The organism is Bradyrhizobium sp. UFLA03-84 (assembly GCF_002289535.1).
Lineage (GTDB): Bacteria > Pseudomonadota > Alphaproteobacteria > Rhizobiales > Xanthobacteraceae > Bradyrhizobium > Bradyrhizobium viridifuturi.
Genome location: NZ_NSJY01000015.1, coordinates 56,840 through 114,102 on the forward strand (window position 1 = coordinate 56,840; position 57,263 = coordinate 114,102).

Here is a 57,263-nt window from a genome sequence, read left to right on the forward strand (position 1 = left end):
TCTGCGGCAGTCGGCGGATTTCGGCGAATGAAAGCGAAGCAGTATAAGCCGGAAAATGGCCGGTTTGGCAGGGCTTAAGCTGGTTTCTGTGAATAACCGCGAATGTTTGCGGATAGGAGACTGGCTCCCCGGGCTGGATTCGAACCAGCGACCATTCGATTAACAGTCGAATGCTCTACCGCTGAGCTACCGAGGAATAGGCGAACAAGTGTTCGCGAGCGGGCAGCGTATAACAAAGCCTTTCGGGCTTGCAAAGAACCAAATCGGCCTTCGGCGAAACTTTAGCGCAGCACGGTAAACCGCTGCAATGCAAGGGCTTGCCGGCGTCCCAGGGCAATGCAGGCCTGTCCCGGCCGTCCCGCTTCCGGCCCTGGACCTCCGGGACGGACCATTGGCGCGGCGTGACGGCCGCGCCGTGATTCCCGGCCGGGCTCCCCACCCGCTCGACGTCATTCCGCAATGACATCCCGGTCAACGCGCAGCGATGGCGGCGATGAACAGCGCCGTCGCCGCAAACGAGGTGACGGTCCGCACATGGTTCCAGAAGGTCCAGTCGGTCAGGTAGCGCGCCCAGACCGGAGCAGCCGCGGCGCTCGCGGGGTCAGTGGCCGCAAGCTGGTCATTCAGCGGCACGTTGAAGACCATCGTGACGACGAACATCCCGAGGACATAGAGCGTGCCGCCGCAAATCATCGCAATGGCGCCCGGCTCCTGCCATCGCAGCCCCCGAGCACGACCAGCACGGCGCAGGACAGCGTGGTGCCGAGAAAGACCGGCATGAACAGCGAGCGCAGGATATCGACGCTGATCGCGTTCATCGCCGAGATACCGGCGGCCTGATCGATACGGCCGAGCGCAGTCATCACGAACGCCGAGAACGCGAAATAGAGCCCGGCGAGCAGGCCGCAGCCGAGCGCGGAAAACCAAAGCAGGCCCGAGGTCAGGATATTGCGCATCGCTTCATCTCCAAATGCGAGAGATACTCGTGTTTGTAAAATGCGATAAACTCTCGTATTGGAAACGTCAACCCTGATGTCGAGGAGAGCGATGGTGGCGAGACGGAAGGCTGCGCCAGCGGTGGACGCCCCCCTGCCCGGGCTGGCGCGGCTGGCCCCGACGCAACAGCGCAGCCGCGAGCGCTTCGAGCGCATTCTCGCCTGCGCGACCGAAATCATGGCGGAAAAGGGCAGCGAGGCGTTCCGCATGAGCGACATCGTCGAACGCAGCGGCGTCGCGTTCGGCTCGCTCTATCAATATTTCCCGGACAAGGCCGCAATCATCGGCACGCTAGCGGAACGGCACAACGCCGTCGGGCGCGATTGCGTCAGGCGCGACCTCGCCGCTGTCGCGACGACACGCGACCTGCATCCGGCGCTCTGCCGGATTGTCGACAGCTACTACGAGATGTTCATGCGCGAACCTGTCACGCGCGACATTTGGCAGGCGACGCAGGCCGACCGCGCCCTGCAAAAGCTCGATGCGGACGACATGGCGGTGCTCGCCGGCCTGTTGTCCGACGCGATCCGGCGGGTTGCGCCGGACGTGCCGGCCGCCACCCTCGCCACCTTCTCAGCACTGACGATGACGCTGATCGCGGCCGCCGTGCGTCACGCGACCACACTGCCGCCAAAGAAAGCGCGGCAGGCGCTGACGCAATTCAAAGCCATGCTGCCGCACGACCTTGACGGGCTGACCTGACCACGACGGTCGCATGGATGTCGGGAATTTCCTGGCGCTAAGACGATCAACATCGGGGCATGGTGCGGCGCGTTTGGGCTCCGCATTGTCACGTCTCCCTAAAATTCCTGCGATATTTGACCGCTATGAATACTGCCGGGAATTCCGGGAAGAGTTTTTCGCAACATGTGAATTGTCTCACACGAAAGGCAGGCCATGCCGACCTAGGTTCCCGAAGGGGTCATCAGCGATTCGTTAACCAAAGCGGGCACCATCGTCCTTTTCATAAAATTCGAACAAATCGCTCAATCCGGACCGAAGACAGTTTTGCGACCATCGCGCTCACGAACCTCGGAGAGCGCGATGAGCGAAGTCGAATTTGATCTGCTGCTGGACGCCGTGCGAACGGCGATCGCGCCTATTGCTCAGGAGGATTTTGTGGCTCAACCCTCGCCCCGCATTCAGCCGCCGCCGCGCGCTGCCAACGACAATCAGGCGCCGTGGCCGCTGATTCCGTTTCCTGAAGGTTGGTACGCCGCCAGCTAATGCGGCTTCTCATTTGTTGGCTGCAAGCCATTGATGAGGTGAGTGGAGGCCACGACCAGAATTGAACTGGTGTACACGGTTTTGCAGACCGTTGCGTAACCACTCCGCCACGTGGCCCCTTGCGGCGCACTTCATATACGCCCTCTCCGCGATAGGCAACCAACCCCAGCAGCTAACGCCGGCGCCTACGGTAGTCCCGTTTCTTCGGTTTTGGCGCCAATTCCGGCATTTTGGCCTGGACTTCGCGGAATCTCGCCAGCATCCGCTCGAAACTGTCAGTTAACGTTGCGGCAATATCCGGCCGCTTCTGCAGGCCCGCCAGCAGGATCGCGGCCGCCTCGATGGTGGACAGGCCGTCGCGGCGCGGTTCCCGGCGCAGCTTGCCGTAGAGCGAAGGGCGTTTCGGGCCGAGAATCACCCGCTGGCACTTCAGCATCCAGGCGTTGCGCCACCACAGTGCCTTGGCCTGGCTCCAGGTGCCGTCGAGCAGGACGATGCCCTCGATGTCGGACAGGATCGCACGCTGATGCGGCTCGAGCTCGCCCTTGCGGTTGATGGCGACGATCTCGGCATCGGTATCGAGATCCTCGACCTTGGCCGAGCCGAGATAGAGCACCGCCCAGCGCGACGGATCGGGCACCGGCCGGCCGAGCGCCTTGGCAAGGCTCGGCCACGACAGCCCGATCCGCACCACGGCGTTCTCGAAATGCCGCGCCAACAGCCGCGCGGTGCCGAGCGCCCTGTCCTGCTCCTGCGGATGGATCAGGATCAGCAACTGGATGCGGCTTTCGATCGGCGTAACGCTGTCGCAGATGCACAGCGGCAGCGGCTTGCCGCAATGCTGGCAATCCTCGATCTCGGCGATGACTTCAGGTTTGACTTCGGTCGGTTCGGACATCGCTTCGCTATACGCTCACGACGGCGCAATTCAAACTATTCCGCCGGCGCATGGACGCCCGACGGCTCGCGGCGCTGACGCAGCCGGTCGATCAACAGGTAGATCACCGGCGTGGTGTACAGTGTCAGGATCTGCGACACGAACAGGCCGCCGATGATGGTGATGCCGAGCGGCCGCCGCAGCTCGGTGCCCGGGCCGGTCGCAATGACCAGCGGAATGCCGGCGAACAGCGCCGCCATCGTCGTCATCAGGATCGGACGGAAGCGCGCCCGGCAGGCCTCGAAGATCGCATCCCGCGACGACAGGCCCTGATGCCGTTCGGCCTCGAGCGCGAAGTCGACCATCATGATGCCGTTCTTCTTGACGATGCCGATCAGGAGGATGATCCCGACGAAGGCGATCACCGTCAGCGGCGTGTTGGTCACCTGCAGCGCCAGCAACGCGCCGAGGCCGGCCGACGGCAGGGTCGAGATGATCGTGATCGGATGCGCGAGGCTCTCATAGAGCACGCCGAGCACGATATACATCGCAACCAGCGCGCCGAGGATCAACAGCGGCTGCCGCCCGCTGGTCTTGTTGAAGTCGCCGGCATTGCCGTCGAAGCTGCCGCGAATGCCCTCGGGCATGTGCAGCTCGTTGACCGCCTGCTGGATGTTGGTGGTCGCGACCTCCAGCGGCACGTCCGGCAGCAGGTTGAACGACACCGTGGTCGAGGGGAAGCCGCCGGAGTGATAGACCGCAAGCGCCGACAATCCGCGCTGGTAGTGCACGAGCGCCGACAGCGGCACCTGCACGTCATTGGCGCCGGCGACATAGATGCGCTCGAGGTTCGACGGGTCACTCTGGAATTTCGGATCGATCTCGAGCACTACGACGTACTGGTTGCGCTGAGTGTAGATGTACGAGATCTGCCGCTGCGAGAAGGCGTTGTTGAGCGCGTTGTCGATGTCCTGCACCCGGACGCCGAGGCTGGAGGCGATCTTGCGGTCGATCACGAGGTTGAGCTGCAGGCCGCCGGGATCGCGGTCGGACGAGACGTCGGTGATGCCCTCCACCGTCTCCATGCGCTTGGCGACGAGCGGCGCCCATTTCTGCAGCAGGTCGAGATCGGTCGAGGCAAGCGTGTATTGATAGTCGGAATCGCTCTGCCGGCCGCCGGTGCGGATGTCCTGCGCGGCGAACATGAACAGGCGGATGCCCGGCACCATGAACAGATTGCGGCGCAGCCGGTCGATCACCTGGGCGGTCGACAGGCCTGCCCGCTCCTCCGGCGGCTTCAGGCTGATGTACATGATGCCGCGGTTCGAGGTAGCGCCTCCCGGGCCGCCGCCGGAACCGACCGACGAGCCGATGCCGGCGACCGCGGGGTCGGCCATCACGATGTCGGCGAGCCGCTGCTGCAACTGGAGCATCGCCTGGAACGAGATGTCCGCCGACGCCCGCGTCGAGCCGATGACAAAGCCGCTGTCGTCGGTCGGGAAATAGCCCTTCGGCGTCTTGATGTAGAGCGTCACCGTCAGCGCGACGGTGGCGAAGAACACCACCAGCGTCAGGAAGGGATAGCCGAGCACGATGCGCAGCGTCGACGTATAGAACGCCACGACCCGGGACAGCGTGCCCTCGATGGCGCGGTCGTACCAGGTGGCGTGCTCCGAGGTCGCCTCCTTGATGTAGTGCGCGCAGATCATCGGCGTGATCGTCACCGACACCAGCGTCGACACGATGATGGCAAACGTCAGCGTCAGCGAGAATTCCCGCAGCAGCCGGCCGACGATCCCGTCCATGAAGATCAGCGGCGTGAAGGCCGCGATCAGCGACAGCGAGATCGACAGCACCGTGAAGCCGATCTGCTTGGCGCCTTCGACCGCCGCCGGATATGGCGCCATGCCCTGCTCGAGATTGCGGTACATGTTCTCGATCATCACGATGGCGTCGTCGACCACGAAGCCGACCGAGATCGCGAGCGCCATCAGCGACAGATTGTCGATCGAGAAGCCGGCGAGCCACATCCCGGCGCAGGTGCCGGCCAGCGCCAGCGGCACCGAGACGCCGGCCGCGATCGTCGGCACCACCCGGCGCAGGAACACGAACACCACGACCATGACAAGGATGGCGGTCGCCAGCAGCGTGAACTGCATGTCCTGGACGCTGGCGCGGATGGTTCCGGTGCGATCGACCAGGGTCGAGATCTCGACGCCGGCAGGGATCCACTTCCTCAGTTCCGGCAGCAGCCTGCGAACGTTGTCGACGGTGTCGATGACGTTGGCGTCGCTCTGTCTGGTGATCTGGATCAGCACCGCCGGCTGCTTGTTGAACCAGGCGATCGAGCGCGAGTTGCGGACGGAATCCTCGACCTCGGCGACGTCGGAGAGGCGGACGAAATTGCCGTTCGAGCTCCTGATGATGATATCGCGGAACTCGGCCGCGGTGCGCATCTGCTTGTTGATCGAGAGCGTCTCGCTCAGCCGGTCGCCGTTGAAGATGCCGACGGGCCCGAGCGGATTGGCATTGATGATCGCGAGCCGGACGTCGTCGGTCGCGATCCCGGCGTTCGCCAGCGACACCGGATTGAGCGCGATGCGCACCGCCGGCTGATCGGCGCCGCTGACGGTCACCTCCCCGACGCCAGGCACCTGCGAGATGCGCTGCGCCAGCACGGTGTCGGCGACGTCGTACATCGCGCTGGTCGAGATCGTCTTCGAGGTCAGCGCCAGCACGAACACCGGTGCCGCGGCCGGATTGGCCTTGCGGAACTTGGGCAGCGACGGCAGATCGCTCGGCAGATCGGCGAGCGATGCATTGATCGCGGCCTGCACGTCGCGCGCGGCACGGTCGATGTCGCGGCCGATCGAGAATTGCACCTGGATGCTGGTGGTGCCGAGCGAGCTCGTCGAGGTGATCTGGTCGACACCCGAAATGGTGCCGAGCTTGCGCTCCAGCGGCGCCGCGACGGTCGCGGCCATGACGGAGGGATCGGCGCCCGGCCTCGATGCCGACACCCGGATGGTCGGGAAGTCGACATTCGGCACCGACGACACCGGCAGGAACTCGTAGGCGACGATCCCGACCAGGAACAGCCCGATCGCCAGCAGCGTGGTGCCCACGGGCCGGCGGATGAAGGGCTCCGAGATCGAGATCACTGCATGCCCTCGGTGGCGCCCGCGATCGGCGGGCCGCTCGGACCAGGCTCCGGCACGGCCCGCTCGATCCGCCGGTTGAGCCGGTCGAGCGCGAGATAGATCACCGGCGTGGTGTAGAGCGTCAGCAGCTGGCTCAGCAGCAGGCCGCCGATGATCGAGATGCCGAGCGGAAAGCGCAGCTCGGCGCCGGTGCCGCTTTCGATCGCGAGCGGCAGCGCGCCGAACAGCGCCGCCAGCGTCGTCATCATGATCGGCCGGAAGCGCAGCAGGCAGGCCTGCACGATCGCGTCATAGGACGACATGCCCTGATGGCGCTCGGCCTCGAGCGCGAAGTCGATCATCATGATGGCGTTCTTCTTGACGATGCCCATCAACAGGATGATGCCGATCAGGCCGATCACCGAGAGGTCCTGCCCGCACAGCATCAGCGCCAGAATGGCGCCGACGCCGGCCGACGGCAGCGTCGACAGGATGGTGATCGGGTGGATGTAGCTCTCGTAGAGTACGCCGAGCACGATGTAGATCGTGATGATCGCGGCCAGGATCAGCCAGGGCTGTCCGGCAAGCGATCGCGCGAACTCGGCGGCGTCGCCGGAATAGATGCCGACGATGCTGCCGGGCATCCCGATCCTGCCCTCGATCGCTTTGACCGCGACGACCGCATCGCCGAGCGCCTCCCCGGGCGCGAGGTTGAAGCTGAGCGAAACCGACGGGAACTGGGCCTGGTGCGAGATCGCGAGCGGCGCCGTGGTGCGGACCAGCGTCGCCACCGCCGACAGCGGCACCTGCGCGCCGCTGGCGCCGGGCAGATAGAGCTTGTCGAGGATCGACGGGTCGCGCTGATACATCGGCAGCGCCTCGAGCACCACGCGGTACTGGTTGGCCTGGCCGTAGATCGTCGAAATCTGGCGCTGCGCGAAGGCGTCGTTCAGCGTGTCGGTGACGCCCTGCAGGTTGACGCCGAGCTGGCCGGCGCGCTGGCGGTTGATGTCGAGCGCCGCGCGCAGGCCGCCCTCCTGAGCCTCCGAGGAGACGTCGCGGAAGATCGGGTCGCGCCGCATCTCCGCGACCAGCTTCTGGGCCCATTGCGAGACTTCGGCGGCATCGGTCGCGGTCAGCGTGTACTGGTATTGCGAGCGGCTCGACTGGGTCGAGATCTGCACGTCCTGCACCGGCTGGAAGTAGACCGTCATGCCGGGGACCGTCGATATCTTCTGTTTCAGCCGCTCGATCACGTTGACGACGCCGTCGCGCCGCTGGTCGAGCGGCTTCAGCGTCATCACCAGGCGGCCGACATTGGTGGTCGGATTGACCGAACCCGAGCCGATCACGGAGACCACGCCGACCACGTCGGGATCAGCCTTGATGATGTCGGAGACGGCGCTCTGGCGCCGCCGCATCTCGTCGAACGAAACATCGGGACCAGCTTCGGTCACTGCCGTGATCGAGGACGTATCCTGCAGCGGCAGAAAGCCCTTCGGCGCCAGCACATACATGATCAGCGTCAGCGCGATGGTCGCGAACGTCACCAGCAGCGTCGCGCGCTGGCGCTGCAAGACCCAGAGCAGCGTCCGATGATAGAACTCCACCATGCGGTCGATGAAGCGGCTGACCGCGGCGAGGCCCGGGACCGCCATCTCCTCGTGGATGTTCTTGAGCAGCCGCGAGCACATCATCGGCGTCAGCGTCAGCGAGACGATCGCCGAAGTCACGACCGCAATCGTCAGGGTCAGCGCGAATTCGCGGAACATGCGGCCGACCAGGCCGGACATGAACAGCAATGGGATGAACACCGCGATCAGCGACACCGTCAGCGAGATCACGGTGAAGCCGATTTCGCTGGCACCCTTGAGCGAGGCCTCCATGACCGTCTCGCCGTCTTCCATGTGGCGGACGATGTTCTCGATCATGACGATGGCGTCGTCGACCACGAAGCCGGTGCCGATGGTCAAAGCCATCAGCGACAGATTGTCGAGGCTGAAGCCGGCGAAATACATGATGCCGAAGCTCGTGATCAGCGACAGCGGCAGCGCGACGCCGGCGATCAGGGTCGCGCGCAGCGACCGCAGGAACAACAGCACCACCAGCGTCACCAGCACCACGCTCAGGATCAGCGTGAACTGCACGTCGCGGACCGAGGCGCGGATCGTCACCGTGCGGTCCGAGACGACTGTCAGCTTGACGCCGGCCGGGACCGCGCGCTGCAGCCGCGGGATTTCGCCGCGGATCTGCTTGACGACGTCGATGACATTGGCGCCGGGCTGGCGCTGGATGTCGATGATGACCGCCGGCGTGCCCTGGTACCAGCCGCCGGTGCGATCGTTCTCGAGCCCGTCGACGATCTGCGCGACGTCGCCGATCGTGACCGGCGAGCCGTTGCGGTAAGCGATGATGATCGGTCGGTAGGCGTCGGCCGCGGCGATCTGGTCGTTGGCGGCAATGGTGTAGGATTGCTGGGCACCGTCCAGCGAGCCCTTCGGCCCCGACACGTTGGCGCCGGCGATCGCGCTGCGCAGGTCCTCCATCGCGATGCCGTAGGCCGCAAGCCGCGCGAGGTCGGCCTGCACGCGAACCGCCGGCTTCAAACCGCCGAGGATCGAGACCCGCCCGACGCCGGAAATCTGGCTCAGCCGTTGGCCGAGGATGGTGTCGGCGAGATCGCTCATCGCCCGCAGCGAGATCGTGTCCGAGGTCAGCGCCAGGGTCATGACCGGCGCGTCCGCCGGGTTCACCTTGGCGTAGACCGGCGGGTACGGCAGCGTCTTCGGCAGGATGCCGGCGGCGGCATTGATCGCGGCCTGCACGTCCTGCGTGGCGCCGTCGATGTCGCGGTTGAGGTCGAACTGCAGCGATATCTGGCTGACGCCGAACGAGCTCGTCGAGTTCATCGACGACAGCGACGGGATCTGGCCAAGCTGCCGCTCCAGCGGCGCCGTGATCAGCGAGGCCACCACATCGGGGCTCGCGCCGGGCAGCTGCGTCGACACCTGCACGGTCGGAAAATCGACCTGCGGCAGTGCTGAGACCGGCAGCGCCCAGTAGCCGAGCGCACCGCCGATCATCAGCGCAATGCCGAGCAGCGAGGTGGCGATCGGCCGGCGGATGAACGGTTCGGAGACGCTCATGGTTGCGTTCTCGCTTTAACGTCGGACATTACGAGGTCGGGACGCCGGTCATGGCTGTGCCTTCGGCGCGCCGCCCGACTGTTCACCCCCTGCCGCCGGCGCGGGTGCCGGTCCGGCCTGTCCGTTCTGGTCGCCTTCACTGTGCTCGCGCCGACCACGGTGCTCGCCGGTCTTGCCCTGCCCGTCCTGCTTGCCGTCCTTGCTCTGGCTTCCGGTCTTTCCGTCGGGACTGCGGCTGCGCTTGCGCGGCGCGAGGTCGGCCGCCGGCGGCCCGTCGTCCTTGCCGACGATGACCTTGGAGCCGTCGGCGAGATTGGCGAAGCCGGTCGTCACGACGCGATCGGACGTGGTCAGGCCACTGGCGATGACGGCTTCATGCTCGTTCTGCTGCGTGACCGTGACCGGCTTCGCGGTCACGACGTTGTCGGCGCCGATTACATAGCTGAACGTCCCGGCCGGACCGCGCTGCACGGCCGAGGTCGGCACCACGATGGCCTGCGGCAAGGTCTCGACCTTGAGCCGCACATTGACGAACTGTCCGGGCCAGAGCTGATAGCTGGCATTCGGGAGCTCGGCCTTGAGCTTCAGCGTGCCGGTGGTCGGATCGACCTGGTTGTCGATGCCGGTCAGCTTGCCGGTGTCGATGACGGTGACGCCGTCATTGCCGAACACATCGACCGCCAGCTGGCCCTTGGCCGCGGCAGCGTTGACCCGCATGATCTGCTGCTGCGGCAGGCTGAACCACACCGCGATCGGCTGCAGCTGGGTCAGGATCACGAGGCCCGTGGTGTCGGAGGCGTGGATAATATTGCCCTGGTCGACCTGGCGCAGGCCGGCGCGGCCGGAGATCGGCGCGACGATCTTGGTGTAGCCAAGCGTGGTGCGCGCATTGTCGATCTGAGCTTGATCGGCCTTGATGACGGCCTCCTGCTGCGCGACCAGCGCGCGCTGCGTGTCGGCCTGCTGCTTGGAGCCGGCATTGCTGGCGGCGAGTTGCTCATAGCGGACGAGATCGATCTTCTGGTTGGCAAGCAGCGCCTCGTCCTTGGCCTTCGTAGCCACCGCCTGATCGTACTGCGCCTGATAGATTGCGGGATCGATCTCGCCCAGCACGTCGTCCTTCTTGACGTCCTGGCCCTCGACGAAATTCACCTTGATCAGCTTGCCGTCGACCTGCGAGCGCACGGTCACCGTATTCAGCGCCTTCACCGAGCCGACGCCGTCAAGATAGACCGGCACGTCCTGCACGCGCGGGGTGGCCGCGAGCACCGGCACCGGCAGATCAGGCCGCGCGCCCGCGCCGCGCCCGCCGCCCCCATTTGGCTTGGGCTGGAAGGCAAGCCAGCCGAGATAGCCGAGCCCGGCCAGGATCACGAGCGTGATGAGCAGCGAGACCATGCGCCCAAGCAGGCGCGAGATCAGGCTCCGCTTGCGCGGCGCGGTGCTTTTCTAGTCATCCGTCGAGTCGGGCTTAAAGAGCATCGACCGGTCTTTCCATCTTCGGTTCCCAGCCGCCCCCTAAGGCCTGATACAGGCTCACGATCGCCAATAGCCGGGCCAGTTGGGCCTGCGAATAAGCGTCTTCCGCCTGGAACAGCGTCAGCTGCGTGTTTAGCACAGTTACGATGTCGGCGGTGCCGGCCCTGAGCTGCTTCTCGGCCAGGTCGAAGGCGCGCCGTGACGACGACAGCACGTCGCGCTGCAGCTGCAGCCGCCGCGTCGTCTCGCGGATCGCAACCAGCGCGTTGTCGACGTCGGTGAAGGATTGGATGACCGTCTTGCGATAGGTCTGCAGCAGCTCGTCCTGCTTCGCCTTCGCGTTCTCGAAATTGCCGAGGATCCGGCCGCCGTCGAAGATCGGCTGGGTCATGCCGCCGACCAGGTTGAAGAAGGCCGCATGCGGCTGAAACAGCGAGACCAGCGCCTGACTCTGATAGCCGCCTGTCCCGGTCAGCTGAATGCTCGGAAAGAACTGCGCCCGCGCGCTGCCGACATTGGCGGTGGCGGATGCAAGCTGCGCCTCCTGGCGTCGGATGTCGGGACGCTGGGTCAGCAATTCGGACGGCAGGCCCGGCGTGACCCGCGGGATCGCAACCGAGTTGAGCGAGCCGCCGGCGACGCGCACAGCCTCCGGCGGCCGCGACACCAGCACCGCGAGCGCGTTGATGTTCTGGTCGAGCGTCTGCCGCAGCGGCGGCACCAGCGCGCGCTGGTTGGCGAGCACGCTCTCCTGCTGCGCCACGTCGAGGTCGGAGCCGGTGCCGGCCTTGAAGCGCTCGTTGATCGCATTGAGGATGCGCTCGGCGCTGGCGATGTTGCGCTGCGCGGTGCGCAGCCGGTCCTGGGTGGCGAGAACAGTGAAATAGGCGTTGGCAACGCTCGCGAGCGTGGTCAACGCCACCACCTCGCGATCGAACCGGTTGGCGACGGCGGTCTCCTCCGCAGCCTGCGCGGCATCGCGGTTCTGGCCCCAGAAGTCGAGCTGATAACTGGCGCTGAGCGAGGCGTTGTAGTTCACCACCTCGCGCCCGCCATTGATGAGACCGCTGGCGCTGGAGCCGGAGGTGCGGGAATAGGTCTCCGATCCATTGAGATTGACGGTCGGCAGCAGCGCCGCACCGGCCTGCCGCGCCAGCGCATCGGCCTGACGAAAACGCGCCACCGCCGCGGCGATGTCGAGGTTGACGGTCTGCGCCTCCTCCATCAGCTGCGTCAGCTCCGTGGAGCGAAAGCCACGCCACCAGTCGAGCGTCGGAAGCGCGTCGCCCGGCCGGCCAAGCCGTGCGGCCTTATAGCCCTGCGGCACATCGAGCGCCGGATCAGGGATGTCCTGGGTCAGAATGCAGCCGGCTGAGCTCGCGACCAATCCGAGCGCGACGAACGCGCGTCCCGCCAGCCGTCGCACGCGGACGGCGAGGCCGAACCGGCCTCCAGTCACCGTCACGGATGCTTGCTGGGTCACACCCGTTCTCCGCCGGAGCCAGCCTTCGCCCGTGGCGCACGGGCGACGCGTTCAGCGGTGGTCTGGGTGACGTACACGGGGTAATGCTTTCAATGGAACCTGCCTGTCCCATCCTACCCTTGGGACGATAGGGCGGACAGCCCTGTCACGAATGCGCGACGTTGCATCGCAAGCGATTCGACGCCACCCTGATTGTTGGCTTTTCCCTATTTTTACAGCATTTCCGCGCGTTTCGGAGCCGTGCCGGAAGTCACGATTCTAACAAAGATTTCATGGGGATTTCTCGGCCCTGTTGCGCCGAATCCGCAGCGTCCGGCGCCCTGCCCGGCACCCCGATGATCCAGACCCCGCGATCCGTCGTTACCTCTAGAGATTCGCTGCTTGCGGCCGATAGCGGCGTTCAACCTTCGGACCCGACATGACCTACCTTTACGCCTATCTGTCGACACTGACAGTTTTTCTGCTCTGCGACATGGCATGGCTTGGAACGATGGCGAGCCGACTGTATCGCCCGACCCTCGGCGACATCCTGTCGGTCGAGGTCAACCTGCCTCCGGCGATCGTGTTCTATTTAGTCTACCCGGTCGGGCTGGTGGTGTTCGCCGTACTTCCGGCCCTGAAGTCGGGAAGCCTTGGCTCGGCCGCGCTGAGCGGCGCGCTGCTCGGTTTCTTCAGCTACATGACCTACGATTTGACCAACCAGGCGACATTGCGAAACTGGACCGTCCAGCTCACTTTGCTCGACGTCACTTGGGGGACTTTGCTGGGTGCGATTTCCGCGACGGCGGCATATCTGGTGACGGCGAGGCTAGCGGCCTGACGTCAGCTTCGGAAACGGAAGGAATGCCCGGGTCCGCGCCTGCACGTCGCGGAACTGCAGGCCGCGCGAACGCAGCATGTGCTGTTCGAGCGGCGGCACGCCAGACACGTGGACCAGAACCCAGTACATGCAGGCCGGTGCCAGGAGCGTGATCCAGCCCGCCGGATATGAGGCGTCGATCGCGATCAGCGGATAGGCCAGCCAGCACAGCCATTCGAAGAAATAGTTCGGATGGCGCGACCACTTCCAGAGCCCGGTCTCACAGACCCGCAGTCGATTGGCGGGATCGGAGCGGAATTTGCGCAGTTGCGCGTCGGATAACGCCTCCCCGATCAGGCCGGCCAGAAGCAGCAGCGCACCGATCAAATCCGCAAACCCAAGTTCGGGTCGCGGATTATGTGCGGCGAGCGCGACCGAGACCGCCAGGAGCAAACCAACTGCCGCCTGCGCCTGCAGCTGCAGGAACATCCGCCGGCCGGCCGTGGCGCCCCATTGATCAATCAGGTCGCGATAGCGCGGATCATCACCGGCCTTACAGGTTCGCAGCAGCAGATGACCGCCGAGCCGGAGCGACCAGATGGCGACCAGGATCGCGACCACAATCTGCCGCGCGCTGGCCGTGCCCTCCGGCGGAACCGGGATAAGGCTGGCAAGGCAAGCGACCAAGCCGGTCCCGAACGTCCAGCAGACATCGATCCATCCCGTGGCCCCGGTCCGGCGCTGAATGAACCAGGCAATCGCCATAACCGCAGACAACGCGAGTGCCATGACGACGAATTGGAGGATCAGCGGGAGCAGGCTCATGGCGCAATCTTCCGCGAGCAGCGTCACATCCGGATCAACGGCTGCAACAGGCGGCCGAGCACTCCATTGAGCTTCAAATCGCCCTGCATTGCGACCAGGCAAATGCAGTCGTCCACGGAGTCGATCCTGATATCGTGATCGACCGACCCGTCCCCCAAGTCGAAATCTCCGGGGCCGAACTGGCCGCCGGCGTGAACGAAGCTTCCCGACAGCACGCAGGTCATCTCAAAGCCGGTGTGCGTGTGCTCGATCATTCTCGTTCCCGGGCTGGACTTCAGCAGAAAGACGCGCGTCGCGCTCGGCTCGGGTAACCGGATCGGCCGCAAATGCACCTTTGGCGCAATCCATCGCCACGAGCTGTCGGGATAGCTGCCCAGAAAGTCCGGCAAGCCCGGCACATCGCTGAATGCCCGCCCCCGGCGCTGCACAGGAGCGGAAGTCTCCGATGCCTCGTCCAATCTGCGCTGCAAGGCTTCAAACGATCCGTCAGACATCGCGGACGGAGGCAGTGCAGCCAGCACCGCGCCGCCAACATGCTCCATCGCCCGCACCGCTCCGCGGCACTTGGCACAGCCGACCAAATGGGTAGCAATCGCAACGTGCTGGCCAAGATCGATCGTACCGGCTGCGAATGCGCCCAACAGCTCGTCCGGGGGGTGATGATGGACGGTCATGAGAAGTCATCCAGCAAGTTGCGGAGCCGTGCCATCGCGAGCCGCAGGCGCGATTTGACGGTGCCGAGCGGAATATCCAGCGCCCTTGCGATCTCCGCATGGGCCGTTTCGTGAAAGAAAGATAGCTCGACCACCCTCACCTGCTCGTCCGGCAACAACGACAGTGCGTCCCGGACCCGCGCCTCGATCTGAGACGTCGCAATTCCCGCATCAGGCAAGGGCCCTTCATCACGCTGAAACTCAAGCTCCGTCTCGGACGTATCGCTGGCTGGAGTTCGCTTCTGACGACGGAGCGCGTCGATGCGCAGGTTGCGTGCGATCGTGAATATCCAGGCTGCGGCACCAGCGCTTTTGGGATCGAACAGACTGGCCTTCGACCACACCAGGAACAGGGCCTCCTGCGCCAGTTCGTCGGCAAGCTGCTCGCTCGCACCCGAGCGCTGCATGAGCGTCTTTATACGCGGCGCAAAATGCCGAAACAGCGCAGCGAAAGCCTCGCGATCCCTTCGAATCGCAACGGCTTCGATCAGCCGGGCCCAACGGGCCGCATCCGACGTCTCATTGTCGGGAGTTTCATTCAGCATGCCGCGCGGGCACTCCCTGTCGTTACGGGCTATGCGACCGCAGTACCGGATCGCACCCGGCCTGACCAGACCGGCAACCCCGGAGATATGTCGTACGGCGGTTTGCATGCAACAGGAACGCCGTCCGTCTGCAGTTGGATCACTGCCGGTGATCCAACCCTCAAGACCAGTCGTTCCTATCCATGACACCGGCCTGCGCAATGGGCCGGCGCGCTCGTGGATCGAAAAGGGATAATCGTTGAGGACCGACGGCAAATTGAACGTCGCCATAGTCGGAACCGGCATTTCCGGCCTTTCGGCCGCCTGGCTGCTGAGCCAGCGGCACGATGTGACCGTCTACGAGAAATCCGATCGGATCGGCGGGCATTCCAACACCGTGACGGCGTCCCTTGGCAGCCAGCGAGTCGCCGTGGATACCGGCTTCATCGTGTTCAACCGGAAAACCTACCCTAACCTTACCGCGCTGTTCCGGCATCTCGGCGTTCCCACGCGAGCTTCGGAAATGTCGCTCTCGGTTTCTCTTGACCAGGGCGATCTGGAATATTCCGGGAGCGGCCTATCGGGCCTGCTGGCCCAACCTGCCAATCTGTTGCGCCCGCGCTTTTGGTCGATGCTGCGCGACCTTGTCCGGTTCTACGATCGGGCGACACGTGATGCGGCGCTGTTGCATGACGAGACGATCAGCCTCGGCGACTATCTCGCGCAAAGTGGTTATGGTGCGGCGTTCCGCGACGACCATCTGCTGCCGATGGCGAGCGCCATCTGGTCGGCGCCCCCGGCGGACATTCTCGCCTTTCCCGCGGCGACCTTCATTCGTTTTCACCATAATCACGGACTGCTTCAGCTGACCCGGCGGCCGCCATGGGAAACCGTGACCGGCGGCAGCCAAGTCTATGTACAACGGCTGGTCCAGCCATTCGCAGACCGGATCAAGCTCGACTGCGGCGTGGTCAGGATACGACGATCGACGCGCGGCGTAACGGTGACCGACGTTCACGGCGAAACGCGATCATACGATCACGTCATCCTGGCAACACACGCGAATGAAGCGCTGTCGGTGATTGAAGCGCCGACGCCGGATCAATCCAGATTGCTCGGTGCGTTCCGCTACAGCCGCAACCTTGCCGTCCTCCATTCCGATCCAACGTTCATGCCGCGGCGGCGTCTCGCATGGTCGAGCTGGAACTATGTCGGATCCCGCGGCGAGTGCAGCGCGCCGGTCGGTGTCACCTATTGGATGAACCGGCTACAGGGCATCCCCGAGCATTTGCCGCTGTTCGTCACGCTCAATCCTGCTCGTCCACCGCGCGCGGACACGCTGCATCAGACGGAGGTCTACGAGCACCCGATCTTCGATTCAGCCGCGATTGCTGCGCAGCGCCGGCTGTGGTCGCTGCAAGGCGACGGAGGCATCTGGTTTTGCGGCGCGCATTTCGGCGCCGGCTTCCACGAAGACGGGCTGCAATCCGGGCTTGCGGTCGCTGAGCAACTCGGCAGCGTGCGCCGGCCGTGGATTGTACCGAACGAATCCGGACGCATCACGCTCGCGACCGATGCCAGATCCTTGCCCGAACCGGAGCTGCAGCCATGACGCTGCGCTCTTGCCTGTATCGCGGTAGCGTGATGCATCGGCGGCTGCGTCCGACATCTCATCGCTTTCGCTACCGCGCGTTCTGGCTGCTGCTCGATCTCGACGAGATACCGGCGCTTCCCGCGCGCCTGCGGCTATTGTCGCACAACCGGTTCAACCTTTTCGCGCTGTACGACAGCGATCACGGTGACGGCAGTGCAACGCCACTTCGCGCTCAAATCGAGCGGCAGCTCGGGCAAGCGGGTATCGACCTGGCCGGCGGACCGATTCGATTGTTCTGCATGCCACGGACACTCGGCTACGACTTCAATCCCCTCAGCCTGTATTTTTGTTACCGAGACTCGAATCAACTGGCGGCGATCGTCTATCAGGTTCACAACACGTTCGGCGAACGCCACGCCTATGTGGCTGCGGTCGACGCTCACGACGCGAGCATTCGGCACGACTGCAACAAGACCTTTCATGTGTCGCCGTTCATGGCCATGAACCAGAGCTATCATTTCCGCTTGAACCGGCCCGATGAGCATTTTGCGCTCGGCATCAGCGCGAGCGAAGGCGGCGAAACGATGCTCAGCGCGTGCCTAGCCGCGTCACGCCAGTCACTGAGCGACCGGACCTTGCTGGGGAGTTTCCTTGCGATTCCGCTGGTGACGGCCAAGGTCATCCTCGCGATCCATTGGGAGGCGGCAAGGCTTTGGCTGAAGGGCATGCGCATTCGCGAGCGCCCGAAGCGATCCGCGAACGGCATGACGCTCGCGACCAGATCATCGAAGCAACGGACAGATTTGCATGCGCACTGACCATCAGCAGACCGCACCCGCCTGGATGCCGGTCGAATGGCCGCCGGTGCTGCGCGCGACGATTGGCGTGCTGCTGCGGCGGATGCTCGGCCGGATCGATTGCGGCGAAATACTCGTGCAATTGCCAGGCGGACGCGGCGTTACGATCTCCGGCTCGCGCGGCGGAGAGCAGGCGCATATCAGAATTCACAGTTGGAAGTGCTTGCTGCGGCTGCTTGCCGGCGGCGATCTGGGCTTTGCCGAAGGCTACCTTGCCGACGAGTGGTCGACGCCCAACATTCACGCATTCCTGAGTGCCGCCGCACCGCGTTCGACCCACGAGGCCTCGTTCGAGCGGTTGAGACCTCCTCAGCCTCTCACCTGGCTTCGCCATGCCCTGCTCAATCGCAATACCAGGCGCGGCAGCCGGCGCAACATTCGTGCCCATTACGATCTCGGCAACGATTTCTACCGCCTCTGGCTCGACCCGAGCATGACCTATTCATCGGGGATCTACACCTCGCCCTACCAGACCCTCGCGCAAGCTCAGCAGGTCAAGCTCGATCGAGTCGCCGAGCTGCTCGAACTCAACGGCGGCGAGAATATCCTCGAGATCGGTTGCGGTTGGGGCGCGTTGGCACGGCATTTGATCGAACGACACCACTGTCACGTCACCGGACTGACGTTGTCGACCGAGCAGCTTGGCTACGCGCGTGAGAAGCTGGCAGCCCAAGGCCTTGCCGACAAATCAGACCTGCGGCTCGAGGACTATCGGGACACCGACGGCCGCTACGACCGAGTCGTCTCGATCGAGATGCTGGAGGCGGTCGGGGAAGCCTATTGGCCGCTGTTTTTCGACAAGCTGCGGCAACGCCTCGGTGCCGGCGGCGTCGGGGTGCTGCAAGTGATCACGATCGATGAGCGTCGCTTCGAAGGCTATCGCAGGCGGCCGGAATTCATCCAGCGCTATATCTTTCCGGGCGGAATGCTGCCCACCATCGACATCGTCAAGCGGTTGGTGAGCAGTTCCGGATTGCGGCTGGTTTCAACCGAGTTCTTCGCCGACAGCTACGCGCGCACGCTGGCCGACTGGCACGACCGTTTCCTCGACGCCTGGGCCTCGATCGAACCCCTCGGCTTCGATATCAGGTTCAAGCGGATGTGGGAGTACTATCTGGCCTATTGCAGACTAGGCTTCGAAATTGGCGCCCTCAATGTGGGGCTGTACAAGATCGAGCGATCATCCTGAATTGGGCTCGTACAGCAAATCTGACGTCGCTCGCCCGAACTGCAGCAAGATTTGGCCGGATCACGGGGCATTCGCCAAACGAGCGTTCCGGCGGGTCTTGATCGGTCCCGGCAACCGGTTAACACAGATCGCCACACGAAATTCGCCGCACTGCAAAAGCCTTCCCCTTTTGCCGTCGGCACACTAGTTTCCGGCCAGAGCAAAACACTGACCGGCAAAAGATTACCCCCGACATGGCATTCAACAAAGACGTCATCGAAGCGATCGGCAACACCCCGCTCATCAAGCTGAAACGCGCATCCGAACTGACCGGCTGCACCATTCTCGGCAAGGCCGAATTCATGAATCCCGGCCAGTCGGTCAAGGATCGCGCCGGCAAGGGGATGATCCTGGAGGCCGAAAAGCGCGGCGATCTGAAGCCGGGCGGCCTCGTGGTCGAATCGACCGCAGGCAATACCGGCATCGGGCTCGCCGTCGTGGCGAGCGCGCGCGGCTACCGCACCCTGATCGTGATTCCGGAGACGCAGAGCCAGGAAAAGAAGGACATGCTGCGGCTGTGCGGCGCCGAACTGGTCGAGGCGCCGGCGCTGCCCTATTCCAATCCGAACAACTACCAGCATCTCGGCAGGCGTCTCGCCGATCAGCTGCGCAAGACCGAGCCGAACGGCGTGCTGTTCGCCGACCAGTGGAACAACCTCGACAATCCCAAGGCGCATTATGACTCGACCGGGCCGGAGATCTGGCAGCAGACCAACGGCAAGCTCGACGGCTTCATCTGCTCGGTCGGCACCGGCGGCACGCTCGCCGGCATCAGCCGCTATCTGAAGGAAAAGAACAAGGACATCGTCACTGCCTGCGCCGATCCGCACGGCTTTGCGATGTACGAACTGTTCAAGAACGGTCAGGTCAAATCGACGCCCGGCGACTCGATCACCGAAGGCATCGGCCTCGGACGCAAGACGCCTGTTATCGAGACCGCGAATGTCGACGATGCGTTCCTGGTCTCCGACGAGGACGCCGTGACCATCATCTATGAGCTGCTGGAGCACGAAGGCTTGTGCCTCGGCGGCTCGACCGGCGTCAACATCGCGGGCGCGATCCAGCTTGCCAGACAGCTCGGCCCCGGCAAGACCATCGTCACCATCCTCTGCGACTCCGGCAACCGCTATCAGTCCAAGCTGTTCAACCCAGCCTTCATGCGTTCGAAGAATCTGCCGGTGCCGGAATGGCTGGAAAAGCGCAGCAAGATCGAGCTGCCGTTCGTCTGAGTGGTGAATGGCGAACAGAGCGAATCCCTGTTCGCCACTCCCAATTCGCTCATCTCAAGATCTGACTCAGGAACAGCTTCGACCGTGCGTGCTGCGGGTTGGCGAAGAATTCCTGCGGCGTGTTCGACTCGATGATCTGGCCGGCGTCCATGAACACGACGCGGTTGGCGACCTCGCGGGCGAAGCCCATCTCGTGGGTCACGACCAGCATCGTCATGCCCTCCCTGGCGAGATCGACCATGGTGTCGAGCACCTCCTTGACCATTTCCGGATCGAGCGCCGAAGTCGGCTCGTCGAACAGCATCACCTTCGGGTTCATGGTCAGCGCGCGGGCGATCGCGACGCGCTGCTGCTGACCGCCCGACATCTGGCCGGGAAACTTGTTGGCCTGATGCGGAATCTTGACCCGCTCGAGGAACTTCATCGCCATCGCCTCGGCATCCTTCTTCGGGATGTTGCGCACCCAGATCGGCGCCAGCGTGCAATTGTCGAGCACGGTGAGATGCGGGAACAGGTTGAAGCTCTGGAACACCATGCCGACCTCGCGCCGCACCTCGTCAACCCGGCGCAGGTTCGGGCCGAGTTCGATGCCGTCGACAACGATCTCGCCCTCCTGGAATTCCTCCAGCGCGTTGATGCAGCGGATCAGGGTCGACTTGCCCGAACCGGACGGACCGCAGATCACGATCCGCTCGCCCTTGCCGACCTCGAGGTTGATGTCCCGCAACACATGGAAGTCGCCGTACCATTTGTTGAGCGTGGAAATGTTGACGATCGGGGTTGTGGACATGGTGACCTTGTTCAGTGGCGGCGGTGAGCGTTGAGCCGGTTTTCGACGAACAGCGAGTAGCGCGACATTCCAAAGCAGAACACGAAATAGATCATCCCGGCAAACGCGAAGCCGGTAAAGGCCGTGGTCGGCGTCGACCAGTTCGGGTCCGAGAACGACGCCCGCAGCGAACCCAACAGGTCGAACAGCGCCACGATCGACACCAGCGAGGTGTCCTTGAACAGCGAGATGAAGCTGTTGACGATGCCGGGAATGACGTAGCGCAGCGCCTGCGGCAGCACGATCAGCGACGTCGTCTTCCACCAGGACAGGCCGAGCGCCGATGCGGCTTCCGCCTGCCCGCGCGCCACCGCAGCGAGCCCGCCCCTGATCACCTCGGCCATGTAGGCGCCGGTAAAGATCGCGACACCGATCAAGGCGCGCAACAGGCCGTCGACGGCGAAATTGCCCGGCACGAACAGCGGCAGCATGTAGGTCGCGAAGAACAGCACCGTGATCAACGGCACGCCGCGCCAGAACTCGATGAAGGCGATCGAGAAGATCCGGATCAGCGGGATGGTCGAGCGTCGGCCCAGCGCGAGCGCGATCCCGATCGGCATCGAGGCGACGATGCCGGTGATCGCGATCACCAGCGTCACCAGCAGACCGCCCCACAGCCGGGTGTCGACGATGGGAAAGCCGCCGCGATCGAGCCCCATCAGCTTGATGCCGGCAGCGATCCCGGCGAACGTCAGCAGGCTGCCGATCAGTGCCCTGTGGCCGGTGCGCATGCCGCCTCCGAGCACGAACAACACGGCGGAGACGATCACGGCGGTGAGGAGGAAATCACCCCAGACCGGCGCCGAGGAAGCCTGTAACTGATCGCGCAGCCAGGTCAGCGGAAAGATCAGCCAATGGATCAGCAAACCGACCAAGACGAGCAGCTTGCCCAGGACCCACAGCAGCGGGGCGATCGCCGAACTCTTGCTGAGATTGACCAGCAGATCGCCGGCGCCGCCGATGCTCTGCTCGAACAGCTCGAACAGGCCGGCAGTCCAGCTCATGCCGAAGCCGGCGATGCCACCGCCGTGCAGCAGGAAGAACGCCACCACAGGAAACGCGAAGAAGAACAGGCCGGAGTTCAGGGCCTTCGCCGGCAGGCGTGGCATCAGCAGCGGCAACAGCAGCGCGGCGCCGAGCCCGTAAGTCAGATTAACGCGCCAGCGCTGGGCTTCCGGATAGAAGCCATAGATCAGCTGCGTCAGCTTGGCTTGAATATAGGGCCAGCAGGCGCCGACTTCGTGCCCCGCCTTTTCGGCGAGGCAGGCGGTGCGATCCTTGCCAGTCCAGATCGCGTCGACCAGCAGGAACTTGATTGCCGGGATCACGATGTACCAGGCCAGCAAGAGCCCGAGGATCGTGAGCAGGATGTTGCCCGGCGAATTGAGCAGCCGCGTGCGCAGGAAACCGATGAAGCCGGTGGTCTTTGCCGGCGCCGCGCGCTCGGCGACCAGGTCCTGGCGGACAAAGGACGAGGCGGAGATATCCGTCATGCCGCCATGCTCCGGTTGATGCGCCAGCCATAGACGCTCATCAGCGCGCTCGTCGTCAGCGAGAGCAGCAGGTAGACGCCCATCGTCATCGCGATGATCTCGATCGCCTGGCCGGTCTGGCTCACCGCGGTGCCGGCGAAGACCGAGACCAGATCCGGGTAGCCGATCGCCACCGCCAGCGACGAATTCTTGGTGAGATTGAGGTACTGGCTGGTCAGCGGCGGCACGATGACGCGCATCGCCTGCGGCACCACGATCAGCCGCAGCGTCGCGGCACGGCTGAGGCCGAGCGACGAGCCCGCCTCCATCTGGCCCCTGTGGACCGACATGACGCCGGCGCGGACGATCTCGGCGATGAAAGCCCCCGTGTAGGTCGACAACGCGACCGTCAGCGCAACGAATTCGGGAATGATCCGCGCGCCGCCGGCGAAGTTGAAGCCTTTCAGCTGAGGCAGCTCGAACTTCAACGGCTCGCCGAAGACCAGCATAGAGACCAGCGGCAGACCGACGAGACAACCCAGCACGTAGGGCCAGATCCGGATCATCTGTCCGCGCTGGAACAGGGCACGCCGCGCGTAATGTCGCAATCCCAGCGCCAAGATGATCCCGACCGCGAGCGCGGCGACGAACGGATAGAGCCCCGGCTCGGTGACCGGCTGCGGCACGACCAGGCCGCGATTGTTGAGGAAGAACGTATTGAAGATCGAGATGCTCTGCCGCGGCGCCGGCAGCGCCCCGAGCACCGCGAGATACCAGAACAAAATCTGGAACAAGACCGGCAAATTCCTGACGATCTCGACATAGATGCCGCCGATCCGCGACAGCAGCAAATTGGGCGACAAGCGGCACAACGCCACGATGAAGCCGATCACGGTGGCAAGCACGATTCCGATCACCGAGACCAGAATCGTGTTCAACAGGCCGACGAAGAACACCCGCCAGTAGGTGTCGGAATTGTTGTAGGCGATCAGGCTCTGATTGACATCAAAGCCCGCATTGTAATTGAGGAAGCCGAAGCCCGACGCGATGTGCTGGGTCTCCAGGTTCGTGCGTGCATTCGCCACGATCTCGTAGGCGATCCAGGCCAGGATCGCGGCGAAGGCAATCTGGGCGGCCAACCCGTTCCAGCCGGCCTTGCCGCCAAGCGCACGCTTCAGCCTGAGGGCAAATTGCAGCGGTGGTTTGCGGGGCGCGATGCTCATCGCGGCAGTCGTCGGCCGGGATCGATCAGCGGATCGGCGGCGCGTACTGGATACCGCCCTTGTTCCAGAGATTATTGACGCCGCGAGCGATACCGAGCGGAGAGCCGGTGCCGACATTGCGCTCGAAGGTCTCGCCGTAATTGCCGACCGCCTTCACGATCCGCACCACCCAGTCCTTGGTGAGGCCCAGCTGTTCGCCCAGATTGCCGTCGGTGCCGAGCACCCGCTTCATCTCCGGCTTGTCGGATTTGAGCATCGTATCGACGTTCTTCTGGGTGATGCCGAGTTCCTCGGCATTGATCATCGCAAACAGCGTCCACTTCACGATGTCGAACCACTGGTCGTCACCGTGGCGCACCATCGGCCCCAGCGGCTCCTTGGAGATGATTTCCGGAAGCACGATGTGATCGGCGGGGTTCGCGAGCTTCAGACGGCTGGCATAAAGTCCGGAGGCATCGTCGGTGAAGACGTCGCAGCGACCGGATTCATAGGCCTTGACCGCTTCGTCGATGCTGCCGAACGCGATCACCTCATACTTCATGTTGTTGCCTTTGAAGAAGTCGGCGAGGTTCTGCTCCGTGGTGGTTCCGGTCTGCACGCAGACCGAAGCGCTGTTCAGTTCGAGCGCCGAATTGACCTTGAGCGACTTCTTCACCATGAAGCCCTGCCCGTCATAATAGGTCACGCCGGTGAAATTGGCGCCGAGCGAGGTGTCCCGCGACACCGTCCAGGTGGTATTGCGCGACAACACGTCGATCTCGCCGGACTGCAGCGCGGTGAAGCGATCCTTGGCCGACAGCGGCACGAACTTGACCTTGGTCGGGTCGTCGAGCACCACGGCGGCGATGGCCCGGCACACGTCGACGTCGATTCCGGTCCAGTTCCCCTTGTCGTCGGGTGCCGAAAATCCGGGCAGGCCCTGGCTGACGCCGCAGGACAGCTGGCCCCGATCCTTGACCGTCTTGAGGGTTTGCGCCGAGGCCGCCTGGACCGACAGGACGGCGGCAGCGGCAAGTGTGACAGCCAGGGATACGCGTTTCATGGGCGGGGCCTTTCAGGGTCGTCCGTTGGACGTTTGCTTTGTGATCGCCTCGCGTTCACGGGCCATCCCAATGATCCCCTGCAGCAAATAGTGCTGATCAAACCGGCAGTTTGGCGTGCAACCGGTCAGGCAACGGATCCTAGGTCGCGGCAGGCCCCTCAACGTGCGGCGACGGGTAGTTGCGCCGCATCATATAGCGACTGGCGAGCCGGGTCAAGGGGTTGACGCATGTCTTCTACCTCTTGTTAGTAGCAACTCCCGGCGCGGCCCCGTCTTCCCGACGCGGTACGGCTGCGGCAAAAAGTCTAAAGTCCAACGGCAGCGAACCATGACCTCCTCCGACGGCTCCACGCCCTCCCGCCCACAAGACGCCGCGACCCGCCTGGTCACGGCCGGCCGCGACACCAAGGCCCAGAAGGGCTTCGTCAACCCGCCGGTCTTCCACGGCTCGACCGTGCTCTATCCGACCGCCGAGGCGCTGCACGCCCACCGCGCCGAATTCACCTATGGCCGCCACGGCAGCCCGACCACGCGGGCGCTGCAGGACGTGCTGATGGCGCTGGAAGGCCCGCAATGCGCGGGCGTCGGCCTCGCCCCTTCGGGACTGGCGGCGATCAGCACGACGCTGCTCGCCGTCCTGAAGGCTGGCGACCACCTGCTGGTGTGCGACAACGCCTATCGGCCGACCCGCAATTTCTGCGACAATATGCTGAAGCGCTACGGCATCGAGACCAGCTATTTCGATCCGCTGGTCGGCGCCGGCATCGAGACGCTGTTCAAGCCGAACACCCGCGCGGTGCTGGTCGAGGCGCCCGGTTCGCAATCCTTCGAGATGCCCGATGTCCGTGCGATAGCGGCGGTGGCGCATGCCCGCGGCGCACTGGTGATCGACGACAACACCTGGGCGACGGCGCTCTATCACCGCTCGCTCGAACAGGGCGTCGACATCAGCATGCAGGCCGGCACAAAATATATCGGCGGCCACTCCGACATCATGTTCGGCACCATCGCGGCCAATGCCGAGGCCTGGCCGCTGGTTCAGGAGGCCATCCGCCTGCTCGGCGTTTGCGCCGGTCCCGACGACGTCTATCTCGCGCTGCGCGGGGTCCGCACGCTGTCGGTGCGGCTTGCACAGCACCACCGCTCCGGGCTCGAGATCGCGCGCTGGCTTGGCGCGCGGCCCGAGGTCGCGCGCGTGCTGCACCCTGCCCTGGAAACCGATCCGGGCCATGCGATCTGGAAGCGCGACTTCACCGGCGCCTCCGGCCTGTTCAGCATCGTACTGAAGCCGGCACCGCAGGCCGCCGTGGATGCGATGCTCGATGCGCTCCAGTTGTTCGGCATGGGCTTTTCCTGGGGCGGCTTCGAGAGCCTCGCCATCCCGTTCGACTGCAGCGACTATCGCACCGCGACCAAATGGTCGCCGGGCGGGCCGACGCTGCGGCTGCATATCGGGCTCGAAAATCTCGACGACCTCAAGGCCGATCTCGATCGTGGCTTTGCCGCGCTGAAGGCAGCGCTCTGAGCCTGTCGCGCAGGCTCGTGCGTTAGACGACATTAACCACGGCCGACCGGCCGTGATGTCCGCGTTGCGGCCGACGTCCGCGCGCGTTGCAGACACACGATCTCCGGGATTCTGCGGAGATGCGACGAACGCCGATAACCCGCCGTTCACCATCCCCACCAATCCCTTAATTGTCCGGACCTTCCATCAAGTTCCCTTATACTTTTGCGGCCGTAGTGATGCTCTCGGGAAGGGCTGTCAGTGCCGCAAGGACGTGACTGCCCGGCGTTAAGGGCATTCAGACAATCGCATGAAGACGGCACGCATCGTGGTCCTCGGCATCGCCGGCGTCGCAGGCCTCGCGGCCATGTATCTGGCGAGCACAGGCGATCGCAAACCGGCGCCGGTCGCGGCGCCAGTGGTACAACTGCCGACCGTCGAGGTGCTGGTGGCGAAGACCGACATCGGACTTGGTCAGTCGGTCAAGGCTGAAGACGTGCAATGGCAGCGCTGGCCGGCGGAGACCGCCAGCAGCGCATTCATCCGCCAGGACGCCAATGCCAACGCGATGAATGACGTCATCGGCTCGATCGCACGCGCCCCCTTCATCGTCGGCGAGCCGATCCGCGAGCAGAAACTGGTCAAGGCCAACGGAAGCGGCTTCATGGCTGCGATCCTGCCCTCCGGCATGCGCGCGATCTCCACGGAAATCTCGCCGGAGACTGCCGCCGGCGGCTTCATCCTGCCGAACGACCGCGTCGATGTGATCCTGTCGCGGCGCGACAAGAATCCCGATCAGGTGCAGGGCGGCGGTCGCGACATCATCACCACCGAAATCCTGCTGTCCAACGTCCGCGTGCTGGCGATCGACCAGGCGCCGAAGGAAAAGGACGGCAACAACTCCCTCGTCGGCAAGACCGTGACCCTCGAGCTCAAGCCTGAACAGGCTGAGACGCTCGCGCGCGCGCGGCAGAGCGGCACGCTGGCGCTGGCGTTGCGCAGCATCGCCGACGTCAACGAGAAGACCGACGAGACCAGCGATCATGCCCCGAAGCGGGGCGAGAGCATCAGGGTGGTGCGTTTCGGCATCCCGAGCTCTCAGACGACACAGAAGTGATGGGGGCTTCGATATGACCACGGATGCAAAACAACTGGCGATGCGGACCACGCTGGTCCGTTCGCTGTCGATCTCGGCGGTCACCGCCCTGATGCTGATCCCTGCCCTCGCCAGCGCGAGCGATCCGGACAAGAACGCGGATGTCGCGGTGACGAGCAGCATTGCCGCCAAGACGCGGTTCGTTTCGCTCGGCGTCGGCAAGTCGGTGGTGGTCGACCTGCCGCGCGAGGCCAAGGACGTTCTGGTCGCCGATCCCAAGATCGCCAACGCCGTGATCCGCTCGGCCCAGCGGGCTTACATCATCGGCTCGGCGGTCGGCCAGACCAACGTGGTGTTCTTCGACGCCGACGGCAACCAGGTCGCCTCCTACGACATCGCGATCAAACGCGACCTCAATGGCATGCGCGCCGCGCTGAAACAGATGCTGCCGGGCGTGCAGATCGAGGGCGTCGGCGAGAGCGTGGTGCTGACCGGCACGGTAGCAAGCCCGGTCGAGGCCCAGCAGGCCGGCGATATCGCCGCCAAGCTCGTCGGCGGCCCCGACAAGGTCGTCAACTCCATCGTGGTGCGCGGCCGCGACCAGGTGATGCTGAAGGTCACCGTCGCCGAGGTGCGCCGGGACGTCGTCAAGCAGCTCGGCGTCGACCTCACCGCCAACATGAACTACGGCACCGCCGCGGTGGTCTTCAACAACGCCAACCCCTTCACCGCCAACAACGGGCCGCTCACCAGCAACGTGCTGACCGGCGCGGCGCTGAACAAGCTCGGTGTGCCGACCGTCACCGCGACGCTGCGGGCAATGGAGAGCGCGGGCGTCGTCAAGACGCTGGCCGAGCCGAACCTCACGGCGATCTCCGGCGAGTCCGCGACCTTCGTCTCGGGCGGCGAGTTTCCAATTCCGACCGGCGTGACCTGCCAGACCTCGAGCACGGGTACGATCGGCAATTGCGTCCAGACCGTCAGCTTCAAGAAGTTCGGCATCTCGCTCAACTTCACCCCGGTGGTGTTGTCCGAAGGACGCATCAGCCTGAAGGTGATGACCGAGGTGTCCGAAGTCTCGATGGACAACGCGCTCACCGGCGGCCAGGGCGGCACGACCATTCCCTCGATCAAGACCCGCCGCGCCGACACCACGCTGGAAGTGCCCTCCGGCGGCTCGGTCGCGATGGCCGGCCTGATCCAGGAGCAGACCAAGCAGGCCATCAACGGCATGCCCGGCGTCGATCAGATCCCGGTCCTCGGACAGCTGTTCAGGAGCCAGGACTTTGTCAACAACGAGACCGAGCTCATGGTCATCGTGACGCCCTATGTGGTGCGCGCCGTTGCGCAGAAGGAATTGTCACGACCCGATGACGGCTTCGCCCCGGCCTCCGACGCGCAGTCGGCGCTGCTGGCGCGCGTCAATCGCATCTACGGCGTTGCCGCCCGTGCCGAGCCGATCGGCGCCACGCCGGTCAATTTCGGCTTCATCATCGACTGAGGCGCGGACCTGAAGGGGTTGGGGGATCCTATGACGACACGCAACACACAAGCAGGTCACGCGAGAACGTTGTCGCTGTTCGGCGCGCTCGTCACCACGGCGATCGCGCTCGGCGGCTGCAATCTGACGGGCGATGTCGTTACCGGCACCGTGCCCGACGACTACCGGCAGCGGCATCCGATCGCGATTACCGAAGGCGAACAATCGATCGTCGTGTTCGTGGGCCGCGCCCGCGGCAATCTCACCGAGACCCAGCGCGATGACGTCATGGGGCTCGCCCGCAGCTGGCGCCGCGAAGGCACCGGCGCGATCGCGGTCGACGTGCCGGCCGACACCGCGAACGCGCGCTCCGCTCAGGCGGTGTACCAGGAAATCCACGGCGTCCTGGCGTCGATGGGCGTGCCCGCCCATGCCATCACCAGGCGCTCCTATCGCCTCGACGATCCGCGCGCGCTGCCGACCATCCGCCTCAGCTATCCCAAGATGGCCGCGGTCGCCGGGCCCTGCGGCACGTGGCCGGCCGACCTTGGTCCCTCGATCTACAATCCGGCTTACAACGAGAACAAGCAGTGGGACAATTTCGGCTGTGCCACCCAGCGCAACCTCGCCGCGATGGTTGCCAATCCGTCCGACCTCGAACAGCCGCGGACCGAGACCGCATCCTACACCCCGCGCCGGTCGATCGCGTTCCAGAAATACAGCAAAGGTGAGACGACCGCGACCACCTATCCAGAAGCCGATAGAGCCAAGCTGAGCGACGCCGCGAAATGACCGAACAACAGGACGAGCCACAGCACTCCAACGACCACATCGCGCCGGCACCGCGGATTTCCGTGCAGGCGTTCTGCGCCAGCGTCGCGACCGCCGCCACGGCGCGCGCTGCCGCTGACGACCGCCGGCTTGCCAAGGCTCACCTCTCCGTCCACATGGGCGGCATCGCCGCTGCCATCGATGCCTATCACAAGGCGCCGACGCCCAATGTCATCATGCTGGAGACCGAGCCTGACACCGATTTGCTCGCCGCGCTCGACGAGCTCGCGACGGTCTGCGATCCCGGCACCCGCGTCGTCGTGCTCGGCGCGCCCGGCGAGACCGCGCCGTATCGCGAATTGGTCCGGCGCGGCGTCAACGACTACGTGATCGGGCCGGTCAAGGTGCTCGACATCGTGCGCTCGATCTGCGGCCTGTTCTCGTCCTCCGAAGCGGTATCGGTCGGCCGCCTGATCGCGGTCGCGGGCGCCAAGGGCGGCGTCGGCGCCTCGACCATTGCCCATAATGTCGCCTGGACCATCGCGCGCGATCTCGGTCTGGATTCGGTCGTCGTCGATCTCGACCTCGCCTTCGGCACCGCCGGGCTCGACTACAACCAGGATCCGACACAGGGCATCGCCAACGCGGTGTTCGCGCCGGAACGTCCGGACAGCGCCTTCATGGAACGCCTGCTTGCAAAATGCGGTGACCATCTCAGCCTGCTGGCGGCCCCGGCCACCCTCGATCAGGTCTACGATTTCGGCGCGGAAGCCTTCGACGCGATCTTCGATACGATGCGCATGACCACATCCTGCATCGTGCTCGACGTCCCGCATCAATGGACCGCATGGACCAAGCGCGTGCTGGTCGGCGCCGACGACATCCTGATCGTTGCCGAGCCCGACCTCGCCAACATGCGCAATACCAAGAACATGATGAACCTGCTCAAGGCCGCGCGTCCGAACGACCGGCCGCCGCTCTACTGCCTGAACCAGGTCGGCATGTCGAAGCGGCCCGAGATCGAGGTCAAGGACTTCGCCAAGACGATCGAGAGCCAGCCGATCGCGACCATCCCCTTCGATTGCAGGCTGTTCGGTGAAGCCGCCAACAACGGCCAGATGATCGCGGAAGTCTCCGCGCGTCACCGCACCACCAGGACCTTCCTGCAGATCGCGCAGCGCCTGACCGGCCGCCCCGATCTCGCCGAGACCCGCGAATCGTTCCTGTCGCCGATCCTCAGGAAGCTGCAGTCGCGCCGCGGCGACGGACGCCGCGCTGCAGGCTAGCTTCAATCCAGGGCGCTGAACGGCCTAGTCGCGACGGCTGGCCGCGACCGGGATCTTGTCCGGCTCGCTGCGGCTCGCGTCCCTGCGCGCCAGGAGCCGCTTCAACACCGCGACATTGGCTGAGCCCTGCTCCGGCGGCAGATCGGCCTTCATGATGGTTTCCGCCTCGGACTGGCGACCTTCCAGACCGACCACGACAGCGAGATTGGTGCGTACTCGCATGTCGTCGGGGGCGCGCTCCCGGGCTCGACGCAGCGTCTCCTCGGCCTTCGGCAGGTCTTTCGACAGCAGGTAGGACAGGCCGAGATTGGAGAGCACCGAGGCATCCTCAGGCACGATCTTGAGGGCGCTCGCATAATATTGGCGGGCCTCCTCGTGGCGCTCGAGCTGGTCGAGCACGGCGCCCTGTGCCGACAGGATGCGCCAGTCCGGGTCTTCCGGCGTGTGGGCGCGCCCGAGCACGTCGAATGCCTGTTGGAAGTTGCCGTTGTCGGCGAGCGCCCGTCCGTAGCCGGCGAGCAGCGCCTTGTTGCTGGGCTGCGCCAGCACCGCCTGCTCCATGACGGCGACGGCCTGCGCGCGCTGGCCGGTGGCGCGGAGCGCACGGGAATATTTCAGCGCGGCGTCGGTGTCCTTGGGATTGGCGCGGACCCGCTCGTGATAGGTCGCGATGTCGCGCCGGGGGTCGGCGGGAGCCGGCGTGGCCTCAGCGGTATCGCCCAGTGATCCGGTGATGTCGGACGGACCCGAGGTCTGACAGGCGGACAGGCCGATCAGCAAGATCACAGCGGATACCGAGCCGGCAAGACGATGCATGCGGCCGGAAGGTCGGGTTGGTTTCTCAGACATCAACGAGACTCGGAACAGCGAAGGTTCCGGGATGCTCACAGCTTAACCCTAAGTTCCGGTTAAGGATGCCATCATCTCGCCGTCATCCGGCCCAGAAGCGCGACTGCCCGCCTTGGCGGGCATCAGCCCTGGTGGCGGAGTCAGTCCACGAACTGGGCGCCGAATTCGTGCCCGATCCGCCAGGCCAGACGGCACTGGCGCGGGCTGCCGCTCGAAAGGATGATGGTGAATTCCGGCGGTATCTCCAGATATTCGGCGATCACCTTGACGCCGCCGGCCGAGATGTCGGTGATCATGCAGTCGCGCGGCAACGACCCTGTGCCCAATTGAATTTTCGCGACGCTCCGGCACTCACGGCGTTCGCTCTTGCGGCGATTGACAAACATCCTGATCCCCAAGCCTTGCTGGACAGCTTCTCGTTTCTACCGTCATAACGGGGAAAGATTGGGAACTGCCTAGCGGATCCCATCGCAATTGAACGGTCATCTCTAGGATTCGTTTACCGGGCTCGACCGGTCGCCGTCCGATCTGGGCCAGGGGACCCGTCCGCGGGTTGGGCCAGTCCCGGCCCCGGAAGCAAGCCGCCACAATTGGCAGGCTTCTTCGTTGCAACCTCTTGCTTCTCTCTTCGGTTCCAGCGGGAACAAAGGGGTTGATCGCGGGTCAATTGGCCCTATAGCGTGACCCCTTCGACTCGAATTTGCCGGGATATCCAGGACGTATGGGAAGTCTTGTTCTGCTTGATCTGATGGGGGGCGTCGCGCTCCTGCTGTGGGGCCTGCACATGGTCCATAGCGGGATCCTGCGAGCCTTCGGGCCCGATTTGCGGCTGTTGCTGGCGAGAGCGCTGCGCAACCGGTTCACCGCCCTCGGCGCCGGCCTCGGCCTGACCGCCCTGCTCCAGAGCTCGACCGCGACCGCCCTGATCACCAGTTCCTTCGCCGCCGAGGAGATCGTCAGCCTGGTGCCGGCGCTAGCGATCATGCTCGGCGCCAATATCGGCACCACGCTGATCGTGCAGGTGCTGTCGTTCAACGTCGCAGCGGTGGCGCCGGTGCTGTTCATCGTCGGCCTCGTCGCATTCCGCAGCGGGCCGCGCTCCCGGATCAAGGATCTCGGCCGGGTCTCGATCGGCCTCGGCCTGATGCTGCTCGCGCTGCATATCCTGCTCGATACGATGGCGCCGGCCGAGAATGCCCCGGGCGTGCGCGTGTTCCTGAACGCGATCACCGGCGATCCCGTGCTTTGCATCGTGATCGGCGCTGGTGTGACCTGGCTGGTCCATTCCAGCGTCGCCAGCGTGCTGCTGGTGATGTCGCTGGCCTATTCCCAATTCATCTCTCCCTATGCCGCGTTCGCGCTCGTGCTCGGCGCCAACCTCGGCAGCGCCATCAACCCGTTGATGGAAGGCGCACGGCGCGACAATCCGGCGAGCTACCGGCTGCCGGTCGGCAACCTCGTCAATCGTGTCGTCGGCATCCTGCTGGTGGCGCCGTTCCTGCGCCCGATCACCGAGACCATCAGCGCCTGGCAGCCCGATCTCGCCAAGGCGACCGCGCTGTTCCACATTGCCTTCAACGTTGCGACCGCGCTTCTGTTCATCGGCGTGCTCGACCACATGGCGAGGCTGCTCGAGCGGCTGCTGCCGAAGCGGGCACAGGAGACCGATCCGACTCGGCCGCGCTATCTCGACGAGAGCGCACTGGAGACGCCCTCGCTCGCGCTGGCCGATGCCGCGCGCGAGGTGCTGCACATGGGTGACCACACCGAGGCGATGTTGCGCAAGGTGATGGCGGCGATGCTGACCAACGATCGCGCCCTGGTCGACCAGGTGTCGAAGATGGACAACACGGTCGACCGGCTCAACGAGGCGATCAAACTCTACGTCACGAAGCTCACCCGCGGCAGCCTGGATGAGCGCGAAGGTCACCGCGCCATGGAGATCGTCGCGTTCGCGATCAACCTCGAGCACATCGGCGACATCGTCGACAAGAACCTGAGCGAGCTCGCGACCAAGAAGATCAAGCATCGCCTGCAGTTCTCGGCCGAGGGCGCCGAGGAATTGTCGGCATTCCACAAGCGCACGATCGATTCGCTGCGGATCGCGTTCGGCGTGTTCATGTCGGGCGATGCGAACGAGGCGCGCAAGCTGCTCACCGAGAAGGCGGCGCTGCGCGCTGCGGAACTCGCCGCCGTCGAACGCCATTTGGAGCGGCTGCGCGAGGGTCGGCCCGAGACCATCGAGACCACGTCGCTGCATCTCGACGTGCTGCGCGACCTACGCCGCGTCCATTCGCATATCTGCTCGGTCGCCTATCCAGTGCTCGATGCCGCCGGCGAGACCGCGGTCGATCGCGAGAATGCGGCGGAAGCAGCCGAACTCCCGGCGCCCGGGCGGCTCTGATCCGACATGCCTTCCCGGCTAGGTCGGCGGCCGATGTTCGGGGCCAGGCTGGCGCTGTGGAAACGCCGAGGCGGCGGCGAGCTCGTCGATGCTGTCGCGCTGGCGATCGAAGACGCCAAGGAGATCCCCTTGCAGCACCCGGCCGCCTGACAATTTCATCCGCAGCGGATCGACATTGCGGCCATTGATCCGGACCTCGTAATAGAGATGCGGTCCAGTCGAAAGCCCGGTCGATCCGACATACGCAATCGTCTCGCCCTGACGAACGCGGTCTCCGATCTTCAGCCCGGCCGGGACGCCCGCGATGTGGGCATAAGTGGTCTCGTAGCCGCGATCGTGACGCACGCGGACATATTTCCCGTAGCCTCGTTCATAGCCTTCGGTCTCGACGACGCCGGCGCCCGCGGCCGCGATCGGCGACCCATAGGGAGCCGCAAAATCGACGCCCTCATGGAAGCGGCGGTCGCCAAGGATCGGATGAATGCGCCAGCCGAAGCCGTCACCGAGGCGCCCGCTGACGACCGGCTTGCGCAACAGAAACTTGGTGATGGATTGGCCATCCGCATCATAGAAATCGGAGCTGCCGTCATCCGGCGCCGTGAAGCGATAGTAGCGGCGCGTCTGGCCACCCGCCGTCAAGTCGATGAAGACCAGCTCCGGTTGGCCGATATCGTTGGGCGCGTAGATGATCTCGGCCGAATCGCTGTCACCGAGCGGCTCGTCGAGGTCGAAATCGCGGCCACACAGCCGCATCAGTTCGGCAACGATCCCCTCGTCGACGTGATTGGAGCGCGCAAGCGCGTTGAGGCCGTCACGCAGCGTTTCGCCAGGCACGGCGTGCGTGCCGACCGACTGGCGCAGCACCCCCTCATTCCCCACGGCGACGTCGGGCAGTTCCGGCACGATCGCCTGGTATTGCCCGCTATCAGCGCGACCGACGGCGGCAACGCGGGCGTTCGCCCGCTCGATCGACACTTTGGCGATGTGGCTGCGTGGCGAACCGGCGTCTCCATTCTGTTCGACGATCGTGATCTTCTCGCCACCCGACAGCGTCTCGCCCTGCGACGGGAAAGCGGCAAGGATCGCCGGCGCATCCTGCGCCGCCGCGGTCAACGCCCGCAGGATGGCGGACAGCGTGTCGCCGGCTCTCGCAATGACGACGTGCCGATGGTGACGAGACGATGAAGGAGACTTCGGAAGGCTGGTGACATTGACGGCCTCACCAATCGGCGAAGGCACTCGCGGTACCTCCTCATCGGCGGCATAGGCGCTGGTCCCGCCCGGCAGTCCGCGACGTGATGGACCTGTCCGAATGATAGCTGGCAGTTCCGGCAGCGCACCCACCCGCTGGTCGTCCTTACCCTCTCTCGGTGCGTCGCGACGATGGTCCGGTTGTGGTTCGGGGTCGATCTCCGCGAGCCGCGCTGACACGCGGGTATATGGGCGGACCGCCCCCGCATCGCTCAACTGCTCGATCTTGAGCGCCGAGGAATCACCTTGTAGGCCGGGCCTGCGATCCAGACGATCGCCGCGCCGCGCCTCGTCGACCACCTGCCCCGTGAAGCGCGGAAGTGAGACGACCGGCGATGCTGCGAATCGCGCGCGATAGCCAAATGTTCCGCGAAGCGCGCCACCAAGCAGCGCGACGGCGGCGGTCCCGATCAGAATCGTTCCAGCCATCCAGCGGATGCTGACGGCCCGCCGGTCCGGCAGACCGCGCTCGCCGGTCAGCGGCGGCTCGTCAAGCAACATGACATCGCGGACGCTCGATCGATCACCAGCCGCTTTCCCCGGTTCGCCACGGCTGGTCATCGACGGCCCTCATCCCTTGGCGCATGGACTCAGGGATGCCGCCACGCCCACCACGAAACGTAGATGCCATACGCCTTGGGGCGATTGTTTGACCGTCGTCCGAATTCGGACGCATTGCTGTCGCGCCGAGCGCGAAGCTGGAATCTCTCGAGATTGACGAGGAGGCCCGGCATACCGCTCGCCGTACGGACAGCCGCGAGGGTCAGTTGTCGAGCGTCTTCGAGGCGCGCCCGCGGTTCTTCACGATCAGCATGATATTGCGGATGTAGATCAGCGTCGCGAGGCCCTGCCCGAGGATGATGATCGGCTCGCGCTTGGCGAACCCGTAGACCAGCGTCATCAGACCGCCGCCCATCGAGAAGAACCAGAACGCCATCGGCACCACACTCTGGCCGGCGCGCTCGCTGGAAATCCACTGCACGAGAAAGCGCGCGGTGAAGAACAATTGCGCGATGAGGCCGAACGCCAGCCAGAAGTCGAACTTGGCGATGAACACATCGTAGAGGTAGGCGCTCAACGCCTGACCGTACTGAATCAGCATCACTTCACCTCGGTGACGACCGGCACTTCTGTGACGAGCGGCGTCGGCTTCTTGCGGCGGATCAGCCACCACACGCCGCCGAGATCCATGATCCCGATCCAGAGCCGGTCGAAGAATCCATAATTCGACACGCCGGAATGGCGCGGGCGATCGACAACATCGACATAGGCGATCGCGAAGCCCTCGCGGCGGACCAGCGCCGGAAGGAAACGATGCAGCCCGTCGAAATAGGGCATCGCCAGGAACACCTCGCGCGGAAACGCCTTCAGGCCGCAGCCTGTGTCGCGGGTACCATCGCGCAGGATGATGCCACGCACCGCATTGGCGATGCGCGATTGCAGCTTCTTGAAGCCAGTGTCCCTGCGGCCGACGCGCTGGCCTGCGGCAAGGCCGACCCGGCCATTGCCGCCCTCGATCGCCCTGATCAGGTTCGGCAGGAAGGCAGGATCGTTCTGGCCGTCCCCGTCCAGCGTTGCCACGATCGCACCGCGCGCCGCGCGCACGCCGCTGCGAACGGCCGCCGATTGGCCCGAGGAAACGGCGTGGCGGAGTTGCCGGAGATTGGGGCGCTGCGCCATGATCGCGCTCAACCGATCACCGGTGTCGTCGGTCGAACCGTCATTGACGTAGACGATTTCGTAGACCCAGCGTCCGTCGAGCGCCGCCGCGATCTCGGCGATCAGCGGCGCGATATTGTCCGCCTCGTTGCGCACGGGCACGACGATGGAAACGGCGACCGGCGTCTGGTCGGAAACAGGCAATTCGGCACTCGTGGTTGATGTGGGGTTCGCGGCTGGAACCCGCCCGATCCGGCCGCCGGGCGACCGCTTTTATGGGGCGAAAGCGCTCCCCGCAACCCTTTTGAGACGCTCTTCCGACGGCCCCGGCAGGGCCACGACCGTGCCGTCGCGATCAATGGCGAAACCAAGGCGGCGGGCGGCGAACCAGTAGCGCACGGCCATTGCGCCGATCACGCCGACGGCCGCGCCGGCCACCACGTCGCTCGGATGATGCGCCAGCAGCACCAGCCGCGTCGTGATGATGATCAGCGCATAGACCAGCATCGCGACCCGCGCACGCGGCCAGACTGCCGAAACGGCGAACGCCAGCGCGAAAGCCGTGATCGCATGTCCCGACGGAAAGCTCGAAAAAGCTTCCGTGCCCGCGAAATGCTGGAAGTTGAAGGCGTTGGCCTTGCCGCCGACGAACGGCCGTCCGCGGCCGACGGCCCACTTGATCACTTCACCCACCGCGACCGACAGCGCGATCGACAGGAACAGGTATTGCAGCCTCGTCCCCAAGCCGAGCAAAGTCGCGCGCGGCACACCGCGCAGCGCAGGCGCCGTCAATGCGAGAACAATCAGCAACACACCCAGCGCGCTCAGCACGTACTCGTCCTTGCCGAAATCGGTGAGTATCTTGACCCACCAGAGACCAGGCGTACCGCGTGGCGGCATCAGGCTGATCTCGGCGACATCGACCGCATACATCAGCGTGACGATGACGGTGCCGACGATCACGACGAGCAGGAGTACGTGGCGCGCGGAGCGTCGCGCCGCCTCGGCCCGACGCGAATGCGACGGTGCCCGCCCGAGCTGGGCAAGGGACAGCCAGACCAGCGTCAGCAATCGTCCGAAATAGTTGGCGGATTCCAGGTTGGCAGGCGGCGCCGGCATGTCATTCCGTCCCTTCGGAACGGAAGATCGCGATCGAGACCGCCTTGCCCTGCGAGATGTTGTAGCCCTCGATGCGCACCGGCGCGTTGTAGCGCAGGCCGATCGCCTCGGCGCGCTGCACGAAGGAGCGTTCCGAGCGCTGTTCGACCAGTGCGAAGCGACAGGAGCCCTGCCCGAGGAAATCGGCCGCGCCGGATCCGTCGGTGAGCAGCGTCGAGGTATCGGTCATGAAGACGAGGCTCGGCTCATGGAAGCCGGCCGCCGCCGCTTTGGGGCCAACGCAGGTCACGTTGCGCAAGGCGCGCGCGACCTCCTGGCTCGGAAACACGGTGGTGAGCCGCGGCAACACCACGCCGTAGGTCGCACCGGCCATCAGCGCCGCCGCGATCACCGCATTGAGCAGCGAGCGTTCGGCACGGCTGTCCTCGAACATCCACCACGCGACCAGGCCGAACACCATCGCGACAGCGAACAACGGCCACGCCGGAAACACCGGCTGATGGATCGCCTTGATGGCTCCGACAATCACCAGCACCGCGCCGAACGCGGGGATCGCGAACCACCAGGCGGCGCCGCGCAGCAACCAAGGCGAACGCGACAGCACGCGCCGCTCCAGCGCGCCGACGGTCAGGATCGCGATCGCCGGATAGAGCGGCAGCACATAATGCGGCAGCTTGGTCAGCACCGCCTCGAACACGATCCAGGACGGGATCAGCCAGGCGAGCAGAAACTGCGCGCCGGGCTCGCGGCGCGCGCGCCAGATCGCCGGTGCCGCCATGCCGGCGAGCGGTGCGCCGGGCCAGAACGTGATCCAGAACAGCAGCAGATAGAGCCCGGGCGGCGCGCCGTGCGATTCCTGTGCGCCAAGCTTGCTCAGCATGTCGCCGCCGACCGAGTCGGCAAAGAAGGTCTCGCCGGCGCGCAGGAAGATCAGCACGAACCAGGGCAGCACCAGCACCAGGGTCCACATCAGGCCCCACACCGGACGCATCCGCCAGAACCACGCCGCCGAGCGATCGAGTATCGCAAGCCCGGCCATCGCAAGGCCGACGAACATCAGGATCAACGGCCCCTTGAGCAGGATGCCGACCGCCAGCGCGGTCCAGAAGATAGCGGGCGGGCCCCATGATGGATGGGCCGGATCCTCGCCGCGTTGCCAGGACAGATACACGCGCGCCATCGCGCCCATCGCCGCGGTGACCGTGAGCAGCAACATGGCGTCGGTCTTGGCGAGCCGCGCTTCGACCCCAAGCAACACGCAGCTTGCCATCATCAGGGCGGCCAGCACCGCCCCCTGCCGTGTCACGAACGCGAGCGCCGTCCAATAGGTCAGCAAAACGGCGCCGATGGCGCCGATCAGGGACGGCAGGCGGTAGACCCAGATACGGACCTGGGCGCGCGGCACCCCGAGCGCGGAGATGCTTTTGAGTGCCGCCGCCTGCATCCAGTAGATGCCGACCGGCTTCTTGTAGCGGACGTCGTCCTGGAAACGGATGTCGACGAAATCGCCGCTCTCGACCATTTGCTTGGTCGCTTGGGCAAAGCGTACCTCGTCGCGGTCGACCGGCGGGATGGTGAAGAAACCCGGCAGGAACAGCACCAGGCAGGTCAGCGTCAGGAACAGAACCGAACGCCATTGGCTGGCCGTTGCGAACTCGAACGCCATGAACAGCCTGCGGCTCGAATGCGCAGGTTTTACAGACTGTTGCCCTGCTCCAAAGCGCCGGGGTTGGAGGCTATCCACCATGGGTTTCGCATACGATGAAACCGCAGCGCAAACAACCGTGCTGTTCCGCTTTCCAACGATGCCGATCCGCTTTCCCGCGCGATCATTGCACGCGGATCACAACGGTATCTGCGGCACCCGTGGCGTCGATCACGGTGAGCCGCGCGAAGCCCGGCCCGGGTGGCTCGATCAGGCGCTGCCGCCGGCTGTCGATGTCCCCGGCTGAGACACCATTGACGAGGACCGTCAGCGGCAGCACGCCGCCAGCAACCTTGACCGGCAGCGGCGCATTGCGGCCGCCATCTGATTGATCGACGTCGATGCGCGAGCCGTTCAGCGGAAACTGGATGTGCGGGGCCTGATCATTGCCGCTGCGCACCAGTTCGCCCAGCGGCCGGAACCGGCGCAGCGGCGGCGGCAATTTCGCGTTGGAGGCGACCAGCACGCCCCGCGGCGGTTTCGGCAACGCCGCCGGGATCTTGCCGGTGCGCGCGAAGGCGTCGAACAGGATCGGCGCCGCCGCCGTGCGGCCGACCAGACCCGGCACCGGCGCGCCGTCCGGGCGGCCGACCCAGACCCCGATCGTGATGCGGCCATCGAAGCCGACCGACCAGGCATCGCGATAGCCGTAGCTGGTGCCGGTCTTGAAGGCGATCCGGTTGTGTACGCCGTTCTCCGGCGGGGGCGTGCCGAGCAGGACATGGCCGACCTGCCAGGCCGCGGCCTGATCCATCAGCCGCATCGTGTCGCGGCGATCAGTCTCCTGCATGATCTCGCGCAGCGGCTTGGTGGCGCCGAGCCGCGCCAGGCCGGAATAGAGCTGGACGAGATCCTGCAGCGTGATGCCGACGCCGCCGAGACCCATCGCAAGGCCCGGTGCTTCGTCCTTCGGCAGCACCAGACTGGTGCCGGCCTGCTTCAGCCGCGACGATAGCCGGCTGGCGCCGACCCGGTCGAGCAGCGCGATCGCCGGCACGTTGAGCGACAATTGCAGCGCCTTGCGGATCGGCACCGTGCCCTGGAACGTCATGTCGAAATTTTCCGGGGCGTAGCTGCCGAAGCGGATCGGCCGGTCCTCGATGAGACTGTCGGGATGCACAAAGCCATCCTCGAAAGCGAGGCCGTAGATGAACGGCTTCAACGTCGAGCCCGGCGAGCGCACCGCGCGGGTCATGTCGACCTGCCCGGCCCGTCGCTCGTCGAAATAATCCGCCGAGCCGACGCGCGCGAGCACGTCGCCGCTCTCGTTGTCGACCACGACGATCGCGACCGAGACGTCAGGTCCCTGCGCAATGGCGCGGTCGCGTGCCAGCGCCTCCAGGTTCCGTTGTAGCGTCGCGTCCAGTGTCAGCTTGATGACAGGCGTATCCTTCATCGTCGCGATCGCCTGATCGGACGAATGCGGCGCCAGGATCGGAATCTGCTTGCGCAGCTTCGGCACTGCCGTTGCGGTGGCCTGCGCGGCGTCCTGTTTCGACACCACGCCGTCCTCGACCATGCGGTCGAGCACGCGGTCGCGCGCCGCATGCGCGGCCGCGGGGAAGCGGTCGAGCCGCCGCCGCTCCGGCGATTGCGGCAGCGCCACCAGCAGCGCGGCCTCGGCGAGCGAGAGCTGCTTCGGCTCCTTGCCGAAATAGGCGATCGAGGCGGCGCGCACACCCTCGAGATTGCCGCCGAACGGCGCCAGCGCGAGGTAGAGATCTAGGATCTGGTCCTTCGAGAGTTGGCGCTCCAGTTCGACCGCCCGCACCATCTGGCGCAACTTGGCGTAGACCGAACGCTGGTGCCGCGGCTCGATCAACCGCGCCAGCTGCATCGTGATCGTCGAGCCGCCCGAGACGATATGGCCGCTTGTGAGCAGCTGGAATGCGGCGCGCGACAACGCCAGCGGATCGATGCCGTGATGCTCGTAGAAGCGCTTGTCCTCATAGGCGAACAGCAGCTTCAGATAGCCGGGATCGACCGATGTCCTGGCATCGACCGGCAGCCGCCAGCGCCCGTCCGCCATCGCATAGGCGCGCAACAGTTTTCCGTTGCGATCGACGACGGTGGTAGAGACCTGCTGCGCCTGCGTGAGCGGTAGCGGACCGAGCGAGACGACCCAGCCGGCGAAGCCGCCGGCCGCGACCAGCGTCGCGACGGCGCAGATCGCGAGGACGGTCTTGATCCGTCGCCAGCGCGATCCGCGTTCCGGTGCTTTCCTCAACGTTGCACTCATTTCGCCGGCTTCACCTCAACCGCACCGGTGCCGCTGCGGCCGTAGCGCGAGGGATTGTACATGTCCTCGACATAGGCCTGCGGCAGCACGTACTTGCCCGGCGACACCGCGCGCACGACATAGGCAACCGTGAACACCGACTTGTCGTTGGCGCCGCGGTCGATCGCCGCGGTGAATCGGTCATCGCGGAACTCGGTGTTCTTCGGCTCGACACCATCCTCGATCCATTCGAGCGTGCCGGAATCGCCTGACGACACCAGGTTCGGATTGTCGATCTCGAGCCCGGCCGGCAGATAATCCGCAACCATGATGTGGCCGAACTCCGGTTTGGCTTCCGTCACCTTCAGGACAACCGCGAAGCGGTCGTTCTGTTTCGCCTTGGTGACATCGGCCGGCTTGCCGTCGAGCGTGAAATAGCTGCGCTCGATCTTGAAGCCGTTGGAAGCCGCGGGTTCCGGCGTGACCGGTGAGCCCGACACCGAGACCACCGCCTGCACCGGCGCATCACCGGTATTGGTGATCTTGAGCGGCTGGCCCGTCATCTCCTCGGCCTTGTAGCTGCGATAGACCGCGGTCTTGACCGGCTGGCCGTTGATGTCGAGCGCCAGCGTCTCCTTGGCGAGCGCGCGCGCCGCCAGCACCATCCACGCATTCTCCTGCGTCGAGGTGTAGGGCGACAGCCCGCGCGCCGCTTCGACCCGCAGTACGGCCTGCGTCAGCGTGGTACGCGGCGCATTGCCCTCACCGGCAAGCGAGACCAGCGCCGCCGCATCGCGCAGCGCCGAACCGTAGTCGACGCGGCCGAATTCGAGCACGGGTTTCGGGTTCAGCGCGTCGAGCGCGGCACCATAGACCCGCTCGGCCCTCGCCTTGTCGCCGACCAGCGCCAGCGCAGCGGCAAGCTGCGCCTTGGAGATCGGCGTCGCCAGATTGTTCAGCTTGGTGTCGGCGAGATAGCGCAGGTCGCCGATCGGCGCGGCGCCATTGCGCGCCAGCACATAGAGGCCGTAGGCCAGATCGCGGCCGCCGTCCTTCTCTGGCTCGTTGGCATTGACCACCGAGTTCCTGACGCGGTCGAGCGCGCTCTTGAACAGCACGTCCGGTACGGCGAAACCCTTTTCGCGGGCCCGAGTCAGGAAGTCCGTGACGTACGCATCGAGCCAGGCGTCGTCGCCGCCCGCCGACCACAGGCCGAACGATCCGTTGGACCCTTGTCGAGCGAGGAGCCGCTCGATCGCGTCGCGGATGCGCTGGTCGACCGCGGTGTCCATCGCCAGATGGGCGCCGGCGGCAAGATCGTTGACATAGAGCAGCGGCAGTGCGCGGCTCGTGATCTGCTCGGAGCAGCCATAGGGATAGCGGTCGAGCGCCTTCAGGATGCTCGCAGCATCGAGCGCGGTCGACAGGCTCGCCGAGACCGAGACGCTGCCGGTACCCGGCACGAGGTCGGAGAACATGTCGGACGTCAGCGTCAGGCTCTCGCCCTTCGCCAGCGTGCGGATCGAGCGGCGCGCCAGCACTTGGGTCGCCGGCTTAACGTCGAGCGCATAGTGCCGCGCCAGCGTCAGCCCGTTCGGCCCGGAAATATTGACGTCGAAATCCGCGCGCCCCGCGCCGCCGGCCTCAAGCCCGAGCGACAGCGAGGTGCGCTGCTTGGCGGCGAGCTTCACCGTCGTGGTCGGGTTGCCCGAGGCCTTGATCGGGCCACTCGCCTTGACGCTCACTGCGTAGTCGCCGGCGGCGCCTTCGACATTGTCGACATCCATGCTGATGGTGCCCTTGTCACCGGTCAGCAGGAAGCGCGGCAAGGTCGCGGTCACCACCACGGGATCGCGCACCGTCACGTCGACATTGGCGCGGCCGAGCTTGGTGGCGCTCCACGCCACCGCCATCACCCGCGCGGTGCCCGCGAATTCCGGAATGTCAAAGCTCACTTCGGCTGTGCCGTCGGGGCCGACCGTGACGATGCCGGAATAGAGCGCGAGCGGCTTCTGCGTCGGCGGCGAGCCCTGCAACTCGGCACCAGCAGCGTCGCCGCCGCTGCGGATCTGGCCGGTTGTGCCCTGCATGCCGTCGATCAGCTGGCCGTAGAGGTCGCGGATCTCGGCGGTCAGGCGGCGCTGGCCGAGATAGTAATCATCCGGCGCCGGCGGCTTGTAGTTCGTGAGATTGAGGATGCCGACGTCGACCGCCGCCAGCACCACCTTGGCGTCCTCGCCAGGGTTGAGCCCGCCGAGCTTGACCGGAATCTTCAGCGTCGAGCCCGGCCGCACCAAGGCGGGCGGCGACAGCTCGACCGCGAGCGTACGTGTCTTCTTGTCGATGCCGAACCACTTCAATCCGATCGCGCGGCCAGGCATGCGTCCGGCGGCGGCATCGAGCGGACGGCGCAGCGTCGTCATCACATAGGCGCCGGTGCCCCAGTCCTTGCCAACCTGCAGCTTGACCTGCTGGGTGCCTTCCTTGACGTCGACGCTCTGGGTGGTCAGCAGGCGGTCGCCGAGCACATAGACCGTGAGCTTGCCCGCGGTCCGCGCGTTGACCGACACCGTCATGGTGTCGCCCGAGGCATATTCCGGCTTGTCGATCGAGGTCTCCAGCAAATCGGGCGTGTCGGCGCTGCCGTCCGAATACCAGCCGACATCGAACTGCACCGAGGTGACAGGCCCGTCGGCGTCGGTCGATTTCACATCGAGCCGGTAGCGGCCGGGCTGCGGCTGGAAGGTCAGGCGCAGCGGCTTATCGGCCGCGAGGTTGGCGTCGCCATCGGCCACGCGGCGGGTCGACTTGACCGGCTCATACTGCCAGGACGAATTCTGCCGGTACCACTGGTAGCGCGACTCCAGCTTCAGCAACTCGTAGCGCAGTCCGTTGCGCGGCAGCTGCTTGCCGTCGGGCGCGACGAACACGACATCGAACTCGGCCTTGTCGCCCTCGGCGACGCTCTTGTCGCCGAACAGCGGCTTGACGCCGATCAGCGAGGCGCTGGGGGCCACCGGCAGCACGATCTTGCGCTCGACCGAGCGGCCGCCGCTCTCCGCCATACGGATGAATATCTGGGCCTCCTGCGGCCGGGTCGAGGCCGGCACCTTATCGAGCTTCACCGGGAAGCTGGCGGCGCCATTGGCATCGGCCTCCGGCAGGTCCTCGATCGGGGTCCGCTCGTTGCTCGCTGTCTGTTCGTCGTCGACACCGAACTGGTAGCCGGCATAGCCGGGCCGGCCGTTCGCGGCGGGCGCGACCAGCATGTCGCCTTCGAGCTGCAGGCCCGAGGCAGGCGCGCCATAGAGGAAATGGCCGGAGACCTGAAGTTCCACTGGAACTTCAGCTTTGATCACTTTGTCCTTGCTGGTCAGATCGAATTCGATCCGCTCGGGGATGTAATCCTCGACCATGAAGGTGGTCTCGCCGACCGACGAGCCCTTGGGATCGGTGAAGACACGGGCCCGCCAGGTGCCGGTCGGCACCGCGGAGTTCAGCGCCACTGCCAGCATCCGGCCGCCGGCCCCCTGGTCGGGCAGCACAGCGCGGCGGAATTCCACGCCGTCGGGCCGCTCGATCACCATGGTCAGCGGCGTTCCGGTCAGCGCGTTGCCCTGGCCGTCGCGCAGCAGCGCGGTCAAATAGACGGTCTCGTTGGAACGGTAGACGCCGCGCTCAGCGTAGACGAAGGCGTCCGCGCCGGCCGGGATCGCCCGGCCCGCGACGCCGCGGTCGGTCAGATCGAAGGCGTTGGTCTTCAGGCTCAGGAACGCGTAGTCCGACTTCTCACCCATCACCGTGAGCAATGCCGGCGACAGCCCGCCCTCGCCGCGCGCCAGCCCCTGCTCGAACAGCACGTGGCCGGCGGTGTCGGTCTTCCGAGTGGCCAGGATCTCGTTGTTTCGGGCGACCAGCTTGACCTCGGCATTGGCGACCGGTTCGGTCGAGGCCAGCGAGTTGACGAAGACGTGGATACCGTCATTGCCGGAGAAGGCCGACAGGCCCATGTCCGAGACGATGAACCACTGCGTCGCCAGCGTGCCGTCGTCGTCGGTGCCCGGCCCCTTGGCCGCGGCGGTCATGACATAGACACCCGGTTGCAGGTCGCCGAGCGCCTGGTCGACCGGAAACGCCGTGACCACGTCCTGGTTCAGCGTGGTCGCGGTCGCAAGCTCGCCGGACCACACCTTGACGCCGCGCTGGCCGCCGAGATCGGAGAGCTGGTAACGGCTCAGCGTGCTCTGGAAGTCGCTGTCGATCACCGTGTTGATCAGGTTGCGGTCGCCGATCCGGAACACATCGACCGTGACTGCCGGCGTGTTGACGCTGACCACCGGGATACCGCGCTGGCCTGTTCGAGGCAGCACATAGGCCCGCCCCGTAAACCGCACGAACGGCTTGCGGTCACGGACATAGATGTTGAACTCGGCCGATTTCGGCAGCGTCTCCTTGACGGTCGACGGCAGGCCGGCGCGCAGATTGATGTTGTAGCGCTCGCCATGCTTCAGCCCGTCGACGCAGAGCTGCTGGCCCTCTGCCGACAGGGCCGGCTTGTCGGTGCCGGCCAGCGCTAGGTACGGCGCGAAATCGACGCGCTTGGCCAGTTCCTCGGAGAACTGGAAGCAGGCCCGCGGCGAGGCCGCATCGGAATCGACGGTATAATCGAGCAGCCGGAAGCCGTGCTCGTCGCGCATCTTCTCGTATTGGCCCCTGACCTCGGCGACCTCGCGCAGGTCGAGCGACAGTCGCAAGCTATCGAGCGCCGGACGCCACAGCTTGCGCTCGGCGAACGCCTTGCCGAGCACGGCCAGCGAGTCGGCCTCCTCCCCCGCGTTCCCGGCGCGCTGATAGGCGATGTAGGCGGCGGTCGAGGCGCGCTCCATCAGGAAGGTCTGTTCGCTGGTGCTGGCCGAGCGGATCTGGAAGACGGTCTTGGCCAGCCGCAGCCAGTTGGCGCCGTCCTCGGGCGCGGTCGCCGCGATCTGGCCGAGGATCGTGAGCCCGCCGCGGAAATCATTGCGCTTGAAGGCGGCATCGGCATCGCTGCGCAAGGTCGCCGCCGACTTGTTGACCGCACCCGCCTCGGTCTTGATCTGGGCTTCCAGCTTGATCGCGGAATCGGCGAGATCGTCGCGTTTGAAGGCCTTGTCCGCAGCCTGGGCGCTGACCAGGCCGAGCGCCAGCGCGGCGCAAAGTGCGGCGGCACGAACCAATCCGATCATGATGGAGCTCCTGAACGCCCCGCGGTCGATCGCCGCGTTGGGGCCAAAAAATGCGCGAAAAGGTGACGGAGTGAAGGCGCGGACATGAACGGACGAAAACGTCGCAGATCGCATTGCCGACATCCTTTGACCAGTCCCGGCGGCAACATCATGCCGGCTCGGGGGCTGGACGGGCCAACGCAGGGCGAGACCCCTGCTCGCCTTTGTCGTCCGCCCCCAGAAATCGGTTCGGACGGACTTGGCGGAAAGGCGGATTTTTCATAATGGCGGTGCTACAAGGCGGCCACGGTCCCGTAGCTCAACTGGATAGAGTAGCGGATTTCTACTCCGCGGGTTGCAGGTTCGAATCCTGCCGGGATCGCCAGTTCATTTTCCCGCTCCAGTCTTCTCAATGGGTTGCGTTCGATTTTGGCTCACCGGGTCAGAAGGTGAGCCAATGCCTGTTCCTGAAATGAGCTTCGCTCCGTCGCGTGCCATGCGCTTCCGGTTTGCCGCGCGCGTATAGACTTGGGCCTGCGAGATCGATGTCCAGCCGAACCACGCCATCAACTGGTGGTCGGTGAAGCCGAGCTCAGCCAGATACGTTGCCGCCGCCTTCCGGAGACCGTGCGACGTGCACCGCTCCGGTAGTCCCGCATCTCGGCAGAGATCACGGAAGTAGTTTCCAAAGCCGGCCGCGGTGAAGGGCTTGCCGTGCGCCGTGACCAGAAAGGTCAAATGATTGCTCGCCGCCATTGCATCAATCGCGGCCTGTAGGCGCGGCATGACCTCGACATTGAAAGGCACGCCGGTTTTCTGACGTCCCATCGTCATCATCCCACCGCGGATATGCTGACGCCCCATCCGAACCACGTCGCAGCGCGACTGTCCGGCCTGCAGAAGCAGCTCATAGGCGAGCCGCGCTCTGGTGCCGACGGGATGGCGGATCTCAAATTTCTCGCACTCCACAGTCTCCCAGGGGTGATGGCCACCCGTGCGCGGCATCTTGGTGAGCCTGGCGTCAGCGAGCGGGTCCTTGCCGATCATCTTCAAGGCGAGGCAGTGATCGACCCAGCCGCGGAGCGCTTTCACCCAGTTGCGCTGGGCGGACGGCGATTTGCCGTTGAGAATGTTCTGAAGCGCCACGCCGTGCATCAGCGCAACGCGCTTGTCGCCGTGATCCTCACGGAAGCGCTCTAGAATAGCCCGTCGGCTGCTCCGAGTGCTCTTGGCCAGGCCATCTTTGAAGGCGCTGGATTGGTAGTAGCTGACGATGGCGGCGTTCACCGTCCCGGGCTTGGTCCGGCTGGCGCCGAGTTCAACCTGCTGGCGACCGCCCTTGGCGGCGTCATAGGCCTCCATGAATTCGGTCGAACCAGGATGACCGCGAAGCCGCACTTTCGGCGCACCGGGACGCCGGAAGTAGAACACTGCCTTGCCATGGCGATTAACGTATCCGTGGACGTTTGGAGGCAGTTTCCACCTCATTTCACGCCATCCCACTCGTTCACAGCGTCGGAGGAAAATGCAACTGCGGGACTGTTGACGATGATAATGATCTTCCCGTCGCGGTCGATCTCCACGCGGGCGGGATCAAATCCAGCCGCGACAGCCCCCTTCAGGGCTTTAGTCACATCGTTCTGGCGAAATGTTTGAGGACCGCGCGACATGGGCCGGTTGTCAGTTCCTCGCCCGTTTCTTCGTCATTGCGCGACCTCCCGGACCTCCAGCTGGTCGCAGCAACGTGAGATCAACGTGTTGATAAAATCGTTGATATCGCCACTCCAGTGGAATCCAACTTCGCGAATTAGCTGGGACTCTTGTTCGGTCCAGCAGAGGCAGTCTTCTTCGACACGCTCAAAGGCCTGAGAAAAGCGACGATCCAGAGAAGAACCGACCGCCTTCAATGCCTCGGCGGCCAGTCGGTCTAGCTCTGCTGCCGCCTCGAGATTGCGATTTGCGTCATGGGGAAATTCTTCGGCCTTTTCCCTCCGCCATTCCGCGGACATGGACAAAGACTCGGATAACATACCGATCATCATTTCAACCATTGGAAGTTTCCTTTTCGGTGGTGCCGACCGGGCCATCTGGCCGGCGGTGGCGCGCGACATCAGTCCGCTACCCTTTCCGACAATTCACGTTCCATTCGAAGCCGGATGCTCCGAACGATTTCGCTATTCTGACTACTGCAATTTCGCGCCGCCTCTTGCTCCAAAAAGCGCTTAACATCACGAGGCAAGCGCGCGGCAAACTCGACCTTGGGACTAACCATCCGAAAAAACTCCACAATCAAAGGGGCCGAACACCATAAGAATCATATCATCGCGTGGGGTATATGTTCACAATCTGTGCCAATTCGTGGGCCCCGTTCCCCCACGTTTCCGTGTGAAGTGGTTGAAAAAGCCCGCCGGCGTGAACCGGCGGGCCTTCAACCAGTCGGATCGGTCGGACTAACGCGCGGAAGGCCCAAGACGGGCCAGGTCACTCGCCAGGGAGAGGGCAACCCTCGGATGGCGCTCCGGGTCGGCAAGCAGCTCGCGCTGCTGCAGCGCCGTCGCCTTGGCCAACACACCAACCATTGACAACGCCCCGCGCTCGATCAGCGTCGTGATGCAGTCGTCGCGGAGGGCCTCGAGCTGAGCATAGTCGTCGCGGCTGTCCGCATCGTCGCCGTGCAGGCGATGAAGACGGTCAATGGCGGCGGTGTGCGCTTTCATGTCCTCGACCGCCTGCCGCAGGTCGCCGTCAACCTCGGGCCAATTCGCGGGCAGATCCGGGCGATTGCCATTGTCGATCTCACCAACAAGGCGCTCGTCATCCGGGGAGCTGCGCCAATCGACACCGACGAGATGCAGCACTGCGGCAGCTCGGGTTGACGGCTGCGGATGGTCCCGCCAGCTGCCCTCGCCGCGAAAGTGCCAGTCATATCCGGCGTTGCCAGACCGATCGAATGCCTCGGCGGCGGCGCCCATGTGCGGCCACAGCTCGTTACAGAGCAGACGGCGTTCCATGAAAAGCCAGGAAGCATAAGCCTCCAAGGCGCGCCGATCGATCGGCGCGGGTTCTGCCGCGCCCTTGTCCGGGCTGCGCGAGTCGTTTGTGCTATAATTCGAAGTAGCCTTTGCCATGTGGGTATCCTCCGCTGGCGTTGGTTAGGGCCGAGCAGGTGTTCCAGCACTTGCTCGGCTTGTCCCTTTATGGCACCATAAAGTCATGAAGCAGTCAAGTGTAGATAGCGCTAAAAAGTCTAAAAGGATCGGCCGGCCGCCCGTCGAGAGCGAGGCCGTGAACGTCCGCATGACGGTCGACGTATTGAAGGTGCTGGACGATTGGCGCCGCAACCAGGCAGACCTACCCGGCCGCCCAGAGGCTATTCGCCGGCTGGTCGGGCTGGGGCTTAAGGCAAAGAAGTAACGCGCGGGGAAAAGGCGTGGAGCGGGCTGGCGAGGCCAGCCCCGCTAAATGGCGCCTTTTGGAGCGCTCGCCGGTAGAATCATCGGATCGCAGACCGACTTAATTGTGACCAGATAACCCTTTGAAAAATATGCGGAACTTAATAGTATTGAAAGCGTTACTATTACGATCTATATTGGGGCTGTTCATCTGCCCAAGGCAGACAGAGCTCAAAGGCCGTCACCGTAATTGGGGCGGCCTTTCCCCTTTTAGATGATCTCCGCTCTCAGGCGTTTCTTGGCGAGATCGTCCCTCAACCAGCTATTGTGATCGTCAATACAGAACGTCGTGACAATCTTATACACGTAATCCAACTCCTCCAAAATCACGAGATAATCGTGGTTTTCCAGCCATATGTAGATGCGCCACTTTCCGCTTCCTTCCTGATGGCGAAAGCAACACACGCCTTCACAGGGACTGCGCTCTAACACGATGCGGACCCACGCGAGTTTTCGGCTCCGGTCAAAGTCAGGAACTCTAACACCGCCGTTTTTGCGGGTGATTAGATGCCAGAATCCCTCTTCTTTATCGCTCCCGTCCAACTTCCTTTTATCGCAAATCACCTTGCGACCGTTAAACCGGACGGGACTCTCAAAAAATGTTCCGTAGAAAATGGCATACAAATCCTCGCAGACGGCTTCCCATTCACCGTTCAGCGTTAGATCGCCAGTTAGGTGATCACCTATTGACACGCCCCTGCACCTGCCTTGGCGTCCATACAAAAAGATTGAATTTCTGAGCAGTAAGCGCAGTAGACCGCGTCAGGGGCCGCTCTGCCCTCTCTTCTATCAGTGAAACGATCTTGGCCTTAGTCGGATTGGAGCTAAGATTGCGATGACGATAGGCCACTGCGCCAATTAAAAGGTCGGCTAGTTGCATCATCTCCACTTCATGAGATCGCACATGCTGTACGCGATCGATCATGTCGCCAGTGAAGTCATAACGGTTGTTTAGAAGTATTTCCCGAAGCGTCTTGATCTTAAACCTACTTCGGGTGTCCTTGATGTCGAGATAGATTTCATACTCGTTTGTTGGAGACAGAATCTTACTCAACAACGAGAATTTCATTTTATAGTAGAAGTCGTCGTGCGAGCCGCTGTTAAACGCGTCATGATCGAGGGACTTTTTGTTCGCGATGACGACTGCCCGAAAGTGCAGATCGGGGCTGTTAAAGAACCAATGCACTACCTCCTCATAAAACCCCTGCCTCGACGCTGAGACTTTTGTCCATTTGAGTTCTCCGGCCGCCGTGTGCCGGATTTTTATTTCCAGCAATTCCGCCGACAGTCGTGCGACAGCCTCGCGAGGTGTCCAGATGCACCCAACGACCATTACATCGAAACCATCATGCTGAAGGTGGCATGATTCGTCGCAATAGATAGCTATACGGTCAGTCAATCGAGTTTCCCCCGCGCGGATAATATCTGGTCATAGGTCGCAAATTCAACCGCTTGGTTACATCTTATGCCGCTGCCAATAGCGGGTGAAATCGGCCGACTTGCCGCGCTTCAAAGCGAGCGCGGCAATCCGGTTCACCTGATCCCCATTCGGAGACCCGGCGATGTCCTCACGCGATGAGGCCCCCTACCACTCCAGGGAGGGGGCGAGCGCCCGGTCATGTGGCAGCATGAGCGGACAGCGTCTCCGATTCTCCGCCAGCGGTCGGGCTTCGGCTCACAAGATAGGAGTGGATCATGACTCGCCGTATTACATGCATTGTCAAGCTGCCCACCCATGAAGACCGTCATCGGCGCATTGAAGCCGTCGGCGGCTCTGGGTGGCAAGACACGGAAGAGACCGCCATCGCAAACGTAAAACGCGACCCGGAGGCATATATTGTCATCGAGCAAGGCAAGACAGCCAAGGTGATCGTCAGAAAACACGACGGTCGCGAGTACCTGAAGACCCAGAATGATCGTTTTCTTCCCGACAACCTTCTGGAGCTCGATGACTGTAACTAGAGCGTTAAGGCGCTTCAATCCGCGAGCCGTCGGTTGATGAGCGTTTGTCAGCCCCCAAGTTGGCGCATCCGCCACTAAAGATTTAGGGGGATACGGTTAGCCGAGTGACTGAGGCGAGCAAGTGTCACACGAACACTTGCAGTTGCAATGCAGCTAAAGATAGTATCGCAACGTTGGGAGAATTCTGATGCTTAGAATTATTGCTTGCGCAACCGCACTGATCGTCTGCTGCCTCTCGACAACCTCCTATGCAGAGGAAGCTATCAAAACCGGCAAGCCCATCGTGATTCCAGAAGTCGATCCGGCAAAGATGAAGCCAAGTACGGCGGCACCGGCGATCGCTTATCCTAACCCCGTTGGCGAGGGAGGCAAAACGTACACCGTGGATCGCACCAACCGCGGCAACACTGCTATCATTCCTGAAGCCGACATTATCCAGTATTGCAGTGACAAGAGTGGCTGCATCGTTCGCATTGGCATGCACAACTGGGACGACAAGGGGCGCGTGGCATCGCGTCACTTTTTGTTTTTCTACAACAAGGACACCCGCGTGTGGCGCGCCGAGGCGGGCGATACTGAAGGGACGAACAACAACAACGTGACCGAGCATGTTTTCCAAGCTTGGGCATGCTACTTCACCGATGGTCAATATCAGAATTGGCAGGACAAGGGCGACACCACCAAGGATTTTGGTCTCCTTTCGTGGAATCAATACAATGCAGATTGTTTCCTTACGCTAATGCCGTGAGCGCTACGGGCCTCGCAGAGCCTGTGTGGGGGCCCCCTCCTTCCGCTCTGCACTCGCCTTCCGATCGCGGAAGGCTGCCGTTCCAGGTAATCATCCCATATGACGGACGCCGAAAAAAACCAATCCAAACTAGACCTGCACATGGCGTTACTCGCGCGCATCGTTGCGCGGTTTGTTTCCGACGGTTTGGCTGCTCATGATATCGATAGCCGCGGCGCCAAGGAGTTTATCGGGGTCGACGAGGACCAAGCGGTGTTTGGGGCGGTACTCATTTGGATGCTGGACGAGAAAATCATTACAGCCCGTCAGGTTACCGGCAGGCCGCCTCGAGGACCAATAGCTTTGTTGGGGGCGCAGTTAACGGCGAAAGGTCTTTCTATCGTCAGGCAACCGCTCGGCGGCGGTGATACGGTCGAAACGCGCATCAAGAATGCTGACGGTGGAAACTCTACGTGGTCGAACATCGGAGATTTGATCGGCGGTATCGCAGGCGGGCTGATCAAGTCAGTTTCGTCAGGATAGAGCTTGCTCGCGCCCGAGTGCCGCGCTGCCGAAATGCGACATTGTAAGCCGAAGAGGCGTGCGGGTGGATTAACGCCAAGCATCGCTCTCAATGAGCGCCAGCAGATTTTGTCGAAACCGGGTGAGATTTTGGATCGCGGCGTTATGCGTTTGGTTGATTGCCCCCAAATAGGAGCTGACCTGCATTCCAGTCCTGTCTAAGAAACGTTCCCTCGCCGCGATCCCCATATGACTGCCGATCCAATCGGCGCAGGAATTCACCCAGATATCCACCTCATCGATATACTGATTGAATTCGCTGTCTGGCATATCTTTTGGCAACTTGCGCGCAAGCATAGGGCCAACCGAAACATAGAAGCCTTGGAGCGCCTGCTGTTTTAGGGTCGTGGAGGTTCGGCGCCAGCGCCGGAAGTAGGCAAGCGCGAACCATATTGTGAGCGGAGCCAATGCCCATGCGTACGATAGGTCGCGAAGCCAATCTATCGGCACGGCGAAGGCCTTGGCGAGCGTGTAAATGAGCGAGAGCGGAGCTGCGACCCAACTGACGACGGCGAAACCGTCGTTCCCGAGATCGCAAAGAAATGACCGTAGCCGTTTCCACATAACGAGAATGTAGACACGGATTCTCGCTTGGAGCGAGTCATAGGCTGTGCGTAGCGCGAATTAACTAAGAGATTTCTTTCGTGGCCAGCTATTTTCAAATTTACCCACTACCCCCCTGTTCGGGGAGAACGCACCCCTGCCGCACAGCTAACCGATGTGCGCCGAAATAAGCCCCCTTGGGGGAGCGCTTTTTGTACGCCCGTTTCGGCTTCGGCGGCACCGGCGGCGGATCGAGCAGGCGGCGGAGCTTGTTATTGAGGCTCGTCTGTAAGTGCTGCGCCAGCTCTCTCTCCTCGAAGGCCTCCAGAGACCGCATCGTCTCGAGTGTGCCGACCAGCGGAATTCCGTCGAAGGCCTCGATCCAAGCCAACCCTTTGGCTGGCCAATCCGGCCGGCCGCTCATCGCCCACGAAACCGCGCTGACGATCGGTTCGACCAGGGCCGCGCTCCCATTGCCCTCTGACTCGGTGATGGTACGGATCAGCAGCGTGACGTGCTCGGGGCCACGAAAATAGACCACCCGCTCCAACCGTCGACGCGCGGCCTCGTCGATCGGGAGCACCTCCATCTGCTCGAGCAACTGCTTCAGCTGCTCCGCCGCCCAGCGTTCCCGGGCCAGTCGATCTGACGCTGTCGATCCCGGCTCCCAGGGCGCCCGGGGTGCGTCTACCGGCGACGCCGCCCTGCCCGCCCGCTTGGCTGGCGAGCGCACCACGGCCCTGCTGGCGGCCTTCGTGAAGGCATTGGTGTTAGCAGCGCTCAACGTCAGCTCCTTGGTTTTGTGGCCTGCATCGCGGCGATGCGGTCAGGCCCGCGAGGCGCCGACGTTTTCGATCCTGTGCTTCTCACCGATTACCGCGGCGACAAAGGCGTCGAGCGCCGTGGCTGCGTTATCCGAGCCGACCGCCTCGACAATGCCGGGCCGGATGCGCTCGACATACCCAGCAAGGTGCACCCTCGCGCTCTCGTCGTCGGTGAAGGCGTACAGCAATGAGAAATCACGCGCGGCCCGCGTGAGGGATTCGATCAGCCTCGCGGCGCCTGATTTGTCCTTTAACAGCATCATTTGCGTCCCCCGTTGTACGGATCCTCGCCCTCTTCGAGAAGATCGTCGAACTGCTCGTGAACCACGTGGGCAACCTCCCGGATGATCCGGACCAACTCGCGGACATCGCGCACGCCACGACCATGGCCCGACAGGATCGAGAGCGTTGCGGCCGCCGCCATCCGGTGGATTCGGGGCTCGACTTCGCTCGCCGACGAGACCAGGAAACTCCGCGGCGGGATCTTCGAGGTGCCGAGCTCCTGCCAAACGGCGACCTCTAAGTTACTGCCGACCGCGCCCTCGTTGCCGTGCACGACGTACTCGATTGAGTCCCGCAACTCGCCGGTGCGCAGCAACGGCTTCGGTGTCGGGAAGCCCTTGGCGGCCTTGTCGGCAATCGTCGACGGTGCGAGCGGCGGCCACATCTCATGACCGCGCCCGATCGCGGCCTTGGCCCTGCGCTGTACCATTTGACAAGCCTTCCGGATTATAACCGGCCCGAGCTCGTGCATGTCGCGGTCGATCGCGTGCAATTCCGCGACGAAACCGAGAATGTCAAAAACCTTGGTCACACGCAGTCAAGCCTGACGTCGCGGGCCCGCGTACGGCCCGATCGCGGATCAGGCGCGACCTCGAACGAAAGTCTCATTCCGACCTCGATTTGCGCGCCCTGCGGCAGCGCCGAAATGTGCAAGAAGACGTCGGCACCGCCATCGTCGGGTTTCACGAACCCGAAGCCGCGCTCGTCGATCCATTTCTTGATCGTTCCCGTTGCCATTCTCAAGTTTCCCTTCGTTTACTGGTTCTCGTACACGCCGGAATAGACGACGTTGTCGTTGACGGTGTACGCCGCGCCGGCCGACAAAATGCACGTTGCAGAAGTCCCGCCGGTGCCGAAGTTGAAATACGCGAATCCACCGGTTCTGAGATTTGCCCCGGAGATGACGGCACTGGAGGCGGCGGTGTTCGGAAGCGCGATCGTGATCGAATTGGTGCAGGTGCCGAGCGCCGTGATCGTCATGTTCAGTTCGATGAAGGTCGTCTTGCCGATTGTTTTCGATCGCGCCGATGCGACGGTGAACGTGGCCGTGCCGCATGACGGAGACGGCGTGAAGGTGGTCCATCCCGTGCCGGTGTCGCCGGTGCCGCCATTGGCGACCGGAACCGGGCTGGTCACCAGGCCGCCGGCGGCATTGGTGTTGTTGCCGAGCGCGGTGACGACGCCGGTGCCAGGCGCGGTGGTGGCGAGGGACGAGAAGTTGACGCCATTGGTCTTGGTGCAGACGATGGATGAGCTGATGGTGCAGTCGCCGCTGCCAACCAGCAGCGCCAGGATCTGCTGCGGCGTGGTGTATTTCGAAGCGCCGCCCTGGATGGTCGCGATCTTCTCGGTGCCGGTCAGGGTGGACGCCGCAGGCAGGCCGAGCACATAGGTGGAATAGCTCTGTGTGGTCTGCGCCATGGCCGGCGCCGCCAGCATGCAGGCAAGCGCGATGAATATCGATCGGATGGTCTTCAGCATCGTCTCTTCGCGCACTTCTGATGAAGCCAGAGCAGCGCCCGGGCCTTCGCGTCCTGCAGCTTGTCAACCTCGGCGAGATCAATCGGGACGCCTTGCCGGTGCAAAAGCTCGAGTTGGTCAAAAACCTGATCGGCCGACGCCGCAAAGCGCAATCGACGCCAAGCGGCCGGCGTCAGCCGT

Annotated in this window: 51 protein-coding genes, 3 tRNA genes and 1 pseudogene (1 of these 55 cut by a window edge); 17 read left to right on the forward strand and 38 right to left on the reverse strand. The window is 64.1% G+C overall.

Annotated elements, in window-relative coordinates; genetic code table 11:
* Nucleotides 1-121: 121 nt before the first annotated feature.
* The 3 genes from CK489_RS28895 to CK489_RS42395 form a co-directional block, all read right to left on the reverse strand.
* Nucleotides 122-196: transfer RNA gene (locus CK489_RS28895), tRNA-Asn, on the reverse strand.
* A 275-nt stretch (nucleotides 197-471) separates the two neighbouring features.
* On the reverse strand, nucleotides 472-750 hold the full coding sequence (locus CK489_RS42390) for an anthrone oxygenase family protein (protein WP_245350547.1): 279 nt from the start codon (nucleotides 748-750) through the stop codon (nucleotides 472-474).
* Nucleotides 690-956 (reverse strand): anthrone oxygenase family protein, encoded by a 267-nt coding sequence (locus CK489_RS42395; RefSeq protein WP_245350551.1) that lies wholly within the window; start codon nucleotides 954-956, stop codon nucleotides 690-692. Before CK489_RS42395 ends, CK489_RS42390 begins: the two co-directional genes overlap by 61 nt.
* 91 nt (nucleotides 957-1,047) lie before the next feature.
* Here CK489_RS42395 and CK489_RS28905 point away from each other — a divergent pair, with 91 nt between their 5' ends.
* Complete coding sequence (locus CK489_RS28905) at nucleotides 1,048-1,698, forward strand: TetR/AcrR family transcriptional regulator (RefSeq protein ID WP_245350536.1); 651 nt, start codon at nucleotides 1,048-1,050, stop codon at nucleotides 1,696-1,698.
* Between the two features lie 342 nt (nucleotides 1,699-2,040).
* On the forward strand, nucleotides 2,041-2,223 hold the full coding sequence (locus CK489_RS28910; protein ID WP_024584196.1) for a hypothetical protein: 183 nt from the start codon (nucleotides 2,041-2,043) through the stop codon (nucleotides 2,221-2,223).
* 43 nt (nucleotides 2,224-2,266) lie between these two features.
* On the opposite strand, the gene CK489_RS28915 is transcribed toward CK489_RS28910, so the two are convergent.
* From CK489_RS28915 to CK489_RS28940, 6 genes are all read right to left on the reverse strand, one after another.
* Nucleotides 2,267-2,340, reverse strand: a tRNA-Cys gene (locus tag CK489_RS28915).
* 55 nt (nucleotides 2,341-2,395) lie between these two features.
* Nucleotides 2,396-3,121, reverse strand: a complete 726-nt coding sequence (locus CK489_RS28920; protein ID WP_095734746.1) for a tRNA-uridine aminocarboxypropyltransferase — start codon at nucleotides 3,119-3,121, stop codon at nucleotides 2,396-2,398.
* A gap of 35 nt (nucleotides 3,122-3,156) precedes the next feature.
* The gene (locus tag CK489_RS28925; RefSeq protein ID WP_050626472.1) at nucleotides 3,157-6,261 is read right to left on the reverse strand and encodes an efflux RND transporter permease subunit; all 3,105 of its coding nucleotides are present in this window, start codon (nucleotides 6,259-6,261) and stop codon (nucleotides 3,157-3,159) included.
* Nucleotides 6,258-9,386, reverse strand: coding sequence for an efflux RND transporter permease subunit (locus CK489_RS28930; RefSeq protein ID WP_095734747.1), 3,129 nt, complete (start codon nucleotides 9,384-9,386; stop codon nucleotides 6,258-6,260). Before CK489_RS28930 ends, CK489_RS28925 begins: the two co-directional genes overlap by 4 nt.
* A gap of 48 nt (nucleotides 9,387-9,434) precedes the next feature.
* Entirely contained in the window at nucleotides 9,435-10,808 is a 1,374-nt protein-coding gene (locus CK489_RS28935; protein ID WP_245350548.1) for an efflux RND transporter periplasmic adaptor subunit, read from the reverse strand.
* A gap of 49 nt (nucleotides 10,809-10,857) precedes the next feature.
* Complete coding sequence (locus CK489_RS28940) at nucleotides 10,858-12,348, reverse strand: efflux transporter outer membrane subunit (RefSeq protein WP_095734748.1); 1,491 nt, start codon at nucleotides 12,346-12,348, stop codon at nucleotides 10,858-10,860.
* 418 nt (nucleotides 12,349-12,766) lie between these two features.
* Here CK489_RS28940 and CK489_RS28945 point away from each other — a divergent pair, with 418 nt between their 5' ends.
* Nucleotides 12,767-13,168: a DUF2177 family protein gene (locus CK489_RS28945; RefSeq protein ID WP_095734749.1), complete on the forward strand. Its 402-nt coding sequence runs from the start codon at nucleotides 12,767-12,769 to the stop codon at nucleotides 13,166-13,168.
* On the opposite strand, the gene CK489_RS28950 is transcribed toward CK489_RS28945, so the two are convergent.
* The 3 genes from CK489_RS28950 to CK489_RS28960 are packed head-to-tail and all read right to left on the reverse strand — an operon-like array spanning nucleotide 13,157 to nucleotide 15,230.
* Nucleotides 13,157-13,972 (reverse strand): DUF1295 domain-containing protein, encoded by an 816-nt coding sequence (locus CK489_RS28950; RefSeq protein WP_095734868.1) that lies wholly within the window; start codon nucleotides 13,970-13,972, stop codon nucleotides 13,157-13,159. The genes CK489_RS28945 and CK489_RS28950 overlap by 12 nt on opposite strands.
* A 23-nt stretch (nucleotides 13,973-13,995) precedes the next feature.
* Nucleotides 13,996-14,646 carry a ChrR family anti-sigma-E factor gene (locus CK489_RS28955; RefSeq protein ID WP_095734750.1) on the reverse strand — a complete coding sequence of 217 codons (651 nt, stop codon included), beginning with the start codon at nucleotides 14,644-14,646 and terminating at the stop codon, nucleotides 13,996-13,998.
* Nucleotides 14,643-15,230 (reverse strand): sigma-70 family RNA polymerase sigma factor, encoded by a 588-nt coding sequence (locus CK489_RS28960; RefSeq protein ID WP_095734869.1) that lies wholly within the window; start codon nucleotides 15,228-15,230, stop codon nucleotides 14,643-14,645. Before CK489_RS28960 ends, CK489_RS28955 begins: the two co-directional genes overlap by 4 nt.
* Before the next feature lie 256 nt (nucleotides 15,231-15,486).
* On the opposite strand from CK489_RS28960, the gene CK489_RS28965 reads away from it, so the two are divergent.
* From CK489_RS28965 to CK489_RS28980, 4 genes are all read left to right on the forward strand, one after another.
* Nucleotides 15,487-16,821 (forward strand): NAD(P)/FAD-dependent oxidoreductase, encoded by a 1,335-nt coding sequence (locus CK489_RS28965; RefSeq protein WP_198961062.1) that lies wholly within the window; start codon nucleotides 15,487-15,489, stop codon nucleotides 16,819-16,821.
* Complete coding sequence (locus tag CK489_RS28970; protein WP_095734752.1) at nucleotides 16,818-17,621, forward strand: DUF1365 domain-containing protein; 804 nt, start codon at nucleotides 16,818-16,820, stop codon at nucleotides 17,619-17,621. The genes CK489_RS28965 and CK489_RS28970 overlap by 4 nt, the downstream gene beginning before the upstream one ends.
* On the forward strand, nucleotides 17,611-18,849 hold the full coding sequence (locus CK489_RS28975; RefSeq protein WP_245350537.1) for an SAM-dependent methyltransferase: 1,239 nt from the start codon (nucleotides 17,611-17,613) through the stop codon (nucleotides 18,847-18,849). Before CK489_RS28970 ends, CK489_RS28975 begins: the two co-directional genes overlap by 11 nt.
* A gap of 233 nt (nucleotides 18,850-19,082) precedes the next feature.
* On the forward strand, nucleotides 19,083-20,117 hold the full coding sequence (locus CK489_RS28980) for a cysteine synthase A (protein ID WP_050626464.1): 1,035 nt from the start codon (nucleotides 19,083-19,085) through the stop codon (nucleotides 20,115-20,117).
* A gap of 49 nt (nucleotides 20,118-20,166) precedes the next feature.
* On the opposite strand, the gene CK489_RS28985 is transcribed toward CK489_RS28980, so the two are convergent.
* From CK489_RS28985 to CK489_RS29000, 4 genes are read right to left on the reverse strand one after another with little or no spacing between them, the layout of a single operon-like run.
* Nucleotides 20,167-20,907: an amino acid ABC transporter ATP-binding protein gene (locus CK489_RS28985; protein WP_050626463.1), complete on the reverse strand. Its 741-nt coding sequence runs from the start codon at nucleotides 20,905-20,907 to the stop codon at nucleotides 20,167-20,169.
* 11 nt (nucleotides 20,908-20,918) lie between these two features.
* On the reverse strand, nucleotides 20,919-22,439 hold the full coding sequence (locus CK489_RS28990) for an amino acid ABC transporter permease (RefSeq protein WP_095734753.1): 1,521 nt from the start codon (nucleotides 22,437-22,439) through the stop codon (nucleotides 20,919-20,921).
* A complete protein-coding gene (locus tag CK489_RS28995; protein WP_095734754.1) occupies nucleotides 22,436-23,641 on the reverse strand; it encodes an amino acid ABC transporter permease in 1,206 nt (401 codons plus the stop codon). Before CK489_RS28995 ends, CK489_RS28990 begins: the two co-directional genes overlap by 4 nt.
* 25 nt (nucleotides 23,642-23,666) lie before the next feature.
* Nucleotides 23,667-24,683 (reverse strand): amino acid ABC transporter substrate-binding protein, encoded by a 1,017-nt coding sequence (locus CK489_RS29000; protein WP_095734755.1) that lies wholly within the window; start codon nucleotides 24,681-24,683, stop codon nucleotides 23,667-23,669.
* A 328-nt stretch (nucleotides 24,684-25,011) separates the two neighbouring features.
* Between CK489_RS29000 and metC the strand changes: the two genes are divergently transcribed.
* The 5 genes from metC to CK489_RS29025 all read left to right on the forward strand — a co-directional run bounded on the left by metC (nucleotide 25,012) and on the right by CK489_RS29025 (nucleotide 30,820).
* On the forward strand, nucleotides 25,012-26,208 hold the full coding sequence (gene metC / locus CK489_RS29005; RefSeq protein WP_095734756.1) for a cystathionine beta-lyase: 1,197 nt from the start codon (nucleotides 25,012-25,014) through the stop codon (nucleotides 26,206-26,208).
* 289 nt (nucleotides 26,209-26,497) lie between these two features.
* The gene (cpaB, locus tag CK489_RS29010; RefSeq protein WP_095734757.1) at nucleotides 26,498-27,304 is read left to right on the forward strand and encodes a Flp pilus assembly protein CpaB; all 807 of its coding nucleotides are present in this window, start codon (nucleotides 26,498-26,500) and stop codon (nucleotides 27,302-27,304) included.
* A 13-nt stretch (nucleotides 27,305-27,317) separates the two neighbouring features.
* On the forward strand, nucleotides 27,318-28,784 hold the full coding sequence (locus CK489_RS29015) for a type II and III secretion system protein family protein (protein ID WP_502694151.1): 1,467 nt from the start codon (nucleotides 27,318-27,320) through the stop codon (nucleotides 28,782-28,784).
* A 30-nt stretch (nucleotides 28,785-28,814) separates the two neighbouring features.
* On the forward strand, nucleotides 28,815-29,555 hold the full coding sequence (locus CK489_RS29020) for a CpaD family pilus assembly protein (protein WP_095734758.1): 741 nt from the start codon (nucleotides 28,815-28,817) through the stop codon (nucleotides 29,553-29,555).
* Nucleotides 29,552-30,820 (forward strand): CpaE/TadZ family protein, encoded by a 1,269-nt coding sequence (locus tag CK489_RS29025; RefSeq protein WP_095734759.1) that lies wholly within the window; start codon nucleotides 29,552-29,554, stop codon nucleotides 30,818-30,820. The genes CK489_RS29020 and CK489_RS29025 overlap by 4 nt, the downstream gene beginning before the upstream one ends.
* Before the next feature lie 24 nt (nucleotides 30,821-30,844).
* Here CK489_RS29025 and CK489_RS29030 read toward each other — a convergent pair whose 3' ends face one another.
* Both CK489_RS29030 and CK489_RS41045 read right to left on the reverse strand, forming a co-directional pair.
* Nucleotides 30,845-31,669, reverse strand: a complete 825-nt coding sequence (locus CK489_RS29030; protein ID WP_245350538.1) for a tetratricopeptide repeat protein — start codon at nucleotides 31,667-31,669, stop codon at nucleotides 30,845-30,847.
* A 140-nt stretch (nucleotides 31,670-31,809) separates the two neighbouring features.
* Nucleotides 31,810-32,055: a PilZ domain-containing protein gene (locus CK489_RS41045; protein ID WP_021079298.1), complete on the reverse strand. Its 246-nt coding sequence runs from the start codon at nucleotides 32,053-32,055 to the stop codon at nucleotides 31,810-31,812.
* 335 nt (nucleotides 32,056-32,390) lie between these two features.
* Between CK489_RS41045 and CK489_RS29035 the strand changes: the two genes are divergently transcribed.
* Entirely contained in the window at nucleotides 32,391-34,073 is a 1,683-nt protein-coding gene (locus tag CK489_RS29035; protein WP_095734760.1) for a Na/Pi cotransporter family protein, read from the forward strand.
* 18 nt (nucleotides 34,074-34,091) lie between these two features.
* Here CK489_RS29035 and CK489_RS29040 read toward each other — a convergent pair whose 3' ends face one another.
* The 7 genes and pseudogenes from CK489_RS29040 to CK489_RS29070 all read right to left on the reverse strand — a co-directional run bounded on the left by CK489_RS29040 (nucleotide 34,092) and on the right by CK489_RS29070 (nucleotide 47,250).
* Entirely contained in the window at nucleotides 34,092-35,825 is a 1,734-nt protein-coding gene (locus CK489_RS29040) for a M23 family metallopeptidase (RefSeq protein ID WP_158226519.1), read from the reverse strand.
* A gap of 262 nt (nucleotides 35,826-36,087) precedes the next feature.
* The gene (locus tag CK489_RS29045; RefSeq protein WP_050626455.1) at nucleotides 36,088-36,426 is read right to left on the reverse strand and encodes a lipid-A-disaccharide synthase N-terminal domain-containing protein; all 339 of its coding nucleotides are present in this window, start codon (nucleotides 36,424-36,426) and stop codon (nucleotides 36,088-36,090) included.
* On the reverse strand, nucleotides 36,426-37,187 hold the full coding sequence (locus CK489_RS29050; protein WP_050626454.1) for a glycosyltransferase family 2 protein: 762 nt from the start codon (nucleotides 37,185-37,187) through the stop codon (nucleotides 36,426-36,428). Before CK489_RS29050 ends, CK489_RS29045 begins: the two co-directional genes overlap by 1 nt.
* A gap of 69 nt (nucleotides 37,188-37,256) precedes the next feature.
* Nucleotides 37,257-38,102: a phosphatase PAP2 family protein gene (locus CK489_RS29055; protein WP_095734762.1), complete on the reverse strand. Its 846-nt coding sequence runs from the start codon at nucleotides 38,100-38,102 to the stop codon at nucleotides 37,257-37,259.
* A gap of 1 nt (nucleotide 38,103) precedes the next feature.
* Nucleotides 38,104-39,849, reverse strand: coding sequence for an ArnT family glycosyltransferase (locus CK489_RS29060; RefSeq protein WP_198961063.1), 1,746 nt, complete (start codon nucleotides 39,847-39,849; stop codon nucleotides 38,104-38,106).
* A gap of 82 nt (nucleotides 39,850-39,931) precedes the next feature.
* Nucleotides 39,932-41,944, reverse strand: a pseudogene (pbpC, locus tag CK489_RS29065) (penicillin-binding protein 1C); the annotation flags it as partial.
* Nucleotides 41,945-42,042: 98 nt separating this feature from the next.
* Complete coding sequence (locus tag CK489_RS29070) at nucleotides 42,043-47,250, reverse strand: alpha-2-macroglobulin family protein (RefSeq protein WP_095734765.1); 5,208 nt, start codon at nucleotides 47,248-47,250, stop codon at nucleotides 42,043-42,045.
* Between the two features lie 287 nt (nucleotides 47,251-47,537).
* Here CK489_RS29070 and CK489_RS29075 point away from each other — a divergent pair.
* Nucleotides 47,538-47,614 (forward strand) — tRNA-Arg (locus tag CK489_RS29075).
* 2 nt (nucleotides 47,615-47,616) lie between these two features.
* On the opposite strand, the gene CK489_RS29080 is transcribed toward CK489_RS29075, so the two are convergent.
* The 6 genes from CK489_RS29080 to CK489_RS29105 form a co-directional block, all read right to left on the reverse strand.
* Entirely contained in the window at nucleotides 47,617-48,717 is a 1,101-nt protein-coding gene (locus CK489_RS29080; RefSeq protein ID WP_095734766.1) for a tyrosine-type recombinase/integrase, read from the reverse strand.
* Nucleotides 48,714-48,899, reverse strand: coding sequence for a hypothetical protein (locus CK489_RS41050; RefSeq protein ID WP_143278258.1), 186 nt, complete (start codon nucleotides 48,897-48,899; stop codon nucleotides 48,714-48,716). The genes CK489_RS29080 and CK489_RS41050 overlap by 4 nt, the downstream gene beginning before the upstream one ends.
* 33 nt (nucleotides 48,900-48,932) lie before the next feature.
* Entirely contained in the window at nucleotides 48,933-49,280 is a 348-nt protein-coding gene (locus CK489_RS29085) for a hypothetical protein (protein WP_143278259.1), read from the reverse strand.
* 399 nt (nucleotides 49,281-49,679) lie between these two features.
* Nucleotides 49,680-50,357, reverse strand: coding sequence for a hypothetical protein (locus tag CK489_RS29090; RefSeq protein ID WP_095734768.1), 678 nt, complete (start codon nucleotides 50,355-50,357; stop codon nucleotides 49,680-49,682).
* 534 nt (nucleotides 50,358-50,891) lie between these two features.
* Entirely contained in the window at nucleotides 50,892-51,374 is a 483-nt protein-coding gene (locus CK489_RS29100) for a hypothetical protein (protein WP_095734770.1), read from the reverse strand.
* Nucleotides 51,361-52,080, reverse strand: a complete 720-nt coding sequence (locus CK489_RS29105; protein ID WP_095734771.1) for a DUF3800 domain-containing protein — start codon at nucleotides 52,078-52,080, stop codon at nucleotides 51,361-51,363. The genes CK489_RS29100 and CK489_RS29105 overlap by 14 nt, the downstream gene beginning before the upstream one ends.
* A 296-nt stretch (nucleotides 52,081-52,376) precedes the next feature.
* Here CK489_RS29105 and CK489_RS29110 point away from each other — a divergent pair, with 296 nt between their 5' ends.
* The 3 genes from CK489_RS29110 to CK489_RS29120 all read left to right on the forward strand — a co-directional run bounded on the left by CK489_RS29110 (nucleotide 52,377) and on the right by CK489_RS29120 (nucleotide 53,913).
* A complete protein-coding gene (locus CK489_RS29110) occupies nucleotides 52,377-52,643 on the forward strand; it encodes a DUF3892 domain-containing protein (protein WP_095734772.1) in 267 nt (88 codons plus the stop codon).
* A gap of 187 nt (nucleotides 52,644-52,830) precedes the next feature.
* Nucleotides 52,831-53,391: a hypothetical protein gene (locus CK489_RS29115; RefSeq protein WP_095734773.1), complete on the forward strand. Its 561-nt coding sequence runs from the start codon at nucleotides 52,831-52,833 to the stop codon at nucleotides 53,389-53,391.
* A 99-nt stretch (nucleotides 53,392-53,490) separates the two neighbouring features.
* The gene (locus CK489_RS29120; protein ID WP_095734774.1) at nucleotides 53,491-53,913 is read left to right on the forward strand and encodes a hypothetical protein; all 423 of its coding nucleotides are present in this window, start codon (nucleotides 53,491-53,493) and stop codon (nucleotides 53,911-53,913) included.
* Nucleotides 53,914-53,982: 69 nt separating this feature from the next.
* On the opposite strand, the gene CK489_RS41060 is transcribed toward CK489_RS29120, so the two are convergent.
* The 7 genes from CK489_RS41060 to CK489_RS29155 form a co-directional block, all read right to left on the reverse strand.
* Complete coding sequence (locus tag CK489_RS41060; protein ID WP_143278261.1) at nucleotides 53,983-54,249, reverse strand: hypothetical protein; 267 nt, start codon at nucleotides 54,247-54,249, stop codon at nucleotides 53,983-53,985.
* Nucleotides 54,250-54,616: 367 nt separating this feature from the next.
* Nucleotides 54,617-55,279 (reverse strand): hypothetical protein, encoded by a 663-nt coding sequence (locus tag CK489_RS29130; protein WP_095734776.1) that lies wholly within the window; start codon nucleotides 55,277-55,279, stop codon nucleotides 54,617-54,619.
* Nucleotides 55,280-55,321: 42 nt separating this feature from the next.
* The gene (locus CK489_RS29135; protein WP_095734777.1) at nucleotides 55,322-55,582 is read right to left on the reverse strand and encodes a hypothetical protein; all 261 of its coding nucleotides are present in this window, start codon (nucleotides 55,580-55,582) and stop codon (nucleotides 55,322-55,324) included.
* Nucleotides 55,579-56,133: a phage virion morphogenesis protein gene (locus tag CK489_RS29140; protein ID WP_095734778.1), complete on the reverse strand. Its 555-nt coding sequence runs from the start codon at nucleotides 56,131-56,133 to the stop codon at nucleotides 55,579-55,581. Before CK489_RS29140 ends, CK489_RS29135 begins: the two co-directional genes overlap by 4 nt.
* The gene (locus CK489_RS29145; protein ID WP_095734779.1) at nucleotides 56,130-56,339 is read right to left on the reverse strand and encodes a cold-shock protein; all 210 of its coding nucleotides are present in this window, start codon (nucleotides 56,337-56,339) and stop codon (nucleotides 56,130-56,132) included. The genes CK489_RS29140 and CK489_RS29145 overlap by 4 nt, the downstream gene beginning before the upstream one ends.
* Nucleotides 56,340-56,357: 18 nt before the next feature.
* A complete protein-coding gene (locus CK489_RS29150; protein WP_095734780.1) occupies nucleotides 56,358-57,083 on the reverse strand; it encodes a hypothetical protein in 726 nt (241 codons plus the stop codon).
* A protein-coding gene (locus CK489_RS29155; protein ID WP_143278262.1) for a hypothetical protein crosses the window boundary here: on the reverse strand, nucleotides 57,077-57,263 show its 3' portion. 80 nt of this gene lie beyond the right edge of the window; the window shows 187 of its 267 coding nt (coding positions 81-267); its start codon lies off the right edge, out of view — the gene reads right to left on this strand; its stop codon occupies nucleotides 57,077-57,079. The genes CK489_RS29150 and CK489_RS29155 overlap by 7 nt, the downstream gene beginning before the upstream one ends.

Coding starts and splice junctions, on each gene's coding strand:
- CK489_RS42395 (WP_245350551.1), bottom strand. CDS start 956: ATGCGCAATATCCTGACCTCGGGCCTGCTTTGGTTTTCCGCGCTCGGC.
- CK489_RS28905 (WP_245350536.1), top strand. CDS start 1,048: ATGGTGGCGAGACGGAAGGCTGCGCCAGCGGTGGACGCCCCCCTGCCC.
- CK489_RS28910 (WP_024584196.1), top strand. CDS start 2,041: ATGAGCGAAGTCGAATTTGATCTGCTGCTGGACGCCGTGCGAACGGCG.
- CK489_RS28920 (WP_095734746.1), bottom strand. CDS start 3,121: ATGTCCGAACCGACCGAAGTCAAACCTGAAGTCATCGCCGAGATCGAG.
- CK489_RS28930 (WP_095734747.1), bottom strand. CDS start 9,386: ATGAGCGTCTCCGAACCGTTCATCCGCCGGCCGATCGCCACCTCGCTG.
- CK489_RS28945 (WP_095734749.1), top strand. CDS start 12,767: ATGACCTACCTTTACGCCTATCTGTCGACACTGACAGTTTTTCTGCTC.
- CK489_RS28950 (WP_095734868.1), bottom strand. CDS start 13,972: ATGAGCCTGCTCCCGCTGATCCTCCAATTCGTCGTCATGGCACTCGCG.
- CK489_RS28955 (WP_095734750.1), bottom strand. CDS start 14,646: ATGACCGTCCATCATCACCCCCCGGACGAGCTGTTGGGCGCATTCGCA.
- CK489_RS28960 (WP_095734869.1), bottom strand. CDS start 15,230: ATGCTGAATGAAACTCCCGACAATGAGACGTCGGATGCGGCCCGTTGG.
- CK489_RS28970 (WP_095734752.1), top strand. CDS start 16,818: ATGACGCTGCGCTCTTGCCTGTATCGCGGTAGCGTGATGCATCGGCGG.
- CK489_RS28975 (WP_245350537.1), top strand. CDS start 17,611: ATGCGCACTGACCATCAGCAGACCGCACCCGCCTGGATGCCGGTCGAA.
- CK489_RS28980 (WP_050626464.1), top strand. CDS start 19,083: ATGGCATTCAACAAAGACGTCATCGAAGCGATCGGCAACACCCCGCTC.
- CK489_RS28985 (WP_050626463.1), bottom strand. CDS start 20,907: ATGTCCACAACCCCGATCGTCAACATTTCCACGCTCAACAAATGGTAC.
- CK489_RS28990 (WP_095734753.1), bottom strand. CDS start 22,439: ATGACGGATATCTCCGCCTCGTCCTTTGTCCGCCAGGACCTGGTCGCC.
- CK489_RS28995 (WP_095734754.1), bottom strand. CDS start 23,641: ATGAGCATCGCGCCCCGCAAACCACCGCTGCAATTTGCCCTCAGGCTG.
- CK489_RS29000 (WP_095734755.1), bottom strand. CDS start 24,683: ATGAAACGCGTATCCCTGGCTGTCACACTTGCCGCTGCCGCCGTCCTG.
- metC (WP_095734756.1), top strand. CDS start 25,012: ATGACCTCCTCCGACGGCTCCACGCCCTCCCGCCCACAAGACGCCGCG.
- cpaB (WP_095734757.1), top strand. CDS start 26,498: ATGAAGACGGCACGCATCGTGGTCCTCGGCATCGCCGGCGTCGCAGGC.
- CK489_RS29015 (WP_502694151.1), top strand. CDS start 27,318: ATGACCACGGATGCAAAACAACTGGCGATGCGGACCACGCTGGTCCGT.
- CK489_RS29020 (WP_095734758.1), top strand. CDS start 28,815: ATGACGACACGCAACACACAAGCAGGTCACGCGAGAACGTTGTCGCTG.
- CK489_RS29025 (WP_095734759.1), top strand. CDS start 29,552: ATGACCGAACAACAGGACGAGCCACAGCACTCCAACGACCACATCGCG.
- CK489_RS29030 (WP_245350538.1), bottom strand. CDS start 31,669: ATGTCTGAGAAACCAACCCGACCTTCCGGCCGCATGCATCGTCTTGCC.
- CK489_RS41045 (WP_021079298.1), bottom strand. CDS start 32,055: ATGTTTGTCAATCGCCGCAAGAGCGAACGCCGTGAGTGCCGGAGCGTC.
- CK489_RS29035 (WP_095734760.1), top strand. CDS start 32,391: ATGGGAAGTCTTGTTCTGCTTGATCTGATGGGGGGCGTCGCGCTCCTG.
- CK489_RS29040 (WP_158226519.1), bottom strand. CDS start 35,825: ATGTTGCTTGACGAGCCGCCGCTGACCGGCGAGCGCGGTCTGCCGGAC.
- CK489_RS29045 (WP_050626455.1), bottom strand. CDS start 36,426: ATGCTGATTCAGTACGGTCAGGCGTTGAGCGCCTACCTCTACGATGTG.
- CK489_RS29055 (WP_095734762.1), bottom strand. CDS start 38,102: ATGCCGGCGCCGCCTGCCAACCTGGAATCCGCCAACTATTTCGGACGA.
- CK489_RS29060 (WP_198961063.1), bottom strand. CDS start 39,849: ATGGTGGATAGCCTCCAACCCCGGCGCTTTGGAGCAGGGCAACAGTCT.
- CK489_RS29070 (WP_095734765.1), bottom strand. CDS start 47,250: ATGATCGGATTGGTTCGTGCCGCCGCACTTTGCGCCGCGCTGGCGCTC.
- CK489_RS29080 (WP_095734766.1), bottom strand. CDS start 48,717: ATGAGGTGGAAACTGCCTCCAAACGTCCACGGATACGTTAATCGCCAT.
- CK489_RS41050 (WP_143278258.1), bottom strand. CDS start 48,899: ATGTCGCGCGGTCCTCAAACATTTCGCCAGAACGATGTGACTAAAGCC.
- CK489_RS29085 (WP_143278259.1), bottom strand. CDS start 49,280: ATGGTTGAAATGATGATCGGTATGTTATCCGAGTCTTTGTCCATGTCC.
- CK489_RS29090 (WP_095734768.1), bottom strand. CDS start 50,357: ATGGCAAAGGCTACTTCGAATTATAGCACAAACGACTCGCGCAGCCCG.
- CK489_RS29110 (WP_095734772.1), top strand. CDS start 52,377: ATGACTCGCCGTATTACATGCATTGTCAAGCTGCCCACCCATGAAGAC.
- CK489_RS29115 (WP_095734773.1), top strand. CDS start 52,831: ATGCTTAGAATTATTGCTTGCGCAACCGCACTGATCGTCTGCTGCCTC.
- CK489_RS29120 (WP_095734774.1), top strand. CDS start 53,491: ATGACGGACGCCGAAAAAAACCAATCCAAACTAGACCTGCACATGGCG.
- CK489_RS41060 (WP_143278261.1), bottom strand. CDS start 54,249: ATGCTTGCGCGCAAGTTGCCAAAAGATATGCCAGACAGCGAATTCAAT.
- CK489_RS29135 (WP_095734777.1), bottom strand. CDS start 55,582: ATGATGCTGTTAAAGGACAAATCAGGCGCCGCGAGGCTGATCGAATCC.
- CK489_RS29145 (WP_095734779.1), bottom strand. CDS start 56,339: ATGGCAACGGGAACGATCAAGAAATGGATCGACGAGCGCGGCTTCGGG.
- CK489_RS29150 (WP_095734780.1), bottom strand. CDS start 57,083: ATGCTGAAGACCATCCGATCGATATTCATCGCGCTTGCCTGCATGCTG.